Genomic DNA, 55384 nt, shown 5'->3' on the forward strand with positions numbered 1-55384 from the left:
GCGGGAATCATCGGACATGCGCTTATCCGTCCTATAGGATATACCGTTCGCGATAAAATGCCGATGTGACAAATATGGCCGACAGTTCCCGCCCCGCCTCCAGACGTAAAGTCGCCAAGCCCCCCGCGCCGCGCGCCTGGCAGCGCATGCTGTCCGGCCGCAGGCTGGACCTGCTCGATCCGCACGCCATCGATATCGAGATCGACGACATTGCCCTGGGGCTTTCGCGCGTCGCCCGCTGGAACGGCCAGACGCTTGGCGAGCATGGCTTTTCCGTCGCCCAGCACTCTCTGATCGTCGAGGAAATCAGCGCCCACATCGATCCGGCACTTAGCCCTGCGCAACGGTTGATCGCGCTTTTGCACGACGCGCCGGAGTATGTCATCGGCGATATGATCTCGCCGTTCAAGGCCGCGCTCGGCCTCGATTACAAGCGCTTCGAAAGCCATCTGGAACATGCCATCCATATCCGCTTCGGCCTGCCGCCGACCATCCCGGCGGCGCTCAAGAAGCTGATCAAGCAGGCCGACCATGCCTGTGCCTATTTCGAGGCGACGCAACTGGTCGGGTTCAGCGAAGCCGAGGCGCTTCAGTTCTTCGGCGAGCCGCCCGAGGGCTATCATCTCAACATTGATCCATTGCCGGGCCAGGAGGCGCGCGAACGCTTTGTGGCGCGGTTCGAGGCCCTGATGAAGCAGGTGAAGTAGGATGGCGCTGACGATCGAGCTTTCGGCCGTCGTCGTCACGGTCAAGGACAATGAGGCCTTCGTCCTGTGCCGCAACCTCCCGCGCCACGCGCCCAATGATCCCGCCCATGCCCTGCCGTCGGGCCTGTTCGTGCCGCGCAGCCAGCGCACCTTCGACCTGGCGCTGCGCGCCTTCGTGCGCGAACAGACCGGGTTCGATATCGGCTATGTCGAACAGCTCTACAGTTTCGGCGACCTCGATCGCGAAACCGTCCTGCCCGAAGCCCAGGGCGCCGACCATATCGTCTCTATCGGCTACCTGGCCCTGACCGCCAATCGCGACTTCCAGGCGCGCTTCGACGCCTCGTGGGTGCCGTTCAAGGCTTTTTTTCCGTGGGAAGATTGGCGCGGAGACATTAACCCTGTCAAAGGCTTGCGGAAATGTCTCGATGCGTGGTGTCAAGATGGCGACGATCGTGTCACGCGCCAGCGCCGGGTCGAAACCCTGTTTCCGGAGGACTTCGACCACTGGAACGAAGAGCGCGTGCTCGACCGCTATGAGTTGCTCTACAGCGCCGGCCTGATCGGTGAAGCGCGGCGCGTCAAGGGCGATGGCAGCCCCGATGCTCCGACCGGCCAGCCCATGGCCTCGGACCACCGCCGCATCGCCGCCACGGGCCTGTCGCGCCTCCGCGGAAAGCTGAAATACCGGCCGGTGATCTTCGAACTGATGCCCGAGCGGTTTACGCTGCTGGAGCTTCAGAGGTCGCTGGAGGCGCTCTCGGGCGTGAAGCTGCACAAGCAGAACTTCCGCCGCGCTCTGGAACGCACGGGCTTTGTCCAGCCTTTGGGCGTCATGCGCGACGATACCGGCGGCCGGCCGGCCGAGCTCTACCGCTACGACCGCGAACAATTCCGCTTCAGTCCGTCGCTGGGCTTGAGCTTGCCGCGCGCGTGACCGCCTTGGTTTAGCCCCGCCCACCACTCGCTCCCGCTCGTGGTCCCCCCTCCCCATAAATGGGGAGGGCGTGATGCTAACCTCCAGATTGCGTAACGACTGGAGGCGAAATAGATATATCTTCGCCCTCCCCATTTATGGGGAGGGGGGACCGCCGAAGGCGGTGGGCGGGGCTAAGCGACGTTTCAACCTGCCAAGCTTTTGGCCGATCCAGTCAACAATGGAGAGCCCGCCTCGATCAACCCGTTCTCACGCGACACCAGGGTCGGTACAAGGATCTGGCTGGTGACATTGGTGGCGGTGCGCATCATGTCGAGGATACGGTCGATGGCGGCCAGAAGCGCGATCCCTTCCAGCGGCAGGCCCGCCGCCGACAGGGTCACGGTCAGCATGACCGTCGCCACGCCTGGGACACCGGCGGTCGCCAGCGAGCCCAGGATCGAGCTCAGGGCAATGATGACATAATGCGAGGTCGTCAGTTCGATACCGAAATAGTTGGCGATAAACACCGACGAGATCGCCGGGTAGATGGCGCCACAGCCGTCCATCTTCATATTGGCGCCCAGCGGCAAGGCAAAACCGGCATACGACGATGGCAGCTTGAGATTATCGACCGCGACCTGAAGCGATACGGGCAATGTGCCGATCGACGAACAGGTGAAAAAGGCCGTCTGCTGGGCGGTGAAGATGCCCTTGTAGAATCCCGTCACACGCAGGCCATGCAGCTTCAGCAAGGTCGGATAGACGATAAAGATCAGCGTCAAACAACCAAGATAGACCAGGCCGATATAGGGGATAAGCGGCCGCAGCGACTCCAGGCCGTGCGAGGCCACCACCGAGCCGATCAGGCCGAAAACACCGATCGGCGTCAGTTGGATGATCCAGCGCGTCAACTTGAACATGACCTGAGAGCCCTGTTCAACAAGCGTGCTTAACTCCCTGGTTTTCTGCCCTAAAGCGCCGAGCGCGGCGCCGACCAGGATAGCGAACAGGACGATGCTCAGCACCTTGCCCTCGGCAAAGCTCTGGAAGATGTTCGACGGCACGATACCGGTCACGACCTCGACCGGCGTCGGGATGTCCTTCACGGGTTGCGCTTCGAACGGTAGGTGGGCAATGCCTTGGCCCGGCTGGAAGTAGATGCCGATGGCCAGGCCGATCGACACCGCGATCGCGGACGTAACCATGAACCAGCCGATCGTATAGACGCCCAACCGCACGGCGCGCCCGCCGCCGGAATCCTCGCTGTGGCCCAGCCGCGCGATCGAGGCCGCGATGGTAAAAAAGACCAGCGGCGCGACCAGCATCTTGATCGCCTTGACGAAGGTGTTGCCGATCGGGTCGAGCACCGGCAAGGCCGCCTCGCCCCAAATGAGCGCAACCGCGATCCCCGCCGCAAAGGCGATGACCGTCTTGAGCCAGAAAGGCACCTTGCCGAGAGCTTTGAGCATGAGGATGCTTTCGCGTGAAACCAGTCGTACAGATATGGGCCCACTGCGCTCCGTTTACACACGAATAAAATTGTGTCGTCAGGTGAACGCGGCTAAATCTGGCTAAATGTCCTACAATTAAAACGACAGGGAAATAACATGCGTGCCGCCGCTCTTACCCTCTGCCTCAGCGTCCTCGCCGGTTCGGTCTGCGCCGAAACAGCCCCGAAACCGCTCTATCGCGACCCGGTCCACGACGGCGCTGCCGATGCGTCAATCATGTACGACAAGGCAAACAAGACCTGGCGCATGTTCTACACCAACCGCCGCGCCGACCTGAAACTGCCCGATCCGAAGGATGTTGCCTGGGTGCACGGCACGGCCATCGGCGTCGCGACTTCAAAGGATGGCCAGAGCTGGACCTATTCCGGCACGGCCAAAATCCCAACCGAATGCACCGGCGAAACCCTTTGGGCGCCGGAACTGCAAAAATTCGGCGACACCTATCATATGTGGCTGACCGTCGTGCCGGGCGTCTTTTCCAACTGGAACGGCAGCCGGACCATCGTGCACCTGACCAGCAAGGACCTCGACAGCTGGACGTGCGGCGACACGCTCGACCTCGGCTCCGACCGCGTCATCGACGCGAGCGTCGTCAAGCTGAAAAGCGGCTATCGCCTGTGGTTCAAGGACGAACGCAAAGGCAGCCGCCTGTTTGCCGCCGACAGCCCGGACCTTGTCCACTGGACACGCCAGACAACACCGGTCGTCGATATCGCCGCCGAAGGCCCCAAGGTCTTCAAGTTCAAGGGCAAGTACTGGATGATCGCCGACGCCTGGAAGGGCCTGATCGTGCTGTCGTCGAAGGATACGCAGACCTGGGCTTTGCAGGACGAACGCCTGCTGGAAACACCCGGCGTTGCGCCGACCGACGACGCCAAGGGCCAGCATCCGGACGTCGTCGTCAATAATGGACGCGCCTTTATCTACTACTTCGTCCACCAGTCCGAAGCGCCCGAGGCGAAGACCGATCCCTACTACCATCAGCGCACCGTGCTTCAGGTCGCGGAGCTAAAATACGTGAATGGCAAACTCACCGTCGATCGCAATGCCAAGGTTGACGCGAGGCTCATTGCACCCTGAGACGTTCTGGTTTAAGCGAACGCCTAAATAGAACAACGCGATAAACTTCATGTCTCACAACACCTTCGGTCATCTCTTCCGAGTCACTACCTGGGGCGAAAGCCACGGTCCGGCGCTGGGCTGCGTCATCGACGGCTGCCCTCCCGGCATACCCCTGTCGGAAGAAGATATCCAGTGGGCCATGGACCGCCGCAAGCCGGGCGGCTCGCGCTTCGTCACCCAGCGCCGCGAAGCCGATGAGGCCAAGATCCTGTCCGGCGTGTTCGAAGGCGTCACCACCGGCACGCCGATCTCGATCCTGATCGAAAACACCGACCAGCGCTCCAAGGACTACGGCGAGATCGCGCGCCAGTTCCGTCCCGGTCATGCCGACTACACCTATTTCGCCAAGTACGGCGTACGCGACTATCGCGGCGGCGGCCGGTCCAGCGCGCGCGAGACCGCCGCGCGCGTCGCCGCGGGCGCGGTGGCGCTGAAGGTGCTCAAGACGTTGGTCGGCCAGATCGAGGTGCGCGGCGCACTCGTGCAACTCGGCAAGCACCGTGTCGATCGCAGCAACTGGGACTGGTCAACCGTTGATCAGAACCCATTCTTCTCGCCCGATGCGGCCGGCGTGCCCATGTGGGAAGACTATCTCGACGGCATCCGTAAGGCCGGCTCGTCGATCGGCGCGGTCGTTGAAGTCCAGGCCGAGGGCGTGCCCGCCGGCTGGGGCGCGCCTCTGTATGGCAAGCTCGACTCCGAACTGGCCTCGGCGCTGATGAGCATCAATGCCGTCAAGGGCGTCGAGATCGGCGAAGGTTTCGGCGCCGCCGAACTGTCGGGCGAGGAAAACGCCGACGAGATGCGCATGGGGCCTGACGGTCCGGAATTCCGCTCAAACCACGCCGGCGGTATCCTCGGCGGCATTTCGACCGGCCAGACGGTCGTCGCGCGAATGGCGCTCAAGCCCACCTCCTCCATCCTGACCAAGCGCGACTCAATCGACCTTGAGGGCAAGGAGGTCGAACTGATGACCAAGGGCCGTCACGACCCGTGCGTGGGCATCCGCGCGGTGCCGGTCGCCGAAGCCATGATGTCGTGCGTCCTGCTCGACGCCTATCTCCGCCACCGGGGTCAGACCGGCGGCGGAGTTCATCAAATAGGCTAAAGCCGCATGATGATATAAAGTCCCCCTTCCGTCCGCTTCGCGTCCACCTTCCCCGTAAACGGGGAAGGAACTATGGGCTTTATTTTCCTTCCCCGTTTACAGGGAAGGTGTCGCGGCGCCTGCGCCGTGACGGAAGGGGGAACTTTGAGCATCAAATCACGCGTTCAATTTAAACGCATCACACTCAATTCTACATGCCGAAGCGATAGCTGACGACGACCCGAACCGAGTGGTTATCGAAAGTATCGCTGCTGCGGATCATGTCCGTGCCAGCGGGATTGACGATGCGGAATGGGTTTGTGAGCCCAGCCGAGCCCGGCCCGACCGCGACGACATAGTCCTCGTCCTTCAGCGACGTGTAGAGATATTCGACACCGACCGACCAGTCGCCCATTCCCTTTTCAACGCCTGCACCAAGCTGATAGCCATCGCCGTTGCTGCCGCCCATCGGCGTGAAGCTGTTGGCTGTATTGGTGGTGTCGTATACGCGATTGATCTCGGCGCGAGCGACGCCGGCGGTGGCGTAGGTCAACCAGTCATTCATGGCATAGCCGAGACGGCCGCGCAGGGCAGCGACGCTGTCGACATCGCGGCGGAAGTGATAGGCGGCCGGCGTCGTCGAAAAGCCGGTAACGCTGTCGCTCAAATCCGTCAGTTCGATTTCACCGACGATACCGTAAACCCAGTTGCCGGCCTGCCAGTCATAGCCGAGCCTTGCGCCGAAGGCCGGCGTATTTTCATCGTCGTCGCAGCCGGCCGCGGCATTATTGCCTTTCGGGGAGCCCGCGCAGAAACCAGGCGAAAAAGCGTTGGCGGGCGCCGACGTATTGACCGTATCGCCATAGGTGCCGTCGCGATTGGTGTCGAACAGCAAGGTTTCATCCTCGTCTTCGGCCAGGGTTGAGTAACCAAAGTGGTGAGCGATGTAGGGACCGCTCCAGTCTTGGGCGGTGGCAGGAACGGCGGTTGCGAGAGCCGCGGCGGAAGCGGCAAGCAGAAGCGTTTTCATGGATATTTCCAGTATTATGTGCGTTTGGGGAGGGTATGGGAACGCGATACTGCTGCGACCTACGACTGGCGCTGGAGCCTGGATTTGCTTATAGATTCAAAGGCGATCACGTTTCGCGCGAGCAGGCTCAACACGCCTATTGTAATTAATACAGTTACACTTATATAGACCTCAACACCGCGCATACAGACATGCGCCGAGAGGAGCGTTTCCAATGATCGACAAGAGAGCTTTCAATACCCTGGGTGGCGCCAACCACGGCTGGTTGAACGCCAAGCACCACTTCTCTTTCGCCAGCTATTACGATCCGGCGCGCATGGGCTGGGGGTCGATCCGCGTTTGGAACGATGACGAAATCGCGCCGGATTCGGGCTTCCCCCCTCACCCGCACGACAATATGGAAATCATCACCTATGTCCGCGAAGGCGCCATCACCCACCAGGACTCGCTCGGCAACCAGGGCCGGACCGAAGCCGGCGACGTCCAGGTGATGTCGGCCGGCACGGGCATCCGCCATGCCGAATACAATGTCGAACCCGGCAAAACGACCCTGTTCCAGATCTGGATCATCCCGTCCGAGCGCGGCGCCCCGCCCAGTTGGGGCGCCAAGCCCTTCCCCAAGGGCGACCGCTCCGGCAAGTTCGTGGCGCTGGCTTCAGGCTTTCCCGACGATAACGACGCCCTGCCGATCCGCACCCCGGCCCGGCTGCTGGGCGCGACGCTTCTGAAGGACCAGTCGGAAAGCTATACGCCGGTGACGGCGCCCAATGGCGAAAGCCGCCACCTCTATCTGGTTGTCGCCAAAGGCAAGGTCAGCGTCAATGGCGTCGAGCTGAATGAGCGCGACGGCGCCGCCATCAAGGACGAAGCCTCGCTCGACATCCGGGCTTTGGAAGACGCCGAAGTGGTCCTGCTCGACGCGGCGTAAGGCGCAAGACATCGCAAAAGGTGTCTTTTGAAACGTGTCTTTCGTGCACTCGACGTAGCGGCGGTATGGGCTTAAGCTCGTATCGCCGCTACTTTTCGTTGAGTCCCGACAATGATCCGCCGCATTGCCTGCCTTATCCTAATGCCCGTGCTGGCAGCCTGTACCCCCGAGTTTTCTGAAGGCGAGCCCGCCGCCGCCTCGGCCAGCAGCCTCACCCACGCCGAAGCCACGACCCTGTCGGGCATTGCGCTCGACCAACCCTTGCGTATTCTCGGCACCGAGCCGTTCTGGGCGATCACCACCGACGACAGCGACGTCCTGCTGGAACGGCCCGACGCGGCGCCTCAGCACTTCACGCCATCGGGTTTCCATGTCACGGGCAACCAGGCCGAACTGCGCTCGACGACGCTCAGCATCGTGCTGACGCCGGGCCCGTGTTCCGACGGCATGAGCGACCGGCAGTATCCGCTGACGGCCGAGGTTCGCCTGGATGATGCGGTATTAAAGGGCTGTGCCCTGCCCAAGGCCGACCTGGATAAGGCAAAGCCTTAATCAGAGCCCGCCCAACTGGGTCAAACGGTCACGGCGCTCAGCATAGCGGCCGCCGAGGAACTGCGTGCCGAGAAAGGTCTCAATGCATTCCAACGCCCTCTCCGGCGTCACGATGTCGGCGCCAAGCACAAGGACGTTGGCGTCATTGTGCTCACGCGATAACCGGGCGCTAGCGGTCTCGCTGCACAGGGCCGCGCGGATATGCTGATAGCGGTTAGCGGTCATGGCCATCGCCTGACCGCTGCCGCATATAAGTATACCCTTTTGCTCAGAATGCGCCCTGAGTTCGCCGGCCAGCCTGGTTGCGAAATCGAACGCGTCGCAACGTTCATCCGAATGCGTGCCGAGATCGCGCGGCAAGTAGCCGTTGTTTTCCAGCCAAGCGAGCACCTGGGCCTTGAACGGAAAGCCGCGATGATCAGAGGCAACGCAAACGGTGGCCGACATGGATTACTCGCCCGTCCAGTACTTGGTCAGCTTCTTCGCCTCAAAGCGAATGTCAGTGAAGGTCGCCGTGTAGCTTTCACCCAATGGCGCCTGGCTGGCGAAACCGACCTCGACTTTACGCGCCGGATCGACGGAAAAATCGCGCAGGATCTGCCAATCCTTCCCATCCTGCGACATGTAGAGCAGGATCGAGTTGCCGACGCGGGCAATCTTAAGCCAGACCGGCGCCGCCGGCACGCGGACATGATAGCTGTTGTCCGTGACGGGTGAGGCAAAGCTTGACGTCACCGCGCTCTCATTGGCGTTGATGCGCTCGAACAGGAATTTCAACCAGTAGCCGTCGTCGCCATAAACGACCAGCGCGCCGCCGTCATAGTCGGCGCCGAATGATGCATCGACCCTGGCCGAAAAGATGAAGTCGCCCTCAGGCGCAAAGGTAATGCGCGGCGCATTCGCCGCCGCCTTGCCCTTGGCGGAGCGGTAGAGATCAGTCCCCTTGGGGGCGGTCAGGACGACCCTGTCCTTCGACACCTCGGCCTTCACGGCCGTGTTGGCCAGGGTGAGCGCGTAAGGCACGACATCGAGCCTCGCCGCAAGCTCTTCGGCCGCCGCGGGAAACGCCATGGCCATGATCACCGGTGCCAACAACAAGGATTTACGCATTCCAAACCTCCCATAAGTCTTTGCGTAACTCATAAGAGGCGTTTTTCAGCCCCGCAAGCCCGGCTTTCAGGTATAAAAAATTGGTCTTACCGCGCGGCCTTGACGATTTCCGAGATGGCTTCAGGGAAAGCCTGCGTTGCCGTGGCCCGATTGAAGAGACCAGAGGCGTGGTTCGATGTCACGCCATTATCCCAGTACATCGGCACCAGTCCATGCTCAAAGGCCGAGCGGGTAATATAGGCGTTCCAGTAATTGCGATACTTGCCGTCCGGATCGTACTCGGTCTTGAGGCTGGCGGCATATTCGCCCAAAAGCACCGGCACGCCCTTGTCGATGAAGTTGACCTTCATCTTCTTGAACTGCGCGTCGGCATAGGCCTCATTGGCCCAGGTTTCCGTCGCCGACGCCTTGGTCGCGATCTTGCCCCATTGCCAGACCGGGCTCTTGTCGTTGAGCGTGAAATTGTAGGGGTCGTAATAGTGGACTTCCATCATCAACCGTTTGGCGACCGTGTCGCCAGGCATCTTCGCATTGCACGACACGGCGTGATCGATATTGGTGTTGTAGCTCTGGACGACCAGCCAGCGGTTGGCATTGTTGCCGCCGGTGGCGCGCACGGCCGCGACGAAGATTTGGTTGAAGCCGTTCTGCACCTTGCAATTCTCGGCCGTCGGCGGCGAATAGACGCCCGTGACCATGATTTCGTTGGTGCCGGCGAACAGCAGGCGGTCATCATAGTCCCTGAAATGGGTGGCGATCTGCTTCCAGAAGAAGGCCAGGCGTGCGTCCGCCTGGTCCTGGTCCTTATAGGTCGGCTGCTGCCAGCCGCCATCCCAATGGACGTTGATCACGGCATAGAGACCGGCCTTGTGCGCGGCATCGACGACTTCCTGGACGCGCTTCAGCCAGAACGGACGGATGCCGGAATCGCGGTCGGTGTACTGGTTCCAGGCCACAGGAATGCGGACGCTCTTGAAGCCGGCCGCCTTGACGCTGTCCATCAGCGCCTGTGTAGCCGCGGGGTTCCCCCACGCGGTTTCCTGCGAGGTCGTGTAGGACGACTTGCCGCCAATGGCCTCAAGCGTATTGCCGAGGTTCCATCCGGGCGACATCAGGGCCTGCACATTTTCGCTGGTCAGCGAAACGGTTGCGTCCTGCGCGACGGCATGACCGCATCCGAACGCGAAGATCAGCGCCGCGCCCGTCAGTACCGATAAGATGTGCCTGCCCATAGTCCCCAGCCATTTGTTCTAATTGCGATCTTGCCTCCTGTCCTATGATTTGGGACGGCGGGCGGCAATAGCCGTTTTCATATTTGACGTGGTTTTCATGAAGCTTGCGTCCCAGCGGCATCATCTTCGTGTTCCACGCGTATGCCCATCCGGATCGAAAAATAACAGATGGTTGTCGATTCTGCCCGGCACCGTTCGTAGTGTCGGTATCGGCGCCGTTAGCCGGCATTCAGACCCAGGAGCAGATCATGCGTAAAATCATAGTGGGCACCTTCGTCAGCCTCGACAGCATCATGCAGGCACCTGGCGGCCCGGAAGAAGACCCGACCGGCGGTTTCAAGTATGGCGGCTGGTCGACGACCTACTGGGACGACGTCATTGAAAAAGCGATGGGCGAGACCTTTGCCGAACCTTTCGACCTGCTGCTCGGCCGCAAGACGTACGACATCTTCGCCGCCCATTGGCCATACGTCGAGCAGGACCCGGTCGCCGACAGCTTCGACAAGCTGAACGGCGATATCGCCAAAATGTTCAATGGCATCACCAAGTACGTCGCCACCCATCACCCGGAAAGCCTGGGCTGGGTCAACAGCGAGGCTCTGGGCGACGACATTCCGGCCCGCCTGCACGACCTGAAGGCTTCGGACGGCCCGACACTGCTGGTGCAGGGCTCATCCGAGCTGATCCAGATTTTGCTGGAACACGATCTGGTCGACGAATTCCGCCTGCTGATCTATCCGCTCGTGCTCGGCGAGGGCAAACGGCTGTTCGGCAGCGGCACCCAGCCCGTGGGCTTCAAGGTGACGAAATCGGTCGTGTCGCCAAGCGGCGTCATTCTCGTCACCTACGAACGCGCAGGCGGCATCAAAACCGGCTCGTTCGCCATGGAAAACCCGACCGAGGCGGAGCTGGAACGGCGCAGGACACTTTCTTAAGCGCTTTCCCAAAAGTGCATCGCGGTTTTGGGATGAAAAAGCGCGACAAGCCTATTTCAACCCAACCAGCTTGTGGGTCTGGACGCTCATCCGCCACTGCGGATGCGTAAGGCAATAGTCGATGACCGCCTGGTTATGCGCCGGCGTCATCGACTTGTCGGGCCCGAGCGGATCTTTCGGTTGCAGGTAGAAGCGTTCGAAGTCGAGGCTCGCGAATTCCTCAGGATTGACGCCGTCCTGTGGCCAGACAAGCTTCAGCTCCTGGCCGCGCATCTGTTTCAGGCGGTTCTGGCCCTTGGGGCTGACACAAATCCAGTCGATACCGGCGGGCGCTTCGATCGTGCCATTGGTCTCGACGGCGATGAAATAGCCTGCCGCCTTGACTGCCACGATCAGCTCAGGATCGAGTTGCAGCAAGGGTTCGCCGCCGGTGAAGACCACAGCCTTGTTGGTCGTCCCCTGCCCCCAGACGGCGTCCATGGCGGCCACGACATCGGCCGGCGTCGCGAACTTTCCGCCGTTCTCACCGTCGGTGCCGACAAAATCGGTGTCGCAAAAATCGCAGGCGGCGGTAATGCGGTCCTGCTCACGGCCGCTCCACAGGTTGCAGCCGGCGAAGCGCGCAAAGACGTTGACGCGACCGGCCTGGCCGCCCTCGCCCTGCAGGGTCAGGAAGATTTCCTTGAAGGCATACATGGCCAAAACTACTTCGCGAAGCTGCCCTGCGACGCCTGGCGGATTTCGAGGAAGTGTTCGAAGCCGGTCTTGCGCAACTGACACGCCGGGCATTCGCCGCAGCCATAGCCCCAGGCATGACGCTCACCGCGGGCGCCCAGATAGCAGGTATGGGTTTCTTCGAGGATCAACTGCACCAGTTCGTCGCCGCCCAGCTCGTGCGACAACGCCCAGGTCTGCGCCTTGTTGAGCTGCATCAGAGGCGTATCGATACGGAACGGCCGCTCGACGCCCAGGATCAGCGTCTTTTCCATGGCATCCAGCGTATTGGCGCGGCAGTCGGGATAGCCGGAATAGTCGGTTTCGCACATGCCGCCGACCAGGTGGTCGATGCCGCGCCGGTCGGCCACGGCCGCGGCGTAGACGAAGAAGACGAGGTTGCGGCCCGGCACGAAGGACGATGGCAGGCCGCGTTCGGTCATGACGATTTCGCTTTCGCGCGTCAGGGCCGATTCCGCCACCGCTCCGAAGCCTTTCAGGTCGCAGACATGGTCTTCGCCGAGCTTCTCGGCCGCTGCCGGAAAGACTTCGCGGAATTTCGCCAGCACGGACAGGCGTGTCGTCATTTCGATGGAGTGGCGCTGGCCGTAGTCGAAGCCGATGGTTTCCACGCGGTCATAATGTTTCAGCGCCCACGCCAGGCATACGCTCGAATCCTGCCCGCCCGAAAACAGGACAAGGGCGGAACGATTGGCGGGAACCTGATCCAGAGACGCGGACATGGCGGCGGAAACCTTTAAGAAATGGGGAGTACAGATTTCTAAAAACGCCCTTTGGCGGTCGATTGCAAGGTAATTCTGACGAGAATGCTTTGACGTTCGCGTCAAGATGCGCGAAAATCAGGGCCGGTTTACACACGGTGGAGCCATGGATCAGGCAGCCTTTTCCGACATGTTCGGAACCATCATCGACAACACGCCCTATATGAAGGCGATCGGCGCCGTCTATGACGGCCGCTCCGACGACGGCCTGACCATGCGCCTGCCGTGGCGCGAGGACCTGGTCGGCGATCCGGAAACGCGGGTAATCGCATCGGGCGTGGTCACGGCCCTGCTCGACAATGGCTCCGGCATGGCCGTTTGGGACCGGCTCAATGAGTTCAAGCCGATCGCCACCCTGGACCTGCGCATCGACTATATGCGCGCGGCCGAGCCCGACCGCGACCTGCTGGTGACCGCCAAGTGCTACAAGCTGACGCGGTCGATCGGCTTCGTGCGCGCCTTTGCCTATGAAGATACGCCGGACGATCCGGTGGCGGCGGCCCAGGCGGCCTTTATCATCGCATCGCCGTCGCTGACGCCAAAAGGGTAAGCTATGACACAGGATATTGCCCCCGCCCTCACCCGTCCGATCGAGCGCCTTAATCCCGAAGACGTTTTGAAGGCCATTCCGTTCGCTGGTTTTCTGGGCATGCGGCTGGACCTTGCCGGCGACGAGCTGACGGCGCGTCTGCCCTACGCGCCGCATCTGATCGGCAATCCGATGATCCCGGCCCTGCATGGCGGCGTCATCAGCGCCTTCATGGAGATGACGGCCATGGCGCAGCTTTTCTTAAGCGAAACCTTCCACCATGTCCCGAAGCCGATCGACGTCAGCATCCAGTATCTGCGCTCGGGCCGGCCGGTCGATACCTTTGCGCGCGCCATCGTCAACCGCGCCGGCAGGACGGTCGCCAATGTCGAGGTGCAGGCGTGGCAGGAACAGAGGTCACAACCGATCGCGAAGTTGCAGACGCATTTCCTGATTTCGGTGGATTAACGAGTCACGACTTGCCGGCGTGATCACCGTACTCCCATTCGTACGGCACGCCGGTGTCACCGAGCACGAACTTCACCAAGTCGGCAAAGCCGGCTTCGGCACGGACATCGTTCGACAGGATAACCACGCAGCGCTGTCCCTTCTCGATGCAGACCATTGTGTTAGCCGTCTGGTCGTCATGCCCCCCCTTGTAGAAGCCATGGCCCTGCGGGCCGTCGAACACAACGACGCCCAGACCGGCATAGAGGTCCTTGCGCTGTTGCGCTTCCGGCAGATCGGGCAGGAAGGTCGGAAACTGATTGGCCGTATTGATCTTCAATTGCCGTTTGGACAGCTCCGCACGCGAAGCGGGCGTCAGACCATTGCCTCGCACCAGGGCAGCCGTGAATTTAGCGATGTCCGCGATGGTGGTGTCCATTGAACCCGCCACACGAACTTTTGAGCGTTCATCGTGCTCAGTCACCTCGCCCTTGTCGTTCCAGCCATCGGCGAGGTTCGGGCGGAAATCCGGACGCCAGGTAAGGCTGGTCCGCGTCATGCCAAGCCGCTTGAAATTGGCGCGGGTCAGTTCGCCGAGGTCCTGTTTGATCTTGCCATGCTCAATGGCGAATTGCAGCAGGATCAGCCCTTCGCCCGAATAGGCATATCGCGTGCCGGGATCAAAATGGATGCGCAACTTTTCATCCGGTTCGATCCACCAGAAATTGGCAAAGCCCGTCGAATGGGTCAGGGCCATGCGCGGCGTGATGGCTTTCCAACGCGGATCGTCGGCCAGATGCTTATAGGGACCGTATTTGTTGGGATAGATGGCTTCCGGGTCGTAGTCCGGCAACGGCTTGTCGAGCAGGTCGGCGACCGGCGTGTCGAGCGTGAGTCTTCCCTGGTCGGCCAGTTGCAGGACAGTGTAGGCGAAAACCGTCTTGGTCAGCGACGCGCCGTACATCACCGTGTCGGTTTGCAGCGGTTCCTTCTGCGCGTTGCGGATGCCGTAGGCCTGGGTGTAGCCAACCTTGCCATTTTCGATGACCGCTATGGCCAGGCCATTGGCCTTGGTGGCGTCGAGCACCCTGCGGACCTCGGCATCGACGGCGGCTGGTTTGGGCGCCGCCTGGGCCAGGGTCGGGAGGAGGAGTACGCAACTGAACGCAAGGGCACGACGCAGCATGGGGCCTCCGTTGGCGCGGATAACTTATGGGCGTGGGGCCTGTGACTCCACACCCATAAGTCATACGGCGCTCAAGCGGTTACCGCAAGCTCCCCACGCACGCCCTGCTCCAGCAAGGCAATCGTCCGCTCCAGCCCAAAGATCGCAACGAATGACCCGAAGCGCGGTCCTTGCGACTGCCCCAGCAGAACCTCATAAAGCGCTTGAAACCACGCCCGCAAAGGTTCGAATTCATGAACCTTTCCAACTTCAAACACGATGTTTTGCAAGGCTTCCGCGTCGCGCGTATCCGCCGGCAGCGCCTTAAAGCGCTGGATGAGGTCCTCGAACGCCGCCTTCTCCTTATCGTCCGGCAAACGGAACGATTTCGACGGCTTCACGAAGTCTTCGAAATAATTCAGCGCATACCCCGCCAGACGATCCAGCACCGGTTCGCTCTCTGGTGTCGCGCCCGGTATATAGGCGCGCAGGAAGCCCCACAGTGTCTCTTTGTCCGACGCATTGGCCGCCGAAACCAGGTTGAGCATCAGGCCAAAGGTCACCGGCGGCGACGTGATCGCCGTGTCGCCACGCAGAACGAACCACACCGGGTTCTCGATCTGCTTGGCCTCTTCCTGCTTGGGATAGGCATCCAGTTGCTGGAAGAACTCGTCCGTCGCCCGCGGGATGACGTCGAAATACAGCTTCTTGGCCGACTTCGGCGACTGGTACATGTAATAGCTGAGGCTTTCCGGCGCGCCGTAACGCAGCCAGTCTTCCATCGTCAGACCGTTGCCCTTGGACTTTGAAATCTTCTGCCCCTGCTCGTCCAGGAACAGCTCGTAGTTAAAGCCCTCGGGCGGAATGCCACCCAGCACCTTGCAGACCTGGGACGAGACTTTAACCGAATCGATCAGGTCCTTGCCGGCCATCTCGTAGTCGACACCCAGGGCCGCCCACCGCATGGCCCAGTCGGGCTTCCACTGCATCTTGACGTGGCCGCCGGTCACCGGCACCTCGAACTTCTCACCGTTCTCTTCGAACACGATCGTGCCACGCGCCACATCGCGTTCCAGCGTCGGCACCTGAAGCACATGGCCGGTCTTCGGCGAGATCGGCAGGAACGGCGAATAGGTCGCGCGCCGGTCCGGCCCCAGCGTCGGCAGCATGACCGCCTGGATCTGGTCGAAACGATCGAGCGCCGTCAGCAGGGTCTGGTCGAACACGCCGCCCTTGTAGCACTCTGTTGATGAGAGAAATTCGTAAGTGAATCCAAAGCTATCGAGGAATGCCTTGAGACGTGCGTTATTGTGCTGACCGAAGGATGGATGCTCGCCAAACGGGTCGCGCACCACGGTCAAAGGCTTATACAGGTCCTCACGCAAAATCTCAGGATTGGGGATGCCTTCCGGCACCTTGCGCAGCCCGTCCATGTCGTCCGAGAAGCAGATCAGACGCGTGCGCCAGTGCCCGCCCGTCATCGCCTCGAAGGCCTGGCGGACCATGGTCGTGCGCGCCACTTCACCGAAGGTGCCGATGTGCGGCAGGCCCGACGGCCCGTAGCCGGTCTCGAAGATCACCGGCCGGCCCAGCGCCTCGTTCTCATTAAGCGCCTCATCCGTCTTGCCGGCCTCGATCAGGGCGAGGACCCGTTTCTGCTCGGCTGCATCCTTGAGACGCGTTTTGATCAGGCGCGCGATCAGGGCGCGCGCCTGTTCAAACGGCCATGCGCGGCCGGCGTAAGCAAGGGTGGCAAGTGACGACATGATTAAGCAACAACCTTTCTGATGCAAAAGAGGCGTTCGCTTTACGGCCCGCGCTCACGGGCGTCAATCTTAAAGGCTTTGGATGACGACCGCCGCCTTGCCGCCGCGCCAGACGCGATCGAACTGCGCCATCGTCGCCTGACTGCCGGCGGTATCGCCCAGCAGGGTTTGGGCCTGCGCCCTGCCCCATAACGCATAGGCATTGCCCGGCCGCACCTTCAGGGCCGCGTCGAAGGCTGTAAGCGCGCCCTTGCTGTCCCCGGCCGTCAGCTTCAGGCGCCCCAGCGCGATCTGCGCCGGGCGGTCAGCCAGAGGCGGCTCGCTATAGCTCAGGCGCTTTTCAGTATCGGCCGCCGCCTGGAAATGTGCCTCGGCTTCCGCGACATGGCCCGCCGCCATCTTGATCCGCCCAAGTGCCAGATGCTCGTGACGCTCGGCGATCCGCGCGGCATCGCCGGTGTCCTTTGATGCCGCTCGCGCCTTTTTCAGCAGCACGACTTCCTTGCGCGCGCCAGCCAGGCTGCCCTGCGCCAGATAGGCTTCGACGCGCGCCGACCGCCAGACCGTTGTCAGGACGTGCAGCTTTGACGGCGGCGCCTTGATCGCCAATACCTCGGCTGGCGTCATGAATTGTGCACGCGCCTGCATGGTCATCAGCCGCTTGGCTTCATCCCAACTCCCCGGTTCAATCGTTGACAGCGGCGTACCGGCGTCAATCTCATCGGCCAGGCGCATCGCGTTGGCCTTGTCGCCGACCTGCTGCGCCGCCGACAGGATGAAGGTGGCATGATGGTAGTAATAGCCGAAATAGGCCGGCTGCTTGCCCAGATCGCGCGCCATGCCCTCATTGATGGCGATGGCCTTGATATTGACGTTGATGGCGTCGCCGATCCGGCCCACCGGGTAATAGGTGTGGCTGGGCATATGGACCAGGTGCGGCGAATTGGGCGCGACGGTGCCCAACCGGTCGGCATAGGGCTCGGCGCGCTCCGGACGGTCCGAAGCTTCGGTCAGGTGGATGTAGAGGTGGATCGCCTCCGGATGCTCGGGATTGCGCTTCAGGACCGTCTCAACCAGGTCCATGGCCTTGGCCGCCCACGGCAGGGCGACCTTGCCGCCTGGCTCCCAGTAGTCCCAAGGCCGTGCGGTCATCGCTGCCTCGACCGCCAGCACAGCGATAAAGTCGTCGTCAGGCCAGCGGGCTGATCCGGCAAACATCGTGTCGGCGTATTTTTCGGCAAATACTCCGTTCTGCTTTTCCGGGGGCTTTTCGGCATAGCGGATGGCCAGCGCATCCAGCAGCATCCGGTCCTTGTCGGTCAGCCCCCTGGCCTTCAGCGCTGTGGCCACCAGATCGCGCGCCTCGGCCGCGGTCTTTTCTCCCATTGGTCCACTATTGATGCTGGGCCCCAGCGCCATGGCCATACCCCAGGCGCACATGGCGCAGTCGGGATCGAGGTCGTGCGCCGCCTTGAAGCTGTTATAGGCGGTCTCGTATTCAAAGCCGTACAGCAGCGCCAGGCCCTGGTCGAAATAGGTCTGGACCTGAGGCTTATCGGTGCGCACCGGATAATGAGCCTTGGCCAGCCCTTTGAGGACTGGCATCGAAGACGTGCCGCCCGCTGTGGCCGCCTGCGGCGCCCCGCACATGCCCGCTGCCAGGACCGCAGGATCGGGGGCCTTGGGCCTGGACGGCGCCTGCCCGGCGCACCCGAACATGCCCAGAAGACAAGTCGTTCCAAGCGCCATCATAAGGCTTTTTCTGTTGGCCATCTTGGCGCTCCCGGCTGTCCGGGCGCAGATTACATGCGGTATCCCTTGCGTCAATCCGCAAGCCGATATGGCATCTTTATGATGAAAAGTTGACGTTGCGGTCACTTGCCGCTTGACCGTGATCACGAATACAAATATCTTGACGTTTACGTCAATGTAAAGATATTCCATCATAATGAAGGACGGGAAACGCCAGATGGACAACCGCACCTACTCTATTCGCCAGCTCTCGAAAGAATTCGACGTAACGGCGCGCGCCTTGCGCTTCTACGAAGACAAGGGGCTGATCAGCCCGGAACGCAAGGGCCAGACGCGCCTGTACAGCGCCCGCGACCGCGCTCGCCTGCAGTTGATCCTGCGCGGCAAGCGGCTCGGCTTCTCGCTGGTCGAAATCCACGAAATCCTCGACCTCTATACGCCCAAGGATCACGGCGCCTCGCAGATGAAGGCGACGCTGGTCAAGTACCGCAAGCAGATCGAGACCCTCAAGCGCCAGCGCGAAGACATCGACGCGGCCATTTCCGATATGCAGGCCGGCTGCGTCTGGCTGGAAGAACAGGTTCAGAAACTGGAAGCCGAAAATCTCCAGCAATCCAAAGCCTAGAAGCTGATCATCCAATATAGGATAATCAGCTTCTAGTTATTTGCTTTTACGCGATATTTTTCCGAAAGCCGCTGCGCACTTTTCGGATATCGCTTGAATAACAAATCCAAGACACAGGGATAACCAAAATGAGCTATCAGGCCCCGGTTCGCGACTATCAGTTCCTCATCGAGAACGTCTTCAAGACCGACCAGTACAACAACCTGAAAGGCTTCGCCGATGCCGACTCGGCGACAGTCATGGCCATCCTGGAAGAGGCCGCCAAGTTCACAGAAGAGGTTGTCCATCCGATCAATATCACCGGCGACAAGGAGGGCTGCGTCCTCAATGCCGACGGCAGAGTGACGGCGCCCAAGGGCTATAAGGAAGCCTACAAGGCCCTGACGGAAGCCGGCTGGACCGCCCTGTCGAACGATCCCGAATATGGCGGCCAGGGCCTGCCCCACTTTGTCAACACCGCCTTTTCCGAAATGCTGTCCGGCGCCTCGTCGGCCTTCGGCATGTATCCCGGCCTGACCGAAGGCGCCATTTCGGCCCTGCATGCCGGCGGCACGGACGAGCAGAAGGCGCTGTACCTGCCCAAGCTGATCTCCGGCGAGTGGTCGGGCACCATGAACCTGACCGAGCCGCATTGTGGCACCGATCTCGGCCTGCTGCGCACCAAGGCCGTGCCGAACGGTGACGGCAGCTACCGGATCAGCGGCCAGAAGATCTGGATTTCGGCCGGCGAGCACGACTTTACCTCGAACATCTGCCACCTGGTCCTGGCCCGCATCGAAGGGGCGCCTGCTGGCGTCAAGGGCATCTCGCTCTTCCTGGTACCCAAGTTCCTGCCCGACGCCGACGGCAATCCGGGCGAGCGCAACAGCCTGAAGTGCGCCGGTCTCGAGCACAAGATGGGCATCCACGGCAATTCGACCTGCGTCATGGTCTACGAAGAGGCCAAGGGCTTCCTGCTCGGCAGCGAGCATGAAGGCCTGAAGATCATGTTCTACATGATGAACTCGGCTCGTTATGGCGTGGGCCTCCAGGGCCTGGCCATTGGCCATGCTGCCTATGTCGCCGCCACTCAGTTCGCCAAGGACCGCCTGCAGGGCCGCGCCCTCACCGGCCCCAAGTCGCCCGACAAGCCGGCCGACAGCATCCTGGTCCATCCCGACGTCCGGCGCATGCTGCTGGAAAGCCGAGCCCTCATCGAAGGCGGCCGCGCCTTCCTGATGTGGGGCGCCTTGCAGGCTGACTTCCAGCACGTTGCCGAAGACGAAAAAGCGCGTGAAAAAGCAAGCGACTATATGGGTCTGCTGACACCGGTGATTAAGGCCTATCTGACCGAAAAGGGCCTGAAGGTCACGCAGGACGCCATGCAGGTGCACGGCGGTTCCGGCTTTACAGAGCACTTCCCGGCCTCGCAATATATGCGCGATGTCCGCATTACCTTGATCTATGAAGGCACCAATGGCGTCCAGGCGCTCGACCTCGTCGGCCGCAAGCTGCCATCCAAGGGCGGCCGCGCACTTCAGACGTTCTTCGGGGAAATCGACGCTTACGTTGCCGCCGAAGAGTCGGGCTCGATCGTGCCAGCCTATATCAAGGCGTTGAAGGACACCAAGGCCAAGCTGATGGACGGCACCATGTGGCTGATGCAGAACGGCATGGGCAATCCCGATAATGCCGCGGCCGGCTCGCTCGACTACCTCCACCTCTTCGGTCTGACCTGCTCGGCCTATATGTGGGCCATGATGGCCAAGGCGGCGCAGGAAGAAATCAATAATGGATCTACCGACCCGTTTTTCGCGACCAAGCTCAAGGTTGGGCGTGTCTTCCTGGAGCGCATACTGCCGGACGCCGATGCGCACCTGGCCAAGATGAAGGCTGGCGCTGAGGCGTTGATGGCGCTGGAGGATGAGTTGTTTTAAAGAGCGAGGGGACTTGGTCCCCTCGACCCCGGTACTCGGTAGAGTCTAACCCTTTGAATAACAAATGGCCGGGCGCCCCTAAAGGTGCCCGGCCATTTGTTATTCAAGCGCTTAAACGCTGTCGCGTTTCGAGGTCGAGGAGGCTGCGCCTCCTCGCCTTTAAAGCTGCTCCAACACGTACTCCGCCGACGACACATTGAACTGGCCCTTTTCCTCGACGAACAGCTTGTCGACCACGCCGTCCTTGACGATCATGGCGTAGCGTTGCGAGCGCGGGCCCATGCCAAAGCCGGTACCGTCCAGTTCCAGCCCAACTGCCTTAGCAAAAGCGGCATTGCCGTCGGCCAGCATCACGACTTCGTTTGCAATTCCCTGATCTTTCGCCCACGCTTTCATGACGAAATAATCATTTACCGAGATGCAGGCGACCTTATCGACGCCCTTGGCCGTAAAATCAGCGGCGCGGTCCTTGAAACCCGGCAGGTGGCGGGCGCTGCAGGTGGGCGTGAACGCCCCCGGAACCGCGAACAGGACAACGGTCTTGCCGGCGAAAAAGTCCTTTGAGGATACGGGCTTACCGCCATCTTCCTCGACAATGGTCAGGGTGGTTTCGGGGATGGCGTCGCCGGGTTTCACTGTCATCTGCATCTCCTGTTTGACCGGACTCGCCGCTTGGTTGCGGCGTGTCGGGATCAATTTTCGATATGGTTTGTCCCGGTTATCACGCAAAATGTGCGCCCGCGACATGCCCCCACATATAGGGTAATGTGCTAAGATACCAAGCAAAATCCCGGCAGGTTCGTACCCGACACGAACGCGCGGGTCGCGAAGATGAGGACATCCCATGATTCACGGCGGCGGTACGATTCCACAACCCGAAATGCCTGTTTCAGGCGAAGCGTACACGTCATATCAGGGCAGCCTGCTGATCGCCATGCCGACGCTGGGCGACGCGTCGTTCGCCCACAGCGTCATCTATCTGTGCCGCCACGATCCGCTCCATGGCATGGGCATTATTCTTAACCAGCCGATCAGCGGGCTCGATTTCCGCGTCATGCTGCGCGAACTGAACATCCCTGAAGGCGGCGCCCTCCGCAACCCTGTTCTGGCGGGGCAGAAGGTGTTTCGCGGTGGTCCTGTCCAGATGGACCGCGGATTCGTCTTGCACAGCCTCGATTTTCAGATCGAAGAGGCCACCCTGCCCCTCGCCCCGCCCGCCGGCGAAGACGGCGATCCGGTCGGTCTCACCGCTTCGCGCGATATCCTTGTCGCCCTCTCGCAAGGTCACGGTCCGCGCCACAGCCTGATCGCGCTGGGCTATGCCGGCTGGGGCCCGGGCCAGCTTGAAGCCGAACTCAGCCAGAACGCCTGGATTGTCGCGCCGGCGACGCACGACCTTTTGTTCGGCGGCGATACGGAAAACTTGTGGGTTCGCGCCCTGGCCAGCCTCGGCGTCGATCCGGTTCACCTGTCCGGCACCGCAGGTAACGCTTAAGCCGCGATTTGCGCCATTCCCGACGGCCCCAGCAAGGCGCTGGCGAACTGCGTCTGGCGCTTCAGGGCCTGACCGACTCGCGCCAGGTCATCCAATCCCACCTTCTCGATTTCAGCCGCGACCTCATCGAGGCCGAACACCTTGCCAAAGGTCGATAACTGGCTGGTGAAGGTCGCCGCGCGTGACGCCGCCCCTTCGTGGTTGAGGAACAAAGACGTTTGGAACTGCGCCCGGGCGCGTTCAAGCTCCGGCACAGTCGGATTGGCCGCCAGTTCCCCCATGACCTTGCGGATCAGTTCGGCCAGAGGCGCGACGTCCTTGGCCGCGCAGCCGGCGTAAAGACCGAACACACCGCCGTCGCGGTACGGTGTCACCCAGGCGTCGATTGCATAGGCCAGGCCTCGCGCCTCGCGTGCCTCCTGGAACAGGCGCGACGCCATGCCGCCGCCGAGGATCTCGCTGAACAGCCGTAGTGGGATAATGTCCGGGTGATAGCGGCTGACGGCTTCGAAACCGAGCGTGAGATTGGCCTGTTCAATCTTGCGCTTTTGCAGGCGATGACCAGGCGTAAAGCGCAGCTTTTCCGGGACGTCCAGCCCCGTTTCATCGGGCACGCTGTCGAACAACGGCTTAGCGGCGGCGTAGACCTCGGCGGGCTCGACGCCACCCGAAACGCAGACGACGATACGGTGCGGCGCGTAGAGCTGACGCGCGAAGGCCCGCAGATTATCCGGCGCAGCCGATTTCAACGATTGACGGCTGCCCAGGATGGGCCGGCCGATCGCCTGGCCTTCAAACATCGCCTCCTGCAACAGATCGAAGACGTGATCGTCGGGCGTGTCATAGGCTTCGTGGATCTCCTGCTCGACGACCTTCTTCTCGCGCTTCAGTTCCTCGAGCCTGAGGTCCGACCGGAACATAAGGTCCGACACGATCTCAAGCGCCGACGGCAGGAGCGCGTTCAGGCCTCGCACTTCGAAACGCGTATGCTCATAGCCGGTCGAGGCATTGATCGTTCCGCCGCGATGTTCGATGGCTTCGGCCAACTGACGGGCGTCGCGGCCGGCAGCCCCCTTGAACACCATGTGCTCCAAGAGGTGCGCCCACCCCGATTGCGCTTCGGTCTCGAAGCGCGTGCCGCCGTGGATCAGCGCATTGAGCGCGAAGGTCTTCAGGCCCGGCATGGGATCGACCAGCAGGGTCAGGCCGTTGTCGAAGCGATAGAGGGTTTGGGTGTCTAAAACGGGAATCATTGTTTCCGGGCGCGCTGGGTGGCGACAGCAAAAACCATCCCCAGGAGGGTGACGGCCAGCCCATACCAGGTGAGCGCATATTCAAGGTGGCGGTTGGCCAGCGGCGCGGTCGTCGGCGCCTGCCGGATGGATTGGGCAGTCAGGTTAGACGCCTTGACGTCGAGGACAAGGAAATAGTCGGTCCGCAATGGTGTCTTCAGCGCCGCGCCCATTTCGGCCGGCGAGCGCGTATACCAGTCATTGGCCGCCGGGTTGTTGACCGGCGCAAAGGCCGAGGGTTTGTCGATCGGACGCAGACGGCCGACCGGCAGGAAGGCCGTATTGGCGGGGACGCCGTCCGCCTTTTCCGAGAAGCCAAGATCGACTAGCATGTCCGGCTGTCCTGGCGCGATCGGGCACGCCATCAGCAGTCGGTATCCGGCAACGGGCCCCATGGTCGAGTGCATCGGGATGATGCGCGCGGGCGCGATCCGGCACGTCGGAAGAGAGACCGAGCGCCAGTCGGCGTTGTCCTTGCCAAGCAGTGATGCCACCGGCACCGGCGGCAGCGCCTCAGTGCGCGCCATTTCCTTGATCAGGTTGTTCTTCCATTGCAGCCGCGTTACCTGCCAGGTGCCGAGCCCAACCAGGATGGCAAAGGCGATGATGCTGGCGACAGCCAAGCCGCGCGGCAGGGCGTTGATCAGGCGCATCATTCGTCACGCACCTTGTGCTTGAGTTGCGAGGCGACCATCAGCCCCTTCAGCATCGGCATGAGGACCAGGCTGAGGACGACCGCGAAAGCCGGCCAGACGCTAAGCAGCAACCACACCGGCCAGCCGAGACCCAGCAGGCTGATAACCAGGCCCACACAGGCGGCGAAGCCGGCGATCAGAATGACGAAGACGACGGGACCGTCACCGGTCTCCGCCGCCTTGAAATCCGCGCCGCAAACGCCACAGGCATCCGCGATCTTCAGATAGGATTTAAACAGCCGGCCCTGTCCGCAAACGGGGCACTTGCCGAGGGCTGCCGCCCCAAGAGCTGCAAGGAACCCGCCCTTGCGGCCATTGGCCTCGATCATCCCTTATAGCCGCCGAATACGACGTAGACAAAGGCGAAGAGGAAGAGCCACACCACGTCGACGAAGTGCCAATACCAGGCGGCGGCTTCGAAACCGAAGTGCTTCTTCGGCGTGAAGTGGCCGGCCAGGACGCGCAGCAGGCAGACCAGCAGGAAGATGGTGCCGATCAGGACGTGGAAGCCGTGGAAACCGGTCGCCATGAAGAAGATCGAACCAAACAGGCCCGAATTGGCCGCCTCTTCGTTGAAGAACAGGTGATGGTGGATGATTTCCATGTATTCCGACGCCTGAACCGCCGTGAAGACAGCCCCCAGGATGACGGTCAGGACCAGGGCCCACACGGCGCCCTTGCGGTCATTTTCCTGAAGCGCATGGTGCGCCCAGGTCGCCGTCGTACCGGAGGTCAGCAGCAGCAGGGTGTTGAGCAGCGGCAAGTGCCACGGATCGAGCGTCTCGACGCCTTTCGGCGGCCAGGTCGACCAGGCCAGACGAACTTCCTCGATGCCCGAGGCGACGCCGGAACGGTGACCGGCGAACAGCGCCATTTCAAAAAACATCCAGAAGAAGGCGGCGAAGAACATCACTTCGGAAGCGATGAACATGATCATGCCGTAACGCAGGCCGATCTGCACGACCGGCGTATGGTCACCGCGGCGGCTTTCCTTGATGACGTCGCGCCACCAGAAGACCATGGTCAGCAGGATACCGGCCATACCTATGGCGAACAGCCACCATTCGCCCTTGGGCACGCCGAAGAGGCCGCGCCACCACATGACGAGACCCAAGCCCCACAGGACGCCCGAGGCAGAGCCCAGCAGCGGCCACGGGCTGGGGTTGATGATGTGATAGTCGTGCTTAACGCCGTGATTGGACATGTGTCAGTCTACTCACCTTATTGTCCGCGGCAGGCGTCGGTGCCCGCGCGGCTGTTGCCCCAAATGGCCACAATAGTGGCCGGAAAAGTGGCCGGAAAATCGGAATTTTCCGTTTATGCCAATTCATTCTGAAAGACAATGCAAAGACCCCGTTCATATCCAGGTTTTTGCCACTGCGTTGCCTTATTTTTCGTCGCCCTTGGCCTCATAAAACGTATAGGACAGGGTGATGTCGGTCAGGTTACGCGTATCGATGTTTTTCAGCAGTTCCGGATCGAGGAAGTAGACCATCGGAAAGTCGCGCGTTTCGCCGGGTTGCAGGGTCTGATTTTCGTAACAGAAGCATTGCAGTTTACGGAAATAAGGCCCCATCGGTTCGGGCAGGACGTTGAATACCGCCCTCCCCGTAATCGGCCGGTCGGATTCGTTGGTCACGGTAAACGACATCATCGCCGTACGGCCGACGCGGGTGCGTTGCACGGGCTTGTCGACCTTGAACTTGAACGGCACGCCATTGGTATTGGTGTCGAAACGGACCTCGATGATTCGATCGGTCTCGACTTCCTTGACCTCGGTCGCCGCCTTGCCGATCGTGCCGTTAAAGCCGGTCATCTGGCAGAAGACACGGTAAAGCGGTACGCTGGCAAAGGCCAGGCCGCCCATGGCCACCGTGCCGAGCACGAGCCAAAGCACCAGGCGGCCGTTCTTGGTCATTGTGAAGCCTTGGACGCATCAGCGGCCGCGGCGGATTCTGCGGCGACGGCGCGCAGGTGGGCATCCCGCTTCAGGCCCGAAGCCATGCGCGACATCGAGATGAAGAAGACCAGGACGACGAACAGTACCAGGCCGAGCGCGATAAACAGGTTGCGCTGCTTCTGCGCCTTCAGATAGGCGGCCTTGTCATCCTCGTTCTTTGGAGCAGGCTTCGGAGCGTCCGTCACAGCAAAAACCCTTTCAGGGCATGTTCGATCAGCAGGGTCGCGAACAGCGCGGTCAGGTAAAAGATGGAAAAGGCGAACAGGTTGCGCGCCGACAAGGCTTCCTTTTTAACATCGTAGAGGCTCTGCTCGCCACCTTCGGGGTGATCCCCGGCCCGCGACAGAAAGACGCGGAGCGCGAGATAGAGGAAGATGGCGCCGCCGAACACCGAAACGATGGCGTAGAAAATGCCGCCGAGCTTGGCGCCTTCAGGGCCGATCATTGCCGGCAGGCAGGCGACCGGCACCATGATGAGGCTGTAGAGCAGGATCTGCAGACGCGTCGACTTGGCGCCTTTAGCCACCGGCATCATGGGAATGCCAGCCTTGGCGTAATCTTCGGCGGTATAGAGCGCCAGGGCCCAGGAATGCGGCGGGGTCCACAGGAAGATGATGGCGAAGAGAATCCACGCCTCCATGGGGGCGGCGCCTGTCGCGGCTGCCCAGCCAATGACCGGCGGAAACGCCCCGGCCGCGCCGCCGATGACGATGTTCTGCGGCGTCCGGCGCTTCAGGATCATGGTGTAGAAGACGACGTAATAGACGATGGTCAGGGCCAGAAGACCTGCCGCCAGCCAGCTGTCGAGCGCGAAGCCCATGGTCAGGACGGAAAGAAAGGCCAGCACGCCGCCAAAGGTCATGGCGTCGTTGCGGGTAATACGTCCGGCGGCCACGGGGCGCAGCCTGGTGCGGCGCATCAGGGCGTCGGTCGTGCCTTCCAATGCCATGTTGAGTGCGCCGGCCGAGCCCGCGCCCAGGGCAATACACAGCACCGACACGAAGGCCAGGAACGGGTCCATGTCGCCCGGGGCAATGATCAGGCCGGTCAGGGCGGTGAACACGACCAGCGACATAACGCGCGGTTTCAGCAGCTGGAAATAGTCGCCCGGCAGCGCGCGGCGGTCCGTCGCGGCATAGTCCTGCTGAAGGGTCGCGATATAGTCCGCGTCGGACTTCAGCGGCTTTTTCTTGTCGTCGGCAGCGGCCATTGGCACGTCGATACCTCAATGAACGAAGGGGTGAAGACCGTTAGACCTTCACCCCCGGATTGTGATCTGTCTTAAAACGACAGGCTTAGTGGTGCTCGTCCTCGTCCTTGATCACCGGCAGTTCGGAGAACTGGTGATAAGGCGGCGGGGACGACAGGGTCCATTCCAGCGTCGTCGCGCCCTCGCCCCACGGATTGGCCACGCCCTTGCGGCGGGCGATCATGGCTTCGACGCACATGATCAGGAAGACGATGACGCCGACCAGGGTGATGGCGTAGCCGATCGACGACACCTGGTTCCAGAAGGTGAAACCGACGGGATAGTCGACATAGCGGCGCGGCATGCCCTGCAGGCCCAGGAAGTGCTGCGGGAAGAAGATGATGTTCACGCCGATGAACATGATCCAGAAGTGCAGGCCGCCCAGGAAGCCGTTGTACTTGATGCCGAACATCTTTTCGAACCAGTAGTAGAAACCGGCGAAGATGGCGAAGACCGCGCCCAGCGACAGGACGTAGTGGAAGTGCGCGACGACGTAATAGGTGTCATGCAGCGTATAGTCGATCGGGGCGTTCGACAGGACGACGCCGGTGACGCCGCCGACCGTGAACAGGAAGATGAAGCCGATCGCCCACAGCATCGGGACGGTGAAGGTGATCGAGCCGCCCCACATGGTGGCGATCCACGAGAAGATCTTAACGCCCGTCGGCACGGCGATGACCATGGTGGCCAGGACGAAGTAGGCGCGCAGGTCGAAGCTCATGCCGACCGTGTACATGTGGTGAGCCCACACGATGAAGCCGACGACGCCGATGGCGACCATGGCGTAGGCCATGGCGAGGTAGCCGAAGACGGGCTTCTTCGAGAAGGTCGACACGATGTGCGAGATGATGCCGAAGCCCGGCAGGATCAGAATGTACACTTCCGGGTGACCGAAGAACCAGAACAGGTGCTGGTACATGATCGGGTCACCGCCGCCGGCCGGATCGAAGAACGACGTGCCGAAGTTGCGATCGGTCAGCAGCATGGTGATGGCGCCGGCGAAGACGGGCAGCGACAGCAGCAGCAGGAAGGCCGTGACCAGAACCGACCACGCGAACAGCGGCATGCGGTGCAGGGTCATGCCCGGGGCGCGCATGTTGAAGATGGTCGTGATGAAGTTGATGGCGCCCAGGATCGACGACGCACCCGACAGGTGGAAGCTAAAGACGACCAGGTCCATGGCCGGTCCGGGCGAACCCGTATGGGCCGACATCGGCGGATACATGGTCCAGCCACCGGCGAAGCCGTGCTGACCGGCGCCCGGGCCCGACGGCGTCAGGACCGACACGACCAGGAGGATGAAGGAGGCGATCAGGAGCCAGAACGAAATGTTGTTCAGGCGCGGGAAAGCCATGTCCGGCGAGCCGATCATGATCGGCACGAACCAGTTACCGAAGCCGCCGATCATGGCCGGCATGACCATGAAGAAGATCATCAGGATGGCGTGTGCCGTGACGACCGAGTTGAAGGCGTGCTTGGCGTTGTCGGGATTGGCCAGGTCGAACAGACCGAGGCTGTCCAGCATCGACCCCTTGGCGAAGACCTGCAGGCCGGGCTCATAAAGCTCCCAGCGGATGAACCCCGAGAACGCACCGCCGACCAGGCCGGCGAAGATGGCGAAGATCAGATAGAGGGTGCCGATATCCTTGTGGTTGGTCGTGAAGAACCAACGGTCGAGGAAACCCGGTGTGTGGTCGTGGTCGTCGTGACCATGAGAGGCGGCAGCGGTGGCCATGTCAGGTGTCTCTCTTTACTTAACTTAGTTCACGGTCGCCGCGGAGGCGGGTGTCGCCGCAGGCGCGGCAGTAGCTGCAGGCTTGGCCGGTTGGGCGGCAACGTCCTTGACGCTCGGGCCGGCCGCGGCAGCGGTCGGATCGGCGGACGCGGCAGCCGAAGCAGACGCTGCTGCGGCGGCCGTCGCGGCGGCCGCGGCTTCAGCCTGGGCCGAGGCGGCCGCTTCGGACTTCAGCATGGCGCGGGTCTTGCCGCCGGCCTTGATGATGTAGGCGTCGAAGTCGGCTTCGGAGACGACCTGGACTTCGATCGGCATGTAGGCGTGGTCCTTGCCGCACAGTTCCGAGCACTGGCCGTAATAGGTGCCGATGCGCTCGGCCTTGAACCAGGTGTTGTTCAGACGGCCCGGGACGGCGTCGATCTTGATGCCAAAGGCCGGGACGGCGAAGGCGTGCATGACGTCGGCGGCGGTCGCCTGGACGTGGACGACCTTGTTGACCGGCACGACCAGCTTATTGTCGGTCGACAGCAGGTACAGGACGCCGGCGGCCTTGGCCTTGTTGATGTCGTTGGCTTCGGGCAGGAGGCGCGATTCGACGTCGGTGACCCCCAGTTCCGGATAATCGTAGGTCCAGAACCACTGGTTGCCGGTGGCCTTCACGACGACGTCCGGCTCGGGCATGTCGTTGAACTTCTTGAGCAGCGGCAGCGAGAAGCAGGCGATGACGACGAGCACGAGGACCGGTACGGCGGTCCAGATGATTTCGATCAGGGTGTTGTGCGAAAACTTGGCCGGCTTGGGGTTGGCCTTGGCGTTATAGCGGATGGCGATCCAGATCAGCAGACCCAGGACCAGCACGCAGATGGCGGTGATGATCGGGAACAGCAGCCCGTTATAGAACCAGGTCACGTCGTGCTTCAGTTCCGTGACGCCGGGCTGAAGGCCCATTTCACCGTCCGTCGGCTGACCATAGTGCACCGGCTTGGCGGCAAGAGCAGCGGTGGCGGCCAGCCACATCGCGGCCCCGGACACGACCCCTGTCAGGCTCTTGGCCCCGAACAGCCCTCTGTTGCGCATTCGCAAATCCTCGTCTTGACTGACCACGGGCGCCGGAAGACGGCGCAAGCCTGAGGCCCTACTGTGATATGCCGCGCAAGGCCATGACCTTGCGCCGGAAAGTTCGCGGATGGTCCTGCGTCGAAAACGCAGGCATGCGCGGACGCATTGGACGGAAATGTCCCACCTGATCCGAAACGTTCCCATAATGCGTTCGCGGTCAAATGCAAAGGGCAAATTCGCGCCACAATCGCTTTCTCCGGGCGGTTTGCGGTATCCATGTCGCCAATGCGGTCTTTTGTCGCAGCGCGGTGCGCACCATCGCTTCACGGTAGCCCGCTCCGTGTCCGGATCAACCTATTCGGCCCCCGTGATTGCGTTTCCCTAGCCATTTGCGTGCGCTGCGCCTAAATAGACGAAACCGATACACTTTTCGATTTGAGTCTCCCATGCCCGACACCGCCATGACCGCCCCGACAGATTGGGGCGACTTCGATCTTCACGCTGTTCAGGGCCTGCTTGAATACGCGCTGAAAGGGGCGGACGACGGTGAGATTTTTGTCGAGAAACGCGAGACGGAATCGCTTCTGTTCGACGACGGCCGGCTCAAATCGTCCAGCTACGGCGCCGACCAGGGGTTTGGTTTCAGAGTCGTGGCTGGCGAGACGATCGGCTTCGCCAACAGCGCTGAATTGTCGGTCGAAGCGGTCAGGCGCGCCGCCGAGGCCGCTGTTTTGGCCAAGCGCGGCCGCAGCGTCGACATAACCATCGCGCGCGACAACCCGCCGCGTTCCAACCGAAGCTACTATCAGGCGCACGATCCCCTGGGCGAGATGGCTTTCGCCGACAAGATCGCCCTCCTCCAGGCCATCGACGCCTATGCGCGCGACAAACATTCGGGCGTCGTCCAGGTCTCTGCCTCGATGGCCGCGGACAAGCGCGCCATCACCATCGTGCGGCCGGACGGCCAGCTTTATCACGATTACCGGCCGCTGGTGCGCATCAATGTCAGCGTATCGGTGGAAAAGAACGGCCGGCGCGAAACCGCCTCCTCTGGTGGGGGCGGCCGTATTTCGTGGCTGGACGTGACGGCGCCGGAAAAGTGGCAGGCCCAGGTCGATGAGGCCATCCGCCAGGCTTTGGTCAATCTTGAGGCTATTCCCGCTCCGGCCGGCGAGATGGATATCGTGCTCGGGCCAGGCTGGCCCGGCGTCCTGCTGCACGAAGCCGTCGGTCACGGCCTGGAAGGCGACTTCAACCGCAAGGGTACCTCGGCCTTTTCCGGCAAGATGGGCACGCAGGTGGCGGCGCGCGGCGTGACGATTGTCGATGACGGCACGGTCGTCGACGCGCGCGGCTCGCTGAATATCGACGACGAAGGCACGCCGACCTCATGCACCACGCTGATCGAGGACGGTATCTTGGTCGGTTACATGCACGACCGGCTGTCGGCGCGGCAGATGGGCGTCAAGGCGACCGGCAATGGCCGCCGCCAGTCCTATGCCCACCAGCCCCTGCCCCGCATGACCAACACCTTCATGCGCGGTGGCTCGGACAAGCTTGACGACATGATCGCCAATACGAAAAACGGGCTTTATGCCGTCAATTTCGGCGGCGGCCAGGTCGACATCACCAATGGCAAGTTTGTCTTCCAATGCACCGAGGCCTATCTGATCGAGGATGGGAAGATCGGCGCTCCCGTCAAGGGCGCGACCCTGATCGGCGATGGACCAGCGGCGATGCGCGAAGTCGACATGATCGGCGATGACTTCAAGTTCGATCCCGGCGTCGGCACCTGCGGCAAGGCCGGCCAGTCCCTGCCCGTCGGCATCGGCCAGCCGAGCCTGCGCATCAAGGGGCTCACCGTAGGCGGCACGAACGCCTGAGGCAATAAGGATTGTGGCACACGGCTTGCTGTTACCGTTCACAATGATCGAACGGAGGACACAATGTTTCCTGCCATGATGATACTGGGCAACCTCTATCGCCGCCTGTGGCGCCAGACGGCCGCGCCGGTCGAGGATACGCCGCGCTTCGACTTTTCGGACGCACGCGATGCCTATGAGCAGCACGCGACGGCCACGGACGATATCCGCACGACGCGCGCGCAGTTCCGCACGCGGCGATGACCCTTTGCGGCCGTCATATTAAATCTTTGTCACAATAGACAAATCCTTCCTACGAAAAACTCCGTAGACATTTTGCCTAAGCTGCGGAAAACAGGCGCTTTTTAAATTTTTGGCCGCTCGGTTGCCGCCAGCGGTTCTCGATTAACATTACAGCCATTTAACTTGTGTAATTGCTACTGAAACATAATTCCTGAACGCGTGGGGGCGCCGGGCTTCCCATTGCCATTTATCGCGGAAGTCCACGCCGTATGGGTTCGTCCTTGAGAAAAGCCATTCTGTTTGCCTGCGTGGCGATTCCCGCCCTCGCCGCCGGCAACCTCGCGGCAAACGCGCAGACCGCCAGCACTGCCGAGGCCGGCGAGACTCAGGTCGTCCGCTACGAACCCGACTTCTTCAAGCCGTTCCAGGTCACGACCGCGCTCGACATGGTCTTTTATGTTCCCGGCTTCAGCTTCTCGGGCGGCCAGGACGTGCGTGGCTTTGCCGGCGCGGCCGGCAATGTGCTGGTCGACGGCCAGCGCCCGGTGAGCAAGAACGGCCTGGACATGACGCTGAACAATATCAGCGCCTCCCAGGTCGAATATGTCGAGCTGATCAGCGGCGGCGCGCCCGGCATCGACATGCAGGGCTACGGCAAGGTCGTGAACATCGTTCGCAAGAAAGACGGCAAGGCGACCATCAATTTCGGCGGCAATATCAAGTTCTATCCGCACGACGACCTGCCGGCCGGCTTCTTTTCCTACAGCCGTAACCGCGACGGCAAGACGACCGATATTTATGTGGAAGCCTTCCGGTTCAACGACAACGGCGTGTTCAACGGCCACCGCTATACCTATACGCCCGACATGTCGGATACGACGCCGGAGTACATGTATATCGACCAGATCGGCGGCGGCTGGGGCAATCTGATCAAGATCGAGCACTCGCGCCCCTTCGCCGGCGGCAAGCTGGCCTTCAACGGCAGCTATAACCCGATCTATTTCGACATGGATTCGGCCTATGATTCGACCGAAGACGGCATCGAACACCTCGACTATAAGGAAATCGACAGCGAGATCGGCGTGCAATGGGAACGCAAGCTAACCAAGTCGCTGACCCTGGAGCTGAACGCGCTCAGCACGCACGAGCGCGAGAGCCAGACCGACGTCTATTCCGAACCGGGTTTCGAGGCGACCTATACGGCGCTGGGCCTGACGGACGAGCGCATCTTTTCGGCCAAGCTGAGCTGGCAGCTGAACGAGCGCTTGAGTTTCAAGTTCGGCGCCGAGAACGTCTATAACAGCCTCGACAACGCCTCGCTCTATACCGAGGACGGTGACGCGCAGAATGTCCCCTCGGATGTCGTGACCGTCGAAGAGGACCGCAACGAATACTTCGTCGTGTCCAACTGGCAGGCCATGCCGAAGCTGAACATCGAGGCGGCCTTGAAGGTCGAAACCTCGACGATTTCGGTGAAAGAGGAGAACCGGTCGGAATCGTTCGTCTACCCCAAGCCGAAGATCCAGGCGGTGTGGTCGCCCAACGAGGCGTGGAAGGTGACCTGGCGGTCGGAGCGGATCTTGGGCCAGCTCGACTTCGGTGATTTCGCCTCGTCCGTGTCGCTTCTGGACCAGGTCATCAAGGCGGGCAATCCGGGCGTCGTGCCGCAGAAGCAGTGGCAGCATGCCCTGACCTTCGATTACAAGTTCTGGGACAAGGGCGCGATCTCGGTGACGTTCGAGCGCAACGACCTTGAGGATACGCTCGATCGGCTGGCCATCGTCACGGCTGACGGGGTTTATGATGCCCGCGGCAATATCGGCGACGGCCGCATCGACGCCGTTTCCACGACGCTGAACCTGCCGCTCGACAAGCTGAAGATCAAGGGCGGGCTGCTCAAGCTCGACTATACGCGGCGCTGGACGCAGGTCACGGATCCGATCACCGGGGCGGGCCGGCTGATTTCGAACATCAATCCGGACAACTACACGATCAATTTCAGCCAGAATCTGGTGAAGTGGCGGACCAGCTGGGGCGTCGAAATCATCAGCATGAACAACGCGTCGGAGTACCATGCGCGCGAACTGTACCGCTACAGGTCGACGCCTTGGTACGCGTGGTGGGCGGAGTACAAGACGACCAACGGCCTGACATACGCCATCGTCCTGCAGAACCCGCAACGGCGGCACAATGAGCAGTATCGGACGACCTGGGCGGACCTGCGGGAAAAGAGCGCGGTCGAACAGCAGCAGTATACGCACTATGAACAGAAGCCGTGGGTGATCGTGCGCGTACGCAAAGACCTGTAAACTTATGGGGTGTGGGGGCTGTGCCCCCGCAAACCTTTTCTTTTCCAACAGAAAGCCTCGCCCCCCTAAAGGGCGAGGCTCAGGCTACTGACAAACCCCCTATCTTTTTTGAGAAGGGCCAATTGCCACAATTTGATTCCGATATGTTCACCGCTTGATTCCGAGACGTTCCGTGAATCAGGTGGCAATATACCGCATGAAAATTGTCCACAGACTTTGTCAGCAGCCTGAGCCTCGCCCCCCTAAAGGGCGAGGCTTTCTGTTGGATCAGGGAAGACGTGGGGGCACAGCCCCCACACCCCATAAGTTTTTCAGTGCGTCTGCGTCGTCACCTGGTCGATCGGCCGGCTGTCATTCGCACCATACGACCACTTCTTCAGCACGAAGCTCAGCAGGAAGAAGACGACGCCGATCCCCACACCCCACCAGCCAATGGTGTTGAACGTCTTCAGCGACGATTCAAGCGCCGCCTGGTTGCTGGTCACCACGCCACCAACCGTTTCGGTCCCGGCGGTTTCGGCGATCTTGGCGGCGATGAACTGGCCGATCGATGTCCCCATGAACCATATGGCCATCATGGTCGCGACAAGCGTCGGCGGCGACAGCTTCGTCTGCTGCGACAGCCCAACCGGCGACAGGGTCAGTTCCCCGATGGTGTGGAACAGATAGGTTGCCATCAAGAAGTAGACCGGCAGGCGGAACTGACCGTCGGCCAAAGGCGCCGCCCACACCAGCACCAGAAAGCCCAGGCCGACATTGGCGATACCGAAGGCGAACTTCTTGACCGGATCCGGGTCCTTGTTGACATTCCCCAGAACCGTAAACAGCCAGGCGAAGAACGGCGCCAGGATCAGGATAAAACCGGCGTTGAAGGTCTGGGTCTGCGAGGGCGTCATGCCCATGTCGATCCAGGTGTAATTCGCAGGCAGGGTCATCGCCGCCAGTTGCTCACGGGTCGCGAGAACAAACGCACCGTCCCCCGGCACGCCCCCCGAACCACCGCCACCCCAAATAATCGGATTGGAGATCGTCGTCAGGTCGGTATTGCGTTCGGCGAACAGGCTGAGCGAAGAGCCCGCCTGCTCGAACAAGGCAAAGAACACCGCGGCACCGCCCGACAGGAACAGCGCCAGGCCAAGACGGAAGCGCTCCTCAACCGTATGCTTGGTGAACATCTGCCAGAAAACATACAGCAGGATGATGCCGAAGCCCGCGCCCAGCGCGTAACCAACAATGGCGTTCCGCTGGATCAGGAAGTAGACGATCGGAATACAGGCGATGCCGGCCAGATAGATCAGCACCTCCTTGTTGATCGGGCCGACCTTTTCTTTCAGCACTTCCGGCTTAGGAGGTTCGCCCTTGCCTTCCAGCCACGGCTTGCCCAACACAAAGAAGAGCAGGCCCGCCGCCATGCCGACGCCGGCCAGGCCGAACCCGGCCCACCAGCCGACATTTTCCCCCAGATAACCGCATAGCGCCGCGGCCCAGAACGAGCCGAGATTGATGCCGTAATAGTAGAACTGGAAGCCGGCATCGCGGCGCGGATCGTTGTCGCGGTAAAGCTGGCCGACGATCGAGGAGATGTTCGGCTTCATGAAGCCAACACCCATGATGATCAGCGACACGCTGAGGTAATAGAACTGCTCGGCCCAAGGCGTCACACTCTTGATGCCGGAGGTGAAGCTGCCCTTGGGAAGTTCGGCCGGCAGCGGCGCATCGGCCGGCAGGTTCTTGATGTCGTAACCGCCATCGGCGCGGCCGGCCCAGTCATAGAGCTTGCCGTTGACCTCAAGCTTGACGGCGCGGGACTGGCCCTCGCCTTGCGCGACGAACTCGTAGGTCTGGCCCTTGTAAGTCAGGGTCTCGACATTGGCGGTGCCTTCGATGGCCATGCCGCAGTGCCCCAGCACCAGCAGGATCGCGCCATAGGTGATGGCCTTGCGTGTCCCCAGCCAGCGGTCGGCGAGGAAGCCGCCCAGCAGCGGCAGCAGATAGATCAGGGTCGTATAGGAACCGTACTGCTGGGTCGCCTTTTCGTCGGTGAACAGGAAGTGGCGCACCAGATAATAGATGAGCAGGGCGCGCATGCCGTAATAGGAAAAGCGTTCCCACATCTCGGCGAAGAAGCAGACGAACAGACCTTTCGGGTGGTTGCGCATCTGTACGAGCACGGGAATAAGCGTCGCGATCGTGACGATGATCCCGGCCAGGATAACGATATTGAGCATTCTGATCTCGCAAAGGGCATTGGATCGCGCTGTCGGGCACGCGACTTTTTTTATGACAAGATCAGCAATTGGATCGTTTGGCAAGCAACGATCTCTGTTGCGGTTGCGAATGCAACCACGTTTCCCGGCAAGGGTTAATAGGCCTCTTCGGCGTACAGCTTTGTCAAATCGCCCTGCCACTCGCCATGGTATTTTTCAAGCAGGCGATCGGCCGGCGTAAGCCCTGAGTCGGCAATATCGAACAGTTCGCCGAGATAGCCCGTCTCATCGACAAAGCCGCCGGACAGTTTTTCACGGCGCTTCAGGCCTTCGCGGGCGATGTTCAGCACGTCCATGGTCCAGTCCTTGACCGGGCGGCCGGCTATGTCGCCCTTCAGGCCGGTCTTGGCGGCCATGCCGCGCAGGATGTTGTGATCCTCGACGGTCCAGTGCTTCACCAGTTCCCAGGCGGCTTCGAGCGCGGCCTGGTCGTACAGCAGGCCCGCCCACAGCGCCGGCAGCGCGCACAGGCGACTCCACGGGCCGGCGTCGGCACCGCGCATTTCGAGGTATTTCTTGAGGCGTACTTCCGGGAACAGTGTCGTCAGGTGATCGGCCCAGTCGTCCATGGTCGGGCGCTGGCCCTGAAGCGCCGGCAGGTCGCCCTTCAGGAAGGCCTTGAAGTCCTGGCCCGAGGCGTCGATATAGCCGCCATTGGCCGGCACGTTGCGCTTGACGAAATACATTGGCACATCAAGGGCATAGCGGGCGTAGCGCTCGAAGCCGAAGCCGTCCTGGAAGACGAAGTCGAGCATGCCGGTGCGATCGGCGTCGGTATCGGTCCAGACGTTGGCGCGCGCCGACAGGAAGCCATTGGGCTTGCCTTCGGTGAAGGGCGAATTGGCGAACAGGGCCGTTGCGATCGGCTGAAGCGCCAGCGACACACGGAACTTCAGCACCATGTCGGCCTCTGACGCGTAGTCGAGATTGGCCTGGACGGTGCAGGTACGCAGCATCATGTCGAGGCCGAGCTTGCCGACCTTGGGCATATAGGCGCGCATGATGTTGTAGCGGCCCTTGGGCATGACGGGCGTCTCTTCGCGCGTCCACAGCGGCGAGAAGCCGACGCCGACAAAGCCGAGGCCCAGTTCGGAGGCGACGGTCTTGACCTCCTCGAGGTGCTGTCCCGTCTCGTCGCAGATGTCGTGGATGGTCTCGAGCGGCGCGCCCGACAATTCGAACTGACCGCCGGGCTCCAGCGATACGGACGCGCCCTTGCGGCTTAGCGCGATGACCTTGTCCTTCTCATAGACGGGCGCCCAGCCGAAGCGCGTCAGCCCGTTGAGCATGGCTTCTATGCCGTTCGGTCCTTCGTAAGTGGGACGGCGCAGGGTATCGAGATGGAAGGCGAACTTCTCGTGCTCGGCGCCGATGCGCCACTGGTCGCGGGGCTTACTGCCCTTCTCGAAATAGCTGACCAGCTCGCTAAAGGACTGAATTGGCTCCGCTTCGGAATTATAAGCCATATGTCTCAGTCCCTGTTACAGTCTATACAATCCGCCGCCTATATGGGACGGCCCGTGCGCACAAACAAGTCAGCAATTCTAATTTCTAATCCCCTCTCCCCGCTTGCGGGGAGAGGGTAGGCGCCGGGCGGCGAGCCTGAGGGGCAAGCGGTGTTTTACGCACGTACCGAAGCTATTCACTTATCTCCAGTCACCCACCGCCGCCTGATAAAGCGTCAGCGCACTGATCGCCGCGGTATCGGCGCGCAGGATGCGCGGCCCCAGATTGACCGGATGCACATTAGCAAGGCCGCGCAGTGTGTCGCGTTCGACCTCATCGAACCCGCCCTCCGGTCCGACCAGAATGGCGGACAGAGAGGGATTTGAACCCTCGGTGGCTTTCAACGCATCCAGCATGGGCCGCGTGGCCTTGTCCGTCTCGTGGGTCGAATCCTCGTCACCGAAGAATACCGCATCGTACGGCATGTCGGCCAGCAGCTTTTCGAGCTTCACCGGCGCCAGTATCTCCGGAACGTCCAGCCGCTCGGTCTGCTCAGCGGCCTCCTGGGCGATCAGGCGCAGGCGTTCCACATTGGTGTGGTCGGCATTCGACCGACGAGTGATCAGCAACTGGATCTTGGCCGCGCCCAGTTCCGTTACCTTCTCGATGATGGTCTCCAGCCGCGAACGCTTGATCAGCGCGATCAGCAGCACCGGTCCCTGCCCTGCCGGTTGCGGCCGTGTCTGCTCGATCAGGGCTATGCGCACCGTCTTCTTGCCGACCTCTATGAGTGTCGCCTTCCATTCGCCGTCACGGCCATTGAAGACGGCGATCTCGTCCCCCACGCCCTTGCGCATGACGGCAGCCAGATAACGCCCCTGCTCGGGTGGCAGGGTTAGCCCAAGGCCTGGCGCGAAGTCGGGACTGTCAGAAAGGTAAAGGCGGATCATGAGGTTGCGTTTAGGCGTGCAATGTTTTCACGGCAAGTCCGGTTTACGCAAGTTACGAAAGAAAGAAGGCCCCGCCCACCGCCTTCGGCGGTCCCCCCTCCCCATAAATGGGGAGGGCGAAGACCTTACGAGCACATATCTCGATGTCTCAATCCAGAAACGAAGGATGCCAGGAACTCCCTGCATCTCGCCCTCTCCATTTATGGGGAGGGGGAACCGCGCCGTGGAGCGGCGTGGTGGGCGGGCTTCTTACTTCCACAACGTGACAAGCCCACCGCCCGTACCTTACTTCTTCTCGGCCAGGATAGCGTCCAGCAGGGCCGGCTTGCCTTCGATGCGCTCCAGTTGCGGGTAACGATGTCCGCCCTTGTAATCGATCGTGTAGGTTTTGTAGGTCTTGCCGCGCTTGATCAGCAGTTCGACCGGCTTACCGTCGGCTTTCGCCGCGTCAGTGATAGCGGCTTTCAAGCCATCGGCATCGAAGGCCTGGCCGTTGACAGCGATCACGGTCATGCCCTGGCCCAGTCCCGCTTTGAAGGCCGGGCTGTCCCAGAAGACGCTGGCGATATCGCCCGTCGCCGTCGTGACTGAAAGGCCGGCCGAATAGCTGAGGTCGACGATCTTCAGCTTCTTTTCACGCGCCTTGTACCAGTTGGTCGGCTTGTCCTTGTAGACCAGCCTGTAGCCGCCGCGTTCCAGCCCATCGAGGAAGCTGCCTTCGGACGTTTCGGCGATCCGCTTTTTCAGGAAACCCGACCAGTCATAAGGATAGACACCATTGAGCGCGGCCACCACGTCTTCGAAAGTGTAGGTTTCCGGCGTGAATTGACCGTCCTTGACGCCGAAGAAGACCGCCGCGAAATCGTCAAGCGACTTCTTGTTGCCGGTCTTCTCGCGGATCAGGGTGTCGGCGTCGAGCCAGACCAGGAGGCCGACGCTGTAATAATCCTCGTTGCGCTGCTGGCTGAGCCAGTTCTTGGGCGCGCGCGCCGAAATGATGGGGTCATTGGTGGTATCGAGCACCGGCCGCCACTTCGACCCGGCGTAGTTGTCGTAAAGCGCCGCGGTCAGGGCCAGCGCTTCCTTCGTCATGTCCGGCGTGTACATGCCGGCACGCGCCGACAGCATATAACCCCAATACTGGGTCTGGCCCTCATAGACCCACAGCAGGCTGTTCTCCATCGGCTGGAGGAAGTCGGGCTTGTGGGAATCCGCACCCCAACGGAACTTGCCGTCCCACGAATGGGTGAATTCATGCGCCAGCAGATCGCGACCGACATATTCGTTGGCCCAGTCGGTGAAGTAGGCAGGCTCGTGGCCGTTTTCCGACGAACGGTGGTGCTCAAGGCCGATGTCGCCGAGCTCGTCCGACAGATGAAGGAGGAAATCGTAGTGGTCGTAATGCTGTGACTTGAAGAGCTTCAGGCTTTGCGACACCAGCTTGCGGTGCATGGCGACCTGCTCGTCGGTCGCCGCCAGGTCGCCCGGCTTGTCGGCGAAGACATTAAGACGCACAGGCGCCTTGCCATCCGGTGTCAGATCGATAAGCCTGTAATATTTGCCCGCAAACATCGGCGAATCAACGAAGGCGTCATAGGGCAAGGGCTTGAAGGTCACGGAGCCGTCCCCGCCTTCCGACGCCACTTCCAGCGCAGAGGCGAATCTCCAGCCCTGCGGCAACTTCAACGACAGCGCGACCGGAATACGGCTGGTGTAATAGCCCGCCGGATACATGGACAGGTTTTCCCACTGCAGGTTGGCCATGAGGTCGGTCACGACCACACGCCCCGCCGTCGTGGTCATGGGCGTCAGGAAGTCGAACTCGGCGGTCACCTCGGTCACGCCTTCGGGCACGGTGACGTGGAAGGCCGTCATTTCGACCGGGTCACGCAGCCAGGTCAGCGGCTTGCCCGCGCTTGAGAAGCGGATATTGGCGATCTTATCGGTTTGCGGGCGCGGCGCGTGCTTGCCCGGCAGCCACCGCGGCATGACCAGAACAAAATCACCGGCCTTGCTGACCGGCACGGTCTGGCGGACGCGCAGGACGCGCTGCTGGGTGTCGGTCGCGTCGACAAAGACCTTCAACGTGCCCGGAAAGGCGATGTCCTGCGACGCCGGAATGGGTTGCACGGCCGGAGCCTGGGCAAAAGCATGAGGAGAGAGGCAGGCGGCCAGCGCGGCGGCGCTGATGAAGCTGAGAAGACGCATGAAATATCCTTGGGTACGCGGTCCGGCAGGCCAGCCAAGCCCAGATTGTCACAATTGTAAAGATGGAAACAACACGCGCTTCGGTAGGCTACTTGCGGTAACTCGCCACAAGCGACTGGAAGACCGGCAGGAATTCGTCGCGCACCGCCTCTGAACGGGCGCCAAGGATAAAGACGAGATAGTATTTCACACCGTCGCGGTCGACCTCCTCGCCATAGGCGACGACCTCCCACAGGCCGTTCGTGTCCTGCGGCGCCGGGTCGAAAATGCGGCTGGGCAAAACCTGCGCGTCGGCCGTGGTGAAATCGGCGCCGGAACGGACCCTGAGGCCCGGATGGGCACGCTCGAAGGTCGCCTGGTCGTCGGCCATGAAACCCGCCACCGTCACGGCCTGCCCTTTCAGCGGCTGGGCATTGGCGTAGATGAAGACGTCGTCGCGGCCGTCCTTTGGGACCAGGAAGGCGACGTTATAAGCCTGACTCAGGCGGGTGTCCTGCGCCCACTTCGGCGGCGGCACAAGCCTGGGCCACCAGCGCAGGCACAGGCCGTCGCACTTGGGGTTGTCGAGCATGGCGGTCTTTATGATTTCGGCGGACGCGCCGACGGGCGCGGCCAACACCGCTATCCCCATCATCGCCGAAACGATCGCCCGCTTCATGCCCAAGCCCCCCGGGGCTACCCAATCCCTGCCCGTGTTCACTGTAACACAGTTACGAGGCTTGACCAGACCGTCTATTCCGGCAGGGGAATGAACTCGACCTCGTCGCCCGGGACCTTGGCGAAGCGCTGCGCCTTCCAGTCTTCCTTGGCCTTTTCGATGCGCGCCGGGTCGGACGACACGAAGTTCCAGTAAAGATGGCGTTCGCTCAACGGCTCGCCGCCAATGATGACGAAGTGCGCATCGTCCCCGGCCTGAATCCTGACCTCGATACCCGGGGCCAGGACGACCATGGTGTGAGCCGGGATGCGCAGGCGGTCGATCGTGACTTCGCCGTCGCAGACATAGAGGGCGCGCTCGGGCACGGTGTCGGGCGCTTCCACCACATGGCCGGCCTTGAGGCGGACTTCGACATAGAGGGTCTTCGCATAGGTTTTCACCGGCGACGTCAGGCCGTAGGCGCCCCCCATCATGACGCGGATGCTGGCGCCGCCATCCTCGACGCCGGGAATGGCTTCGGACGGATAGTGGTAAAAAGCAGGATCGATTTCCTCGTCGGCTTCCGGCAGGGCCAGCCACAGCTGCAGCCCGTCGAGATTGCGCTTCTGCCTCAGCGCCTCGTCCTCCTCGCGTTCGGAATGGACGATACCCCTGCCCGCCACCATCAGATTGATGTCACCGGGCGAGATGACCGAGCGCGTGCCCAGGCTGTCGCGATGCAGGATGTTGCCTTCGAACAGGTAGGTGACGGTCGCCAGGTTGATATGCGGATGCGGCCGGACATTGATGCCGATGCCCGGTTGGAAGACCGCCGGCCCCATGTGATCGAAGAATATCCACGGGCCGACCATGCGCCGCTTGGCGAACGGCAGCAGGCGGCGGACGTGGAATCCGCCCAGATCCTTTTCACGCGCCGGGATGACCATCGAAATCGAGAAAGGCAGTTCCACTTCGCTCATTCAAAGTCTCCGAGAGTTGGGTGTGGGCGATAACTTATCTGCGGCGCTTGCGGCGCGATTTTTTCTTGCTCTTGGCGGGGGCCGCGGCCTTGGGCGCCTCGTCGGCGGCAGCGGCCTGGGCCGGCGGTGCGGCCGGAGCCGTGACAGCGGCCGGCATGGGGAGCAGCTCGACCGTCTGCTTCAACGCGATGTCGCGCTGGGAGAAGCGGTCGCGCAGCGTCGCCTGGATCGTGTATATGCCCGGCTTGTCCTTCGGTTCGAAGGTCACGACCGGCACGCGGTCACGGTTGTCGAACACGCCCCTGCCCTGGCCGATACTGCCCAGCCACACCGGCAGGTCCTTGTAGTCGCTGTTGGCGTAGATGGTGCCGTCGGGCGCCAGGATCTTCAGGTCCATCGTCACCTTGCCGACCGAGTTGAGGTCGCCGGCCGGCCCGGTGAACAGCACCTTGATGGCCAGCTTGGCGCCCGGCTCCGCGCGGGCGACACGTGACAGGCTGCGATTAGCGGTCGAAGGCTTGTTGAACTCAGCCAGCTCGGTTTCGGGAATAACAACCAGTATGGCCGAAAACGGCCCGTTGCGATCAGGGAAGCCCGCTCCAGCGTCATAGCTGGTCGTCGCGGTGGAATTGGGGACGGCAATGGTCGGCGTCTGGGCCAAGGCCAGCCCCGCCATCATCCAGATGCCTGCTACGCCCGTGACGAAAAGGCTTCGCTTCATGCCCTCTTCCCCTTGCCCCTCTTTCCCCTTGAATGTGTACATCTTATGTCACGCCGCACCGCAACATGACAACAAAAAGAATCCGTGTCCGCGGGAACGAACACGGGGGACAACAAAAAAGTCCCGTGTCCGCGGGAACGGACACGGGAGAGGCACTAGGGACAGGGAATGCTTTGGTATCAGGCGGTCGTGTTGTCGGGAACCGCGTCCAGTTCACCGGACTCGCGTGCCTTTTTGCCGTAGACCATTTCGAAGATCGGCGACGCCATGACCGTGGTGATGATGGCCATCATGACCAGCATGGCGAACAGGGGCAGGCCAATAATGCCCTTCTGCAGGCCGATATTGATAATGATCAGTTCCATCAGGCCGCGCGAGTTCATCAGCGCGCCGATGCCAAGAGCCGTGCGGTTGTCTTCGCCGGTGGCGCGGGCTGCCAGGTAGCAGGCGCCGAACTTGGCGGCGACCGAGGCGGCCAGGATCGCCAGGGCGACCAGCAGCATCGACCACGAATTGACCATGTCCATGCGGGTGTTCAGGCCCGAATAGGTGAAGAACATTGGCAAAAGGACGATGACCGCGAACGGCTCGACCTTCTTCTTCAGTTCCTCGACAAACTTGCCGCGCGGCATGGCCGTGCCCAGGATGAATCCGCCGAAGATGGCGTGAATGCCGACGGCGTCCATGACGAAGGCCGCCAGGAAGAAGCAGATCATGACGATGGCCAGGACGGTGTAGCTCATCTCGCCCTTTTCCTCGACCATGCGGCCGAGCGGCGCCAGCAGCTTGGCGCCAAAGAAGATGACGAATAGCGCGAACGAAATGCCGCCGACGATGGCCAGGACGGCCACGCCCGGACCGGCGCCGAAGGTCGCCAGCACCACCGCCAGGACGCACCACGACACGGCGTCGTCGAACGCGCCGGCGGTCAGGGTCAGGGTGCCCAGCGACGAATTGCTCAGGCCGCGCTCGTGGATGATGCGCGCCAGCATCGGGAAGGCAGTCAGCGCGATACAGGCGCCCATGAACAGGGTTGCGTTGAAGCGCGAAATGCCCGGCGTGAACAGGCCAGGCACGGTCAGGAGCCACGGCGTGATCAGGATGGCCAGGGCGAACGGCGCGGCGATGCCGGCCAGCGACACGGCCATGGCGCTTGGGCCCTTGCTCTTGAAGTGGTCGGCGCGAAAGCCAGTGCCCACCATGAACATGTAGAGACCGACGCCGAACTGCGCGCCGGTATAGAGGACGTTCTTCATTTCCTTGGGGAAGATGGCGCCCTGCACTTCGGGGAGAAACAGGCCGAACAGCGATGGCCCCAGGATAACGCCCGCGATCATTTCACCAACGACCTGCGGCTGGTGCAGCAGCTTCTGGCCCAGCCAGCCGACGACACGACAGGTGACGATGATCACGGCCAGCTGCAGGAAAAAGTGGATCGAAAAATCGCTCGGCGCATAAAGCTTGGTGACGCCGTCGGGTCCCAGCGGGCCGTGCGGCGACAGAACCGTGGCGATTTCGTGAAGGGTGGCGTCCCATATATTGGGCGCCGTCGATGCGGTAATCATAGTTTCTCCCGGACTTTCAATTTCGAAAAACGGACTGTTTTCGCCGTCTTGGTCCAAGGCTAGTGTCGATATTCGCGTTATGGCAAGCGTAAATTTTCCATAAGGACGGATATCAACCTGTTTATTTTACTTAGGAAAATTTCTGTTGCACAGCGACAACACTGTAGTAATGTAGTAACAAAAATTTCGGTGGTTAATTGTAGAAATGTAGAATCGAAATGAGCACCATGACCAGTCGCGAATTCAACCAGGATGTCGGCAAGGCCAAGCGCGATGCAAGGCTCGAGCCGGTCTTCGTCACCGATCGCGGCCGGCCGACCCACGTGCTGATGAGTTTCGACGCCTTTCGCCAGATAACCGGAAGAACCGAAACGATTGTTGACCTGCTGGCCATGCCGGAGCCTGAGGCGGAAGCCGTCGATTTCGACGCGGCGCGCGGCGGCAGTTGGGACCGTCGCGAGGAAGGCTTCTAGATATTGCTCCGTTTCTCTAAAGAAACGGAGCAATATCTAGATTTTTCGTGGTCGCATGCTTGACCCAAAAACCGGTTTCCACTTTTTGGAGCACGCTCCAGCATGTATCTGCTCGACACCCCCGTCATCGCCGAACTGCGCCGCGCCAAATCTGGGCGCGCCGACGAACACGTTACGCGCTGGGCCTCGAACGTGCCCGCCCAGAACCTGTTCATCTCGGTCATGAGCCTGCTCGAACTGGAAGGCGGCATCGCCGAGGTCCAGCGCAAAGACAAGGTGCTGGGCACGGCCCTGCGCTCATGGATCGACGAAACCGTGCCGGCGGCGTTCGAAGGCCGGATCTTAAGCGTCGATCTGGCCGTCACCAAACGGCGCGCGGGCCTGCCCTTCTCAGACGGCAAGGACCGGGACGCTTTGCTGGCAGCCACTGCCCTGACCCACGGCCTGACGCTCGTAACCCGCAGCCTGTCGGCTTACCGCTTCTCAAAAGTGAAGCTGTTCAATCCCTGGGGCTATACACCCGAGGATGAGGACGCCGAGGCCGACTGGCAGGACGTGTCGCGCAGCGGCCCGCTGTGGCTGAAGAATCTCTTCCTGCGTTTTTAAGGCGCCTTTTCGGCATCGGCCTTTTCAGCGTCGAGTATCTCGTCGTCGTCATCGTGCACGACCACGACGCCGTCGTCAGGCATGGTGTCGGAACGAATGTCGATGGCGGCGCCCGCGGCGTCACGCGGAACAGGCTCGATATCGACCGGCATGCCGCGTAGATCGCCGTTGTAGCCGTCTTTCCGGAAGGTGCGCGCCTGGCGTTCGCCCTGTTGTCCGTCGCCGGACCTGTCCGCGGGCGTTGATTTCAGATCGTCCATATGCGCCTCCATTGCTGCGTCGGCGCAAGCCTAATCTTTGGCGAATAAGATGAAGCTACAGGACTTCCGGCATCTCGTAAGACGGCGGTAAGGCAAAAAAAAGCCGCGCATTGCGGCGCGGCGAGTTTTACAGGGAGGAAACGCCCAGGAAGGGCAATCAGCGCGAAAGCGCCGAACAGGTCCAATATATGCTGCATCGCAGCAAAATTCAAAGTCTTTTGGCGTCTTTGTTTTCAACTCACGTTACAATCGTCGGACAATAATGTGAGCGCTCACGCCACGGGCCAGCGGCGCGACAGGAGATCGCGCATGCCGCCCATAGACGGCAGGCCGAAGCGCAGACGAACGCGCCGCTGTGGCGCGGGCCGCCGTATCAGTGACAGCAGGGCGACGTTCTGCCGGACCACCATGACCGGCGACAGGACGCGAAAGACGTCCGCCGTCATCGTCAGCTCGGCCAGCAGGCCGCGCCAGGCGCCGACCTTCTGCGCTTTGCGGATATTGAAGACACCGGGCCAGTCGACCACCGCGACGGGCAGACGCGCCTCGGTGATCAGGTTGTTGATGAAGACTTCGCCGCCCCAGCGCGGCAGGCGTGTCATACGGTCCAGGTGCGGCCTGACCAGCGCGGCCGGGATGAGCCGCTCGCCCGACACGAAGTCGAGGCCAAGAGTCCGGTAAAGCGCCAGGCTGTTGGCGCGCAGGCTGATGCTGACCTCGGCCTTCCCCTCCCTGACCGGCGCGGCCAGGGCGAAGATGTCCGCCGCCGTCAGCCCGGCCAGATCGGCATCGAGGAGCATGAAATAATCGCCTTTGGCCGCCGCCATGCCCTGACTGAGCGCATAGGTCTTGCCGCGATTGGCGGAATAGGAGATGAGCGTCACCTCCGGAAACGTCCGCGCCAGATCGGCGGTGCCGTCGGTCGAGCCGTCATTGACGACGATGACTTCGGACAGCAGCGGATGGCCGTCGACGGCCTTGAGAATATTGGCGATCTTGTCCGCTTCGTTATAGGCGCAGATGATGCAGGAAATGTTTCCCGCCGGAATGCCGGGGTCCTGACCTTGCATGTCGCTCATTGGAATGCCGTTGCGCTGTTGGCCTCCGCCGACATTCGGTTAACGCGCTACAACTGCGCAATGTGGACGCATGGCGTGGCGTGTCAGTTTCCTGTAAGGACGGGGCACGCCTACCCACTTCTTATGCCCGCCCTGCCCTTCCTTATCGACATCGACATGGCCAAACGCGCAGAAACTCGGCTTCGCAGCAAAGGAGGCCGTCATGGCTGAGCAGGAACCGGTCAATACCCAGGACATCGATCGCGCCCGGGCGCTGAAGCAGAGGGTCGCGGACGGATTGGGCGACGGCGCATCACTGGTCCGCACGCCCGAGGAAGCGCGCAAGGCCGCCCTGATCCACAAGATCGAAAACGGCGGCTGATTAAGAGTTAATGCGAGGTCGCCAGCACTACGCCGACCAGCACGGCGGCGTAATGCGTTGCGGCGCCGGCCAGGACGTGACCGTGCCAGATGGCACGGCGAAACTTGAGCCGCTTCATCATATAGAAGATGGTGCCGACGCTGTAGACCACGCCACCCGCCGCCAGCAGAATCATGGCCGGCAGGGGCACTTCGCGGACCATCGGGCGGATGGCGACGATGATCAGCCAGCCCAGCACGAGATAAAGCGGTATCCAGAAGACCTTGCCGAGGCCTGGCAGCAGCAGCTTGCCCAGCATGCCGAGGCCGGCCAGCGACCAGACGGCGATGCTCATGCCCCATGCCCAGCCGCCCGTTAAGGCTTGGGTGGTGAATGGCGTATAGGAAGCAGCAATCATCAGAAAGATGCCGGCGTGATCGAGGCGCCGCAGAAAGGGCTGCCAACTCGGCTTGGCGAAGTTATAGGCCATCGAGAAGGCCAGCATGGCGATGAAACCCACCGCATAGACCGTTACCGCCGCGACCTGACCCAGCAGGCCTTGGCTGACCGCAAGTCCAAGCGCCAGGCCACCACCGAACAGGGCCAGGGCGAGACCCACGATATGCACGACAAGGTCAGCATAGCGCGCGCCAAGGGACGGATAATGGGCGGGAGCTTCGGTCATGCCGCCAATATAGTCTCGCGCGACAGAAAACCAATTCAACTTACGTGAGCGTCAAGTAACAAAAATGTCCGTAAGGGAAGGCTTGTTATCCGCATCAGGACGCCGGCAAGGTGAAGCACGCTAAATGCCGTTATTGTCACATTTGATCACAAATGACGCAAAAGGGTCACAATAGATCAAATTTGTACGATTATTATTGCGCGTAACAAGGTTGTCTGACAAAATTTACCGTACGAAATGCAGCGACTCGCCGGCCTCGCCTGCCTTTCACGCGCTACCCAAGCGCCGCGTCCGCGCCGGCGGCAATATATAAAGTCAGGGAAGACAATGACCAGGAAACACCTACTCTCGAAGAGAGCGCATCTGTGCGCGACAACGGCGGCGGCCGTTCTTCTCACTGCCATGGCGGGCGCGGCCTTCGCGCAGGACGCCGCCCCTGCGGCTGAACCGGCCGCCGGTGACGACAGCCAGGTTGTGGTTGTCCGCGGCTTCCGGGGCAGCCTGCAGAGCGCCCTGGCGATCAAGAAGCGCAGCGCCGGCACCGTCGACTCGATCCTTGGCGAAGACATCGGCAAGTTTCCTGACAGCAACCTGGCCGAATCGATGCAGCGCATCCCCGGCGTCACCCTGTCGCGCGGCGACGGCGGCGAAGGCCGCAACATCTCGGTGCGCGGCCTCAGCGCGCAATTTACCCGCGTCCGCCTGAACGGCCTGGAGGGCGCATCGCAGACCGGTTCGTCCGACATCTATGGCGCCGGCAACAGCGGCCGCAGCTTCGACTTCAGCGCCTTCCCGACGGATATCTTCTCGTCCCTGTCGGCGCGCAAGACGGCCTCGGCCGATGTCGAGGAAGGCAGCCTGGGCGCCACGGTCGACCTGCGCGCGCCGCGTCCGTTCGATTTCCGCCAGAAGACCCTGTTCTCGGTCACCGCACGCGGCGTCTATAACGAAATTTCCAAGTCGATCGATCCCCGCGTCTCGCTGGTCACCGGCTGGAAGTCGGACGACGGCATCTTCGGCGTCGTCGGCTCGCTGTCCTATGCCGACCGCAACCTGCGCGAAGTCGGGTACTCGGCCGTCGATATTCTGTCGACAAACGCGAACGGCTATAATGCCATCCGCCGGGACGCGGCCGGGAACCCGGTCGTTGTCGGCACCACCGTCCAACGCGAAATCCAGCCCTTCTGTACGCCTATCGGCTGGGTGTCGCCGACCGGCGGCGCATCAATCAGCCCCGATCCGGCGGACCACGCCGCGGCTGGCGCCAGCTCGACCATGTGCTCGACCAATAATCCGCGCACCGGCACCATTGCCGCCTACAACACGATCTACAATCTGCGCCGCGCCGATCCTGCCTTTGCCAATGTACCGGGATCCGGCGCATTCCTGCCCCGCATTCCGCGATACGTGAATTCCGAACAGGACTCGCAACGTTTCGGCGGCACGCTGAGCCTGCAATGGAAGACGGATGCGACCAATATCGCGGTCGATTATATCTATTCGCAGTTCGAAGTTGAGCGCCGTGACAACTATATAGCCGGACTGTCGTTCGCGCGTTCGATCACGAACCTGGGCCAGCCGATGGTGTCGGTGAAGGATATCGAGTTCGACTCGAACGGTTCGCTTGTCTATGGCCTGTTCGATGGCGTCGACATCCGTTCGGAAGGCCTGGTCGATCAGTTCACGACCACCTACAACCAGGTCAGCGTCAGCGCCACGCACCGCTTCAACGACCGGTTCGAACTGTCGGGCTACTTCGGCACGTCCAAGTCCGTCCGCGACGACCCCATGCGTCTGCAGACCTTCCTCGACATCATCGACGCCGACAATTTCTCGATTGACTTCCGGGGCGGCGAGACCACGCCGGTTATCAATTTCGGCGTGGACGTTTCCAACCCGGCCAACTTCTCCTACGCACCGGGTGTGACGCAGGGCGGCCTTACGACGGTTCTCGGCGGCTTCTCGTTGCAGGGCAAGCCCGCGAACAACACGACGACCAACGACACGGTCAACCTGGATGCGAAGTGGACATGGAGCGATGAACTCCGCCTCAAGGTCGGCGTCCAGTCGCGCGTCATCGACTTCCAGTCCTACAACCTGAGCCCGACGCCCGCGACGAACGCGTTCAAGCCGCTGCCGGCAGGTACGGCGCTGTCCAGCATTACCACCCAGATCGAAGGCCTGGATGATCTCTGGGGCCAGGGCGCGCCGGCAAGCTGGGTCGCCATCGACTCGGCCAAGTGGCGCGAACTCGTCAACTTCGACAGCTTCACCTATTGCGGTGTCGAATGCGGCGCGGCCAAGTCCCAGATCAAGGAAACGACGCGCAGCGCCTATGTCATGGCCGAGTTCGACACCGAGCGCCTGCCCGTACCCATCCGTGGCGACGTCGGTTTCCGTTACTTCAAGACCGACCAGGTCGCCGTCGGGCACATCGCCGTGGCAACGCCGGGCGGCCCTTACGCCCAGGGCGGCAAGCGCAACGTGGTGGAACGGTCCTATGACGATATCCTGCCGTCCGCCAACGTGGTCCTGGAGTTCACGCCGAACCTCCTGGGACGTGTCTCGGCCGCCAAGGTCATGTCGCGTCCGGAACTGGGCAACCTGATCCCGTCCTCGGGCATCACGGCCACGACCCGCACCGGCAACGTCAACAACCCGTTCCTGGATCCGATCAAGGCCAAAACCTTCGACGCCGGCCTGGAATGGTATTTCCGCCCGGGTTCGGTCGTCTCGATCGGCTACTTCTACAAGGACATCGAATCTTACATCCAGCGCAAGACGGAGCAGGTTCCCTACCGCGATCTGGGCCTGCCGGACTCGCTGCTGGACGGCACGAATACCTCGCCGACCGAAATCTTCACCGTCGGCCGCTTCCAGAATACGCCTGGCGGCCCGCTGAAGGGCGTTGAGCTCAACCTCCAGGCCGAACTGGACTTCCTTCCCGGTTTCTGGAGCAAGTTCGGTGTCCTCGGCAACTACACCCACGTCGAGTCCGAAATCGAGTACCTGTTGAGCGCGACCACGACGACCACGGCGGACCTAATCGGCCTGTCACGGGATTCGGCCTCCGGCACTCTTTACTGGGAAGACGACACGTTCAGCATCCGCACGACCGCGAACTACCGCAGCAAGTACATCCGCGGCATCCCGGCCTCTCCGGGTTCGGACCTGCAGGGCAATGACGAGACCCTGTATGTCGACCTGTCGGCCTCGTGGAACCTCAGCGACCGCCTGAAGCTGATCCTCGAAGCGCAGAACCTGACTGACGAACAGAACCGCCTGTTCATCGACAGCGTCCGCGAAGACACCCTCTTCGAACTGCGCAACGGCCGGACCATCACCTTCGGCGTCAACTACAAGTACTAAGCCTACCTGACATTCCAGATCTTACTTTAAGGCCGCTCCGCAAGGGGCGGTCTTTTTCTTTTTGTGCACGCATTCTATCCAAAAACCGCTGCGCACTTTTGGAATGCGCTTTTAGCTTGACCAACTCATAACTCACGAGTTATACGTCAACTCATAACCGAGGAGTTATGAGTTTGATCCCGTCTGGACCGGATATCCTGTTCCGCACGCTCGGGGACCCCACCCGGCGCGCTATCTTCGAACGGTTGTGTCGTAACGGAGAGCAGACAGTCGCCGCCCTGACGGCCCAGGCCGGCGTGTCGCAGCCGGCCGTCTCGAAACACCTCGGTGTGCTCAAGGAAGCCGGACTGGTGCGCGATCGCCAGGAAGGCCGCCAGACCCATTACAGCGCCCTGCCCGGCGCGCTCTTACCGCTCACCGACTGGGCGCAACAAATGACCGGTTTCTGGGAGCGCCGCTTCGACGACCTGGATGACCTGCTGAAAAGGATGGACCAATGAACAACGGAATACGTCAATTCCACCGCTGGGTGTCGATCGTCTTCACCCTGACCGTCATCGCCAATTTCGTGGTGATGGGTTTTGGCCACCAGATCATGTGGGTGACCTACGCGCCCCTGCCGCCCCTCTTCCTGCTGCTGTTCACAGGGCTCTACATGTTCGCCCTGCCCTATTTCACCAAGAGCCGGGCGGCACAATGAGCAAGCCCGTACTCCTGTCCGGTGGTAACCCGCAGATCGCCAAGGGCTATGGCGACGCGCCGGTTAAGGCCTACATCGCCGCCATGCCTGAGTGGAAACGCGATATCGGCCGCCGCATGGACGCGATCATCGCGGATGTGGTCCCCGACGTGAAAAAGGCGGTCAAATGGAACACGCCGTTCTACGGCCTCGAGGACGACCTGTGGTTCGCCTCGTTTCATTGCTTCACCAAATACATCAAGGTGACATTTTTCCAGGGTGCGTCGCTGGAACCGGCCCCTAAGGGCAAGTCGAAATACCCGGCGGTCCGCTATTACGATATCCACGAAGGCCAGTTCGACGAAAAGCAATTCGCCGACTGGATCAAACAGGCCAGCCAATTGCCTGGCGAAAAGATGTGAGGCCAAGCCATGAAGAAACCTGTTCCCGGCCGTGACCACCTGAGTGTTCCGGAAAAGATCGACGCGGCCATCGCCGACCTGCCCGACTGGCGCGGCGAGACCCTGGCGCGGGTGCGCGCCCTTATCCACGAGGCCGATCCCGAGGTGGTCGAGGAGTGGAAATGGGGCATTCCGGTCTGGTCGCACGACGGCATCCTCTGCACCGGCGAGACCTACAAGGCCGCCGTCAAGGCCACCTTCCCCAAGGGGGCTTCGCTCGACGATCCATCTGGTCTGTTCAATTCCAGCCTGGAAGGCAACGCCCGCCGCGCCATCGACTTCAAACAGGGTGAAACCATCGACACCGACGCCTTCAAGGCTCTGATCCGTGCCGCGGTGGCGCTGAATGCCGCCACGCCCGCCGCCAAAAAGAAAAGCAAATGACCGAAACCCGCACCGTCACCGTCGAACGCGAATTCCCGCATCCTCCGGAAAGGTTGTGGCGCGCCCTCACCCAACCGCACCTGATGGAGGAATGGCTGATGAAAAACGACTTCCAACCGACTGTCGGCCACCGTTTCAACCTGCGCGGCGACTGGGGCGGCGTACTGGACTGCGAGGTCCTGACACTGGAGCCGGGCAAGGCCCTGTCCTACACCTGGAACTACGTCCACGACGACCCGGCTTATAATCTCGACAGCGTGGTGACCTTTACGCTGACACCGACGGCGACCGGCACGCACCTGCGCGTCGAGCAGGCCGGCTTCCGGCCCAATCAACGTCAAGCCTTCGGCGGCGCCCTGCAGGGCTGGCACCAAAAGCTCGAAAAACTGGAGGAGATCGCGGCGCGCGACGACTAAACGGTACTGCGCCCACAGTTCTTATCTGGGGCCAAATCCATAAATTACAAGAATTGCTCGCGCAAATTCTTTCCCTTAAATAACAATGCCTTACGACACATCGCATTGTTCCTTACAGGGAGACGAAAATGGGTGAGCACGCGGTACTGATCGCTGGCGCCGGGCCAACAGGCCTGATGCTGGCGGGCGAACTGGCCTTGGGCGGCATCGACGTCGCCATTGTCGAGCGCCGTCCCGACCAGACGCTTGTCGGCGCGCGTGCCGGGGGCCTAAGCGCCCGCACGCTCGAAGTGCTCGACCAGCGCGGCATCGTTGATCGTTTCCTGGGCGAAGGCCAGGTCGCCCAGGTCACCGGCTTTGCCGTCACGCGCCTCGATATCAGCGATTTTCCGACACGGCACAATTACGGGCTGGCGCTCAGGCAAAAGCATATCGAGCGTATTCTCGCCGGCTGGGTCGATGAGCTTAAGGTGCCGGTCTATCGCGGCCGCGACATCACAGGGTTTACACAGGACGACACCGGCGTCACCGTCACCCTGGGCGATGGCGGGTCTTTGCGCGCCCGTTATCTCGTCGGCTGCGACGGCGGCCGCAGCGTGATCCGGAAAATTGCCGGCATCGCCTTTCCCGGCTGGGAGGCGACGGTCAGCAACATCCTGGCCGAGGCCGAAATGCGCGAAGAGCCGCCGCTCGGCATCCACCGCACGGCCTTTGGGATGCACGCCTTCGGCCGGGAAGACTATGAAATCCGCGACGGAAAGATCATCTTCGCCACGGAAGGCCCTGTCGGCATCATGGTGACCGAAAGGACGCCGGGCGCCATGACCGAGCCTACGCTCGAAGACCTGCGCGCGGCCCTGGTCGCCGCCTGCGGCACCGACTACGGCATCCATAACCTGACCTGGATTTCCCGCTTCACCGACATGTCGCGCCAGGCGGAGACCTATCGCCAGGGCCGGGTCCTGCTGGCCGGCGACGCGGCGCACATCCATTCCCCGGTGGGTGGCCAGGGCCTCAATACCGGCGTGCAGGACGCGGTCAATCTGGGCTGGAAGCTGGCGCAGGTAGTCAAAGGCATCTCGCCCGACAGCCTGCTCGACACCTATCACGCCGAACGCCATCCGGTGGCG

55 protein-coding genes, 1 tRNA gene and 1 pseudogene (1 of these 57 only partly in view) are annotated in these 55384 nt (G+C 61.6%); 25 read left to right on the forward strand and 32 right to left on the reverse strand.

The features are described 5' to 3' along the window. Window positions 1-74 precede the first annotated feature (74 nt). On the forward strand, window positions 75-707 hold the full coding sequence (locus J2X24_RS07385; RefSeq protein ID WP_245344522.1) for an HD family hydrolase: 633 nt from the start codon (window positions 75-77) through the stop codon (window positions 705-707). 1 nt (window position 708) lies between these two features. After that, window positions 709-1644: an NUDIX hydrolase gene (locus J2X24_RS07390; protein WP_209718893.1), complete on the forward strand. Its 936-nt coding sequence runs from the start codon at window positions 709-711 to the stop codon at window positions 1642-1644. A 185-nt stretch (window positions 1645-1829) separates the two neighbouring features. Here the strand turns inward: J2X24_RS07390 and J2X24_RS07395 are convergent, their stop codons facing one another. Then, the gene (locus tag J2X24_RS07395; RefSeq protein ID WP_209718896.1) at window positions 1830-3095 is read right to left on the reverse strand and encodes a dicarboxylate/amino acid:cation symporter; all 1266 of its coding nucleotides are present in this window, start codon (window positions 3093-3095) and stop codon (window positions 1830-1832) included. A 138-nt stretch (window positions 3096-3233) separates the two neighbouring features. Between J2X24_RS07395 and J2X24_RS07400 the strand changes: the two genes are divergently transcribed. Both J2X24_RS07400 and aroC read left to right on the forward strand, forming a co-directional pair. Beyond that, window positions 3234-4217, forward strand: coding sequence for a glycoside hydrolase family protein (locus J2X24_RS07400; RefSeq protein ID WP_209718899.1), 984 nt, complete (start codon window positions 3234-3236; stop codon window positions 4215-4217). 49 nt (window positions 4218-4266) lie between these two features. Beyond that, window positions 4267-5367, forward strand: a complete 1101-nt coding sequence (gene aroC, locus J2X24_RS07405; protein ID WP_209718902.1) for a chorismate synthase — start codon at window positions 4267-4269, stop codon at window positions 5365-5367. Window positions 5368-5557: 190 nt separating this feature from the next. Here the strand turns inward: aroC and J2X24_RS07410 are convergent, their stop codons facing one another. Further along, on the reverse strand, window positions 5558-6376 hold the full coding sequence (locus tag J2X24_RS07410) for an outer membrane protein (protein WP_209718905.1): 819 nt from the start codon (window positions 6374-6376) through the stop codon (window positions 5558-5560). A gap of 214 nt (window positions 6377-6590) precedes the next feature. Here J2X24_RS07410 and J2X24_RS07415 point away from each other — a divergent pair, with 214 nt between their 5' ends. Then, the gene (locus J2X24_RS07415) at window positions 6591-7304 is read left to right on the forward strand and encodes a pirin family protein (RefSeq protein ID WP_209718908.1); all 714 of its coding nucleotides are present in this window, start codon (window positions 6591-6593) and stop codon (window positions 7302-7304) included. Between the two features lie 111 nt (window positions 7305-7415). Further along, window positions 7416-7856 (forward strand): COG3650 family protein, encoded by a 441-nt coding sequence (locus tag J2X24_RS07420; protein WP_209718911.1) that lies wholly within the window; start codon window positions 7416-7418, stop codon window positions 7854-7856. Here J2X24_RS07420 and J2X24_RS07425 read toward each other — a convergent pair whose 3' ends face one another. The 3 genes from J2X24_RS07425 to J2X24_RS07435 all read right to left on the reverse strand — a co-directional run bounded on the left by J2X24_RS07425 (window position 7857) and on the right by J2X24_RS07435 (window position 10198). After that, window positions 7857-8303 carry an RpiB/LacA/LacB family sugar-phosphate isomerase gene (locus J2X24_RS07425; RefSeq protein WP_209718914.1) on the reverse strand — a complete coding sequence of 149 codons (447 nt, stop codon included), beginning with the start codon at window positions 8301-8303 and terminating at the stop codon, window positions 7857-7859. It abuts the gene before it with no gap. A 3-nt stretch (window positions 8304-8306) separates the two neighbouring features. Further along, on the reverse strand, window positions 8307-8966 hold the full coding sequence (locus tag J2X24_RS07430; protein WP_209718917.1) for a DUF1349 domain-containing protein: 660 nt from the start codon (window positions 8964-8966) through the stop codon (window positions 8307-8309). An 86-nt stretch (window positions 8967-9052) separates the two neighbouring features. Further along, complete coding sequence (locus J2X24_RS07435; protein WP_209718919.1) at window positions 9053-10198, reverse strand: glycoside hydrolase family 5 protein; 1146 nt, start codon at window positions 10196-10198, stop codon at window positions 9053-9055. 248 nt (window positions 10199-10446) lie between these two features. Between J2X24_RS07435 and J2X24_RS07440 the strand changes: the two genes are divergently transcribed. Further along, window positions 10447-11133 (forward strand): dihydrofolate reductase family protein, encoded by a 687-nt coding sequence (locus tag J2X24_RS07440; protein ID WP_209718922.1) that lies wholly within the window; start codon window positions 10447-10449, stop codon window positions 11131-11133. A 51-nt stretch (window positions 11134-11184) separates the two neighbouring features. On the opposite strand, the gene queE is transcribed toward J2X24_RS07440, so the two are convergent. Together queE and queC are read right to left on the reverse strand one after the other, a co-directional pair. Then, window positions 11185-11829 carry a 7-carboxy-7-deazaguanine synthase gene (gene queE / locus J2X24_RS07445; protein WP_209718925.1) on the reverse strand — a complete coding sequence of 215 codons (645 nt, stop codon included), beginning with the start codon at window positions 11827-11829 and terminating at the stop codon, window positions 11185-11187. Between the two features lie 8 nt (window positions 11830-11837). Next, a complete protein-coding gene (queC, locus tag J2X24_RS07450) occupies window positions 11838-12590 on the reverse strand; it encodes a 7-cyano-7-deazaguanine synthase QueC (protein ID WP_209718928.1) in 753 nt (250 codons plus the stop codon). A gap of 145 nt (window positions 12591-12735) precedes the next feature. Here queC and J2X24_RS07455 point away from each other — a divergent pair, with 145 nt between their 5' ends. Further along, window positions 12736-13179 (forward strand): PaaI family thioesterase, encoded by a 444-nt coding sequence (locus tag J2X24_RS07455; protein WP_209718931.1) that lies wholly within the window; start codon window positions 12736-12738, stop codon window positions 13177-13179. 3 nt (window positions 13180-13182) lie between these two features. Beyond that, on the forward strand, window positions 13183-13626 hold the full coding sequence (locus tag J2X24_RS07460) for a PaaI family thioesterase (protein ID WP_209718934.1): 444 nt from the start codon (window positions 13183-13185) through the stop codon (window positions 13624-13626). Between the two features lie 4 nt (window positions 13627-13630). Here the strand turns inward: J2X24_RS07460 and J2X24_RS07465 are convergent, their stop codons facing one another. From J2X24_RS07465 to J2X24_RS07475, 3 genes are all read right to left on the reverse strand, one after another. After that, window positions 13631-14791 carry a serine hydrolase domain-containing protein gene (locus J2X24_RS07465; protein WP_209718938.1) on the reverse strand — a complete coding sequence of 387 codons (1161 nt, stop codon included), beginning with the start codon at window positions 14789-14791 and terminating at the stop codon, window positions 13631-13633. 71 nt (window positions 14792-14862) lie between these two features. Next, complete coding sequence (locus J2X24_RS07470; protein ID WP_245344523.1) at window positions 14863-16536, reverse strand: lysine--tRNA ligase; 1674 nt, start codon at window positions 16534-16536, stop codon at window positions 14863-14865. 69 nt (window positions 16537-16605) lie between these two features. Next, window positions 16606-18309, reverse strand: a complete 1704-nt coding sequence (locus J2X24_RS07475; RefSeq protein ID WP_209718941.1) for a tetratricopeptide repeat protein — start codon at window positions 18307-18309, stop codon at window positions 16606-16608. 175 nt (window positions 18310-18484) lie between these two features. On the opposite strand from J2X24_RS07475, the gene J2X24_RS07480 reads away from it, so the two are divergent. After that, window positions 18485-18913, forward strand: a complete 429-nt coding sequence (locus J2X24_RS07480; protein ID WP_404977817.1) for a MerR family transcriptional regulator — start codon at window positions 18485-18487, stop codon at window positions 18911-18913. Window positions 18914-19041: 128 nt separating this feature from the next. After that, entirely contained in the window at window positions 19042-20829 is a 1788-nt protein-coding gene (locus J2X24_RS07485; RefSeq protein ID WP_209718945.1) for an acyl-CoA dehydrogenase C-terminal domain-containing protein, read from the forward strand. Window positions 20830-20988: 159 nt separating this feature from the next. Here the strand turns inward: J2X24_RS07485 and J2X24_RS07490 are convergent, their stop codons facing one another. Next, complete coding sequence (locus tag J2X24_RS07490) at window positions 20989-21471, reverse strand: peroxiredoxin (RefSeq protein WP_209718947.1); 483 nt, start codon at window positions 21469-21471, stop codon at window positions 20989-20991. 202 nt (window positions 21472-21673) lie between these two features. Between J2X24_RS07490 and J2X24_RS07495 the strand changes: the two genes are divergently transcribed. Then, on the forward strand, window positions 21674-22324 hold the full coding sequence (locus J2X24_RS07495) for a YqgE/AlgH family protein (RefSeq protein ID WP_245344524.1): 651 nt from the start codon (window positions 21674-21676) through the stop codon (window positions 22322-22324). On the opposite strand, the gene J2X24_RS07500 is transcribed toward J2X24_RS07495, so the two are convergent. The 9 genes from J2X24_RS07500 to coxB form a co-directional block, all read right to left on the reverse strand. Then, a complete protein-coding gene (locus J2X24_RS07500; protein ID WP_209718950.1) occupies window positions 22321-23577 on the reverse strand; it encodes a M16 family metallopeptidase in 1257 nt (418 codons plus the stop codon). The genes J2X24_RS07495 and J2X24_RS07500 overlap by 4 nt on opposite strands. Further along, a complete protein-coding gene (locus J2X24_RS07505; protein WP_245344525.1) occupies window positions 23574-24272 on the reverse strand; it encodes an SURF1 family protein in 699 nt (232 codons plus the stop codon). The genes J2X24_RS07500 and J2X24_RS07505 overlap by 4 nt, the downstream gene beginning before the upstream one ends. Beyond that, the gene (locus J2X24_RS07510; protein ID WP_209718953.1) at window positions 24269-24640 is read right to left on the reverse strand and encodes a DUF983 domain-containing protein; all 372 of its coding nucleotides are present in this window, start codon (window positions 24638-24640) and stop codon (window positions 24269-24271) included. The genes J2X24_RS07505 and J2X24_RS07510 overlap by 4 nt, the downstream gene beginning before the upstream one ends. Beyond that, window positions 24637-25515 carry a cytochrome c oxidase subunit 3 gene (locus J2X24_RS07515; protein ID WP_209718956.1) on the reverse strand — a complete coding sequence of 293 codons (879 nt, stop codon included), beginning with the start codon at window positions 25513-25515 and terminating at the stop codon, window positions 24637-24639. The genes J2X24_RS07510 and J2X24_RS07515 overlap by 4 nt, the downstream gene beginning before the upstream one ends. Window positions 25516-25698: 183 nt before the next feature. Then, window positions 25699-26229 (reverse strand): cytochrome c oxidase assembly protein, encoded by a 531-nt coding sequence (locus tag J2X24_RS07520; RefSeq protein WP_209718959.1) that lies wholly within the window; start codon window positions 26227-26229, stop codon window positions 25699-25701. Continuing rightward, a complete protein-coding gene (locus tag J2X24_RS07525; protein WP_209718963.1) occupies window positions 26226-26456 on the reverse strand; it encodes a hypothetical protein in 231 nt (76 codons plus the stop codon). The genes J2X24_RS07520 and J2X24_RS07525 overlap by 4 nt, the downstream gene beginning before the upstream one ends. Next, a complete protein-coding gene (cyoE, locus tag J2X24_RS07530; RefSeq protein WP_209718966.1) occupies window positions 26453-27481 on the reverse strand; it encodes a heme o synthase in 1029 nt (342 codons plus the stop codon). The genes J2X24_RS07525 and cyoE overlap by 4 nt, the downstream gene beginning before the upstream one ends. Window positions 27482-27566: 85 nt before the next feature. Continuing rightward, window positions 27567-29255 carry a cytochrome c oxidase subunit I gene (gene ctaD / locus J2X24_RS07535; protein ID WP_209718969.1) on the reverse strand — a complete coding sequence of 563 codons (1689 nt, stop codon included), beginning with the start codon at window positions 29253-29255 and terminating at the stop codon, window positions 27567-27569. 24 nt (window positions 29256-29279) lie between these two features. Continuing rightward, window positions 29280-30332 carry a cytochrome c oxidase subunit II gene (gene coxB / locus J2X24_RS07540; RefSeq protein ID WP_209718972.1) on the reverse strand — a complete coding sequence of 351 codons (1053 nt, stop codon included), beginning with the start codon at window positions 30330-30332 and terminating at the stop codon, window positions 29280-29282. Between the two features lie 443 nt (window positions 30333-30775). On the opposite strand from coxB, the gene tldD reads away from it, so the two are divergent. From tldD to J2X24_RS07555, 3 genes are all read left to right on the forward strand, one after another. Continuing rightward, complete coding sequence (gene tldD / locus J2X24_RS07545; RefSeq protein ID WP_245344561.1) at window positions 30776-32197, forward strand: metalloprotease TldD; 1422 nt, start codon at window positions 30776-30778, stop codon at window positions 32195-32197. A 63-nt stretch (window positions 32198-32260) separates the two neighbouring features. Then, window positions 32261-32440: a hypothetical protein gene (locus J2X24_RS07550; protein WP_209718979.1), complete on the forward strand. Its 180-nt coding sequence runs from the start codon at window positions 32261-32263 to the stop codon at window positions 32438-32440. Window positions 32441-32700: 260 nt separating this feature from the next. After that, a complete protein-coding gene (locus J2X24_RS07555) occupies window positions 32701-34728 on the forward strand; it encodes a TonB-dependent receptor plug domain-containing protein (RefSeq protein ID WP_209718982.1) in 2028 nt (675 codons plus the stop codon). Between the two features lie 311 nt (window positions 34729-35039). On the opposite strand, the gene J2X24_RS07560 is transcribed toward J2X24_RS07555, so the two are convergent. The 9 genes and pseudogenes from J2X24_RS07560 to J2X24_RS07600 form a co-directional block, all read right to left on the reverse strand. Continuing rightward, on the reverse strand, window positions 35040-36956 hold the full coding sequence (locus tag J2X24_RS07560) for a peptide MFS transporter (protein ID WP_209718985.1): 1917 nt from the start codon (window positions 36954-36956) through the stop codon (window positions 35040-35042). Window positions 36957-37090: 134 nt separating this feature from the next. Further along, the gene (locus J2X24_RS07565; protein WP_209718988.1) at window positions 37091-38461 is read right to left on the reverse strand and encodes a glutamate--cysteine ligase; all 1371 of its coding nucleotides are present in this window, start codon (window positions 38459-38461) and stop codon (window positions 37091-37093) included. Window positions 38462-38805: 344 nt separating this feature from the next. Then, window positions 38806-38876: transfer RNA gene (locus J2X24_RS07570), tRNA-Ser, on the reverse strand. Window positions 38877-39256: 380 nt separating this feature from the next. Further along, window positions 39257-39391: pseudogene (locus J2X24_RS22905) on the reverse strand (RNA methyltransferase PUA domain-containing protein); the annotation flags it as partial. A gap of 285 nt (window positions 39392-39676) precedes the next feature. After that, window positions 39677-41599 carry a M61 family metallopeptidase gene (locus J2X24_RS07580; protein WP_209718994.1) on the reverse strand — a complete coding sequence of 641 codons (1923 nt, stop codon included), beginning with the start codon at window positions 41597-41599 and terminating at the stop codon, window positions 39677-39679. 88 nt (window positions 41600-41687) lie between these two features. Continuing rightward, window positions 41688-42257: a hypothetical protein gene (locus tag J2X24_RS07585; protein WP_209718997.1), complete on the reverse strand. Its 570-nt coding sequence runs from the start codon at window positions 42255-42257 to the stop codon at window positions 41688-41690. A 74-nt stretch (window positions 42258-42331) separates the two neighbouring features. Then, window positions 42332-43216 carry a pirin family protein gene (locus J2X24_RS07590; protein ID WP_209719000.1) on the reverse strand — a complete coding sequence of 295 codons (885 nt, stop codon included), beginning with the start codon at window positions 43214-43216 and terminating at the stop codon, window positions 42332-42334. 34 nt (window positions 43217-43250) lie between these two features. After that, the gene (locus J2X24_RS07595) at window positions 43251-43937 is read right to left on the reverse strand and encodes a hypothetical protein (protein WP_209719003.1); all 687 of its coding nucleotides are present in this window, start codon (window positions 43935-43937) and stop codon (window positions 43251-43253) included. A 179-nt stretch (window positions 43938-44116) separates the two neighbouring features. Continuing rightward, complete coding sequence (locus J2X24_RS07600) at window positions 44117-45502, reverse strand: cation:proton antiporter (protein ID WP_209719005.1); 1386 nt, start codon at window positions 45500-45502, stop codon at window positions 44117-44119. Between the two features lie 227 nt (window positions 45503-45729). Here J2X24_RS07600 and J2X24_RS07605 point away from each other — a divergent pair, with 227 nt between their 5' ends. Together J2X24_RS07605 and J2X24_RS07610 are read left to right on the forward strand one after the other, a co-directional pair. Further along, window positions 45730-45975 (forward strand): type II toxin-antitoxin system Phd/YefM family antitoxin, encoded by a 246-nt coding sequence (locus tag J2X24_RS07605; RefSeq protein ID WP_245344526.1) that lies wholly within the window; start codon window positions 45730-45732, stop codon window positions 45973-45975. A gap of 102 nt (window positions 45976-46077) precedes the next feature. Beyond that, a complete protein-coding gene (locus J2X24_RS07610; RefSeq protein WP_209719011.1) occupies window positions 46078-46581 on the forward strand; it encodes a type II toxin-antitoxin system VapC family toxin in 504 nt (167 codons plus the stop codon). Here J2X24_RS07610 and J2X24_RS07615 read toward each other — a convergent pair. Together J2X24_RS07615 and J2X24_RS07620 are read right to left on the reverse strand one after the other, a co-directional pair. Then, window positions 46578-46841: a hypothetical protein gene (locus J2X24_RS07615; RefSeq protein WP_209719014.1), complete on the reverse strand. Its 264-nt coding sequence runs from the start codon at window positions 46839-46841 to the stop codon at window positions 46578-46580. The genes J2X24_RS07610 and J2X24_RS07615 overlap by 4 nt on opposite strands. Window positions 46842-47113: 272 nt before the next feature. Further along, complete coding sequence (locus J2X24_RS07620) at window positions 47114-47920, reverse strand: glycosyltransferase family 2 protein (RefSeq protein WP_209719017.1); 807 nt, start codon at window positions 47918-47920, stop codon at window positions 47114-47116. A 202-nt stretch (window positions 47921-48122) separates the two neighbouring features. Here J2X24_RS07620 and J2X24_RS07625 point away from each other — a divergent pair, with 202 nt between their 5' ends. Beyond that, on the forward strand, window positions 48123-48281 hold the full coding sequence (locus tag J2X24_RS07625; RefSeq protein ID WP_209719020.1) for a hypothetical protein: 159 nt from the start codon (window positions 48123-48125) through the stop codon (window positions 48279-48281). Window positions 48282-48288: 7 nt separating this feature from the next. Here the strand turns inward: J2X24_RS07625 and trhA are convergent, their stop codons facing one another. After that, a complete protein-coding gene (gene trhA / locus J2X24_RS07630; RefSeq protein ID WP_209719023.1) occupies window positions 48289-48945 on the reverse strand; it encodes a PAQR family membrane homeostasis protein TrhA in 657 nt (218 codons plus the stop codon). 327 nt (window positions 48946-49272) lie between these two features. On the opposite strand from trhA, the gene J2X24_RS07635 reads away from it, so the two are divergent. The 7 genes from J2X24_RS07635 to J2X24_RS07665 form a co-directional block, all read left to right on the forward strand. Continuing rightward, window positions 49273-52314 carry a TonB-dependent receptor gene (locus J2X24_RS07635; RefSeq protein ID WP_209719026.1) on the forward strand — a complete coding sequence of 1014 codons (3042 nt, stop codon included), beginning with the start codon at window positions 49273-49275 and terminating at the stop codon, window positions 52312-52314. Window positions 52315-52490: 176 nt separating this feature from the next. Further along, window positions 52491-52814, forward strand: coding sequence for an ArsR/SmtB family transcription factor (locus J2X24_RS07640; RefSeq protein ID WP_310002944.1), 324 nt, complete (start codon window positions 52491-52493; stop codon window positions 52812-52814). Beyond that, a complete protein-coding gene (locus J2X24_RS07645) occupies window positions 52811-53014 on the forward strand; it encodes a hypothetical protein (RefSeq protein ID WP_209719031.1) in 204 nt (67 codons plus the stop codon). Before J2X24_RS07640 ends, J2X24_RS07645 begins: the two co-directional genes overlap by 4 nt. Beyond that, window positions 53011-53415 carry a DUF1801 domain-containing protein gene (locus J2X24_RS07650; RefSeq protein WP_209719033.1) on the forward strand — a complete coding sequence of 135 codons (405 nt, stop codon included), beginning with the start codon at window positions 53011-53013 and terminating at the stop codon, window positions 53413-53415. The genes J2X24_RS07645 and J2X24_RS07650 overlap by 4 nt, the downstream gene beginning before the upstream one ends. A gap of 9 nt (window positions 53416-53424) precedes the next feature. Continuing rightward, window positions 53425-53838: a DUF1801 domain-containing protein gene (locus tag J2X24_RS07655; RefSeq protein ID WP_209719036.1), complete on the forward strand. Its 414-nt coding sequence runs from the start codon at window positions 53425-53427 to the stop codon at window positions 53836-53838. After that, window positions 53835-54254 (forward strand): SRPBCC family protein, encoded by a 420-nt coding sequence (locus J2X24_RS07660; RefSeq protein WP_209719039.1) that lies wholly within the window; start codon window positions 53835-53837, stop codon window positions 54252-54254. Before J2X24_RS07655 ends, J2X24_RS07660 begins: the two co-directional genes overlap by 4 nt. Before the next feature lie 128 nt (window positions 54255-54382). Next, window positions 54383-55384, forward strand: partial view of an FAD-dependent monooxygenase gene (locus tag J2X24_RS07665; protein ID WP_209719042.1) — the 5' portion only. 492 nt of this gene lie beyond the right edge of the window; the window shows 1002 of its 1494 coding nt (coding positions 1-1002); its start codon is at window positions 54383-54385; its stop codon lies beyond the right edge, outside the window.

It is taken from the genome of Asticcacaulis solisilvae (genome assembly GCF_017875235.1).
GTDB lineage: Bacteria > Pseudomonadota > Alphaproteobacteria > Caulobacterales > Caulobacteraceae > Asticcacaulis > Asticcacaulis solisilvae_A.

Bases quoted from the DNA above. Each gene is read 5' to 3' on its own strand.
- J2X24_RS07385 (WP_245344522.1), top strand. From the start codon at position 75: ATGGCCGACAGTTCCCGCCCCGCCTCCAGACGTAAAGTCGCCAAGCCC.
- J2X24_RS07390 (WP_209718893.1), top strand. From the start codon at position 709: ATGGCGCTGACGATCGAGCTTTCGGCCGTCGTCGTCACGGTCAAGGAC.
- J2X24_RS07395 (WP_209718896.1), bottom strand. From the start codon at position 3,095: ATGCTCAAAGCTCTCGGCAAGGTGCCTTTCTGGCTCAAGACGGTCATC.
- J2X24_RS07400 (WP_209718899.1), top strand. From the start codon at position 3,234: ATGCGTGCCGCCGCTCTTACCCTCTGCCTCAGCGTCCTCGCCGGTTCG.
- aroC (WP_209718902.1), top strand. From the start codon at position 4,267: ATGTCTCACAACACCTTCGGTCATCTCTTCCGAGTCACTACCTGGGGC.
- J2X24_RS07410 (WP_209718905.1), bottom strand. From the start codon at position 6,376: ATGAAAACGCTTCTGCTTGCCGCTTCCGCCGCGGCTCTCGCAACCGCC.
- J2X24_RS07415 (WP_209718908.1), top strand. From the start codon at position 6,591: ATGATCGACAAGAGAGCTTTCAATACCCTGGGTGGCGCCAACCACGGC.
- J2X24_RS07420 (WP_209718911.1), top strand. From the start codon at position 7,416: ATGATCCGCCGCATTGCCTGCCTTATCCTAATGCCCGTGCTGGCAGCC.
- J2X24_RS07425 (WP_209718914.1), bottom strand. From the start codon at position 8,303: ATGTCGGCCACCGTTTGCGTTGCCTCTGATCATCGCGGCTTTCCGTTC.
- J2X24_RS07430 (WP_209718917.1), bottom strand. From the start codon at position 8,966: ATGCGTAAATCCTTGTTGTTGGCACCGGTGATCATGGCCATGGCGTTT.
- J2X24_RS07435 (WP_209718919.1), bottom strand. From the start codon at position 10,198: ATGGGCAGGCACATCTTATCGGTACTGACGGGCGCGGCGCTGATCTTC.
- J2X24_RS07440 (WP_209718922.1), top strand. From the start codon at position 10,447: ATGCGTAAAATCATAGTGGGCACCTTCGTCAGCCTCGACAGCATCATG.
- queE (WP_209718925.1), bottom strand. From the start codon at position 11,829: ATGTATGCCTTCAAGGAAATCTTCCTGACCCTGCAGGGCGAGGGCGGC.
- queC (WP_209718928.1), bottom strand. From the start codon at position 12,590: ATGTCCGCGTCTCTGGATCAGGTTCCCGCCAATCGTTCCGCCCTTGTC.
- J2X24_RS07455 (WP_209718931.1), top strand. From the start codon at position 12,736: ATGGATCAGGCAGCCTTTTCCGACATGTTCGGAACCATCATCGACAAC.
- J2X24_RS07460 (WP_209718934.1), top strand. From the start codon at position 13,183: ATGACACAGGATATTGCCCCCGCCCTCACCCGTCCGATCGAGCGCCTT.
- J2X24_RS07465 (WP_209718938.1), bottom strand. From the start codon at position 14,791: ATGCTGCGTCGTGCCCTTGCGTTCAGTTGCGTACTCCTCCTCCCGACC.
- J2X24_RS07470 (WP_245344523.1), bottom strand. From the start codon at position 16,536: ATGTCGTCACTTGCCACCCTTGCTTACGCCGGCCGCGCATGGCCGTTT.
- J2X24_RS07475 (WP_209718941.1), bottom strand. From the start codon at position 18,309: ATGGCCAACAGAAAAAGCCTTATGATGGCGCTTGGAACGACTTGTCTT.
- J2X24_RS07480 (WP_404977817.1), top strand. From the start codon at position 18,485: ATGAAGGACGGGAAACGCCAGATGGACAACCGCACCTACTCTATTCGC.
- J2X24_RS07485 (WP_209718945.1), top strand. From the start codon at position 19,042: ATGAGCTATCAGGCCCCGGTTCGCGACTATCAGTTCCTCATCGAGAAC.
- J2X24_RS07490 (WP_209718947.1), bottom strand. From the start codon at position 21,471: ATGACAGTGAAACCCGGCGACGCCATCCCCGAAACCACCCTGACCATT.
- J2X24_RS07495 (WP_245344524.1), top strand. From the start codon at position 21,674: ATGATTCACGGCGGCGGTACGATTCCACAACCCGAAATGCCTGTTTCA.
- J2X24_RS07500 (WP_209718950.1), bottom strand. From the start codon at position 23,577: ATGATTCCCGTTTTAGACACCCAAACCCTCTATCGCTTCGACAACGGC.
- J2X24_RS07505 (WP_245344525.1), bottom strand. From the start codon at position 24,272: ATGATGCGCCTGATCAACGCCCTGCCGCGCGGCTTGGCTGTCGCCAGC.
- J2X24_RS07510 (WP_209718953.1), bottom strand. From the start codon at position 24,640: ATGATCGAGGCCAATGGCCGCAAGGGCGGGTTCCTTGCAGCTCTTGGG.
- J2X24_RS07515 (WP_209718956.1), bottom strand. From the start codon at position 25,515: ATGTCCAATCACGGCGTTAAGCACGACTATCACATCATCAACCCCAGC.
- J2X24_RS07520 (WP_209718959.1), bottom strand. From the start codon at position 26,229: ATGACCAAGAACGGCCGCCTGGTGCTTTGGCTCGTGCTCGGCACGGTG.
- cyoE (WP_209718966.1), bottom strand. From the start codon at position 27,481: ATGGCCGCTGCCGACGACAAGAAAAAGCCGCTGAAGTCCGACGCGGAC.
- ctaD (WP_209718969.1), bottom strand. From the start codon at position 29,255: ATGGCCACCGCTGCCGCCTCTCATGGTCACGACGACCACGACCACACA.
- coxB (WP_209718972.1), bottom strand. From the start codon at position 30,332: ATGCGCAACAGAGGGCTGTTCGGGGCCAAGAGCCTGACAGGGGTCGTG.
- tldD (WP_245344561.1), top strand. From the start codon at position 30,776: ATGACCGCCCCGACAGATTGGGGCGACTTCGATCTTCACGCTGTTCAG.
- J2X24_RS07550 (WP_209718979.1), top strand. From the start codon at position 32,261: ATGTTTCCTGCCATGATGATACTGGGCAACCTCTATCGCCGCCTGTGG.
- J2X24_RS07560 (WP_209718985.1), bottom strand. From the start codon at position 36,956: ATGCTCAATATCGTTATCCTGGCCGGGATCATCGTCACGATCGCGACG.
- J2X24_RS07565 (WP_209718988.1), bottom strand. From the start codon at position 38,461: ATGGCTTATAATTCCGAAGCGGAGCCAATTCAGTCCTTTAGCGAGCTG.
- J2X24_RS07580 (WP_209718994.1), bottom strand. From the start codon at position 41,599: ATGCGTCTTCTCAGCTTCATCAGCGCCGCCGCGCTGGCCGCCTGCCTC.
- J2X24_RS07585 (WP_209718997.1), bottom strand. From the start codon at position 42,257: ATGAAGCGGGCGATCGTTTCGGCGATGATGGGGATAGCGGTGTTGGCC.
- J2X24_RS07590 (WP_209719000.1), bottom strand. From the start codon at position 43,216: ATGAGCGAAGTGGAACTGCCTTTCTCGATTTCGATGGTCATCCCGGCG.
- J2X24_RS07595 (WP_209719003.1), bottom strand. From the start codon at position 43,937: ATGAAGCGAAGCCTTTTCGTCACGGGCGTAGCAGGCATCTGGATGATG.
- J2X24_RS07600 (WP_209719005.1), bottom strand. From the start codon at position 45,502: ATGATTACCGCATCGACGGCGCCCAATATATGGGACGCCACCCTTCAC.
- J2X24_RS07605 (WP_245344526.1), top strand. From the start codon at position 45,730: ATGACCAGTCGCGAATTCAACCAGGATGTCGGCAAGGCCAAGCGCGAT.
- J2X24_RS07610 (WP_209719011.1), top strand. From the start codon at position 46,078: ATGTATCTGCTCGACACCCCCGTCATCGCCGAACTGCGCCGCGCCAAA.
- J2X24_RS07615 (WP_209719014.1), bottom strand. From the start codon at position 46,841: ATGGACGATCTGAAATCAACGCCCGCGGACAGGTCCGGCGACGGACAA.
- J2X24_RS07620 (WP_209719017.1), bottom strand. From the start codon at position 47,920: ATGAGCGACATGCAAGGTCAGGACCCCGGCATTCCGGCGGGAAACATT.
- J2X24_RS07625 (WP_209719020.1), top strand. From the start codon at position 48,123: ATGGCTGAGCAGGAACCGGTCAATACCCAGGACATCGATCGCGCCCGG.
- trhA (WP_209719023.1), bottom strand. From the start codon at position 48,945: ATGACCGAAGCTCCCGCCCATTATCCGTCCCTTGGCGCGCGCTATGCT.
- J2X24_RS07635 (WP_209719026.1), top strand. From the start codon at position 49,273: ATGACCAGGAAACACCTACTCTCGAAGAGAGCGCATCTGTGCGCGACA.
- J2X24_RS07645 (WP_209719031.1), top strand. From the start codon at position 52,811: ATGAACAACGGAATACGTCAATTCCACCGCTGGGTGTCGATCGTCTTC.
- J2X24_RS07650 (WP_209719033.1), top strand. From the start codon at position 53,011: ATGAGCAAGCCCGTACTCCTGTCCGGTGGTAACCCGCAGATCGCCAAG.
- J2X24_RS07655 (WP_209719036.1), top strand. From the start codon at position 53,425: ATGAAGAAACCTGTTCCCGGCCGTGACCACCTGAGTGTTCCGGAAAAG.
- J2X24_RS07660 (WP_209719039.1), top strand. From the start codon at position 53,835: ATGACCGAAACCCGCACCGTCACCGTCGAACGCGAATTCCCGCATCCT.